The 55,324-nt window shown below is 62.9% G+C and carries 57 protein-coding genes, 1 tRNA gene and 1 riboswitch (1 of these 59 running past the window's edge); of the genes, 31 read left to right on the top strand and 27 right to left on the bottom strand.

Annotated features, from left to right (window positions below; all coding sequences use genetic code 11):
* Positions 1–28: 28 nt before the first annotated feature.
* Positions 29–103: transfer RNA gene (locus CWB41_RS05290), tRNA-Gly, on the bottom strand.
* 222 nt (positions 104–325) lie between these two features.
* Between CWB41_RS05290 and CWB41_RS05285 the strand changes: the two genes are divergently transcribed.
* The 9 genes from CWB41_RS05285 (at position 326) to CWB41_RS05245 (ending at position 10,132) form a co-directional block, all read left to right on the top strand.
* Complete coding sequence (locus CWB41_RS05285) at positions 326–1,231, top strand: thioredoxin family protein (protein ID WP_115835248.1); 906 nt, start codon at positions 326–328, stop codon at positions 1,229–1,231.
* A gap of 25 nt (positions 1,232–1,256) precedes the next feature.
* Positions 1,257–1,925, top strand: coding sequence for an LON peptidase substrate-binding domain-containing protein (locus CWB41_RS05280; RefSeq protein WP_115835249.1), 669 nt, complete (start codon positions 1,257–1,259; stop codon positions 1,923–1,925).
* Positions 1,926–1,934: 9 nt separating this feature from the next.
* The gene (locus CWB41_RS05275; protein WP_115835250.1) at positions 1,935–2,156 is read left to right on the top strand and encodes a Trm112 family protein; all 222 of its coding nucleotides are present in this window, start codon (positions 1,935–1,937) and stop codon (positions 2,154–2,156) included.
* A 49-nt stretch (positions 2,157–2,205) separates the two neighbouring features.
* On the top strand, positions 2,206–3,084 hold the full coding sequence (gene tesB, locus CWB41_RS05270; protein ID WP_115835251.1) for an acyl-CoA thioesterase II: 879 nt from the start codon (positions 2,206–2,208) through the stop codon (positions 3,082–3,084).
* A gap of 335 nt (positions 3,085–3,419) precedes the next feature.
* Positions 3,420–3,758 carry a P-II family nitrogen regulator gene (locus CWB41_RS05265; RefSeq protein ID WP_115835252.1) on the top strand — a complete coding sequence of 113 codons (339 nt, stop codon included), beginning with the start codon at positions 3,420–3,422 and terminating at the stop codon, positions 3,756–3,758.
* Positions 3,759–3,788: 30 nt separating this feature from the next.
* Positions 3,789–5,279 (top strand): ammonium transporter, encoded by a 1,491-nt coding sequence (locus tag CWB41_RS05260; RefSeq protein WP_115835253.1) that lies wholly within the window; start codon positions 3,789–3,791, stop codon positions 5,277–5,279.
* A gap of 181 nt (positions 5,280–5,460) precedes the next feature.
* The gene (locus CWB41_RS05255; RefSeq protein ID WP_115835509.1) at positions 5,461–8,037 is read left to right on the top strand and encodes an FtsK/SpoIIIE family DNA translocase; all 2,577 of its coding nucleotides are present in this window, start codon (positions 5,461–5,463) and stop codon (positions 8,035–8,037) included.
* Between the two features lie 166 nt (positions 8,038–8,203).
* Positions 8,204–8,956 carry a LolA family protein gene (locus CWB41_RS05250; RefSeq protein WP_245411138.1) on the top strand — a complete coding sequence of 251 codons (753 nt, stop codon included), beginning with the start codon at positions 8,204–8,206 and terminating at the stop codon, positions 8,954–8,956.
* A 336-nt stretch (positions 8,957–9,292) separates the two neighbouring features.
* Complete coding sequence (locus CWB41_RS05245) at positions 9,293–10,132, top strand: exodeoxyribonuclease III (protein ID WP_245411139.1); 840 nt, start codon at positions 9,293–9,295, stop codon at positions 10,130–10,132.
* 16 nt (positions 10,133–10,148) lie between these two features.
* Here the strand turns inward: CWB41_RS05245 and CWB41_RS05240 are convergent, their stop codons facing one another.
* Positions 10,149–10,505 carry a hypothetical protein gene (locus tag CWB41_RS05240; protein ID WP_129396413.1) on the bottom strand — a complete coding sequence of 119 codons (357 nt, stop codon included), beginning with the start codon at positions 10,503–10,505 and terminating at the stop codon, positions 10,149–10,151.
* A gap of 128 nt (positions 10,506–10,633) precedes the next feature.
* Complete coding sequence (locus tag CWB41_RS05235; protein WP_115835255.1) at positions 10,634–11,470, bottom strand: hypothetical protein; 837 nt, start codon at positions 11,468–11,470, stop codon at positions 10,634–10,636.
* 227 nt (positions 11,471–11,697) lie between these two features.
* Here CWB41_RS05235 and CWB41_RS05230 point away from each other — a divergent pair, with 227 nt between their 5' ends.
* Both CWB41_RS05230 and CWB41_RS05225 read left to right on the top strand, forming a co-directional pair.
* On the top strand, positions 11,698–12,732 hold the full coding sequence (locus CWB41_RS05230) for an aspartate-semialdehyde dehydrogenase (RefSeq protein ID WP_115835256.1): 1,035 nt from the start codon (positions 11,698–11,700) through the stop codon (positions 12,730–12,732).
* A gap of 1 nt (position 12,733) precedes the next feature.
* Positions 12,734–12,976 (top strand): hypothetical protein, encoded by a 243-nt coding sequence (locus CWB41_RS05225; RefSeq protein WP_115835257.1) that lies wholly within the window; start codon positions 12,734–12,736, stop codon positions 12,974–12,976.
* A gap of 60 nt (positions 12,977–13,036) precedes the next feature.
* Here CWB41_RS05225 and CWB41_RS05220 read toward each other — a convergent pair whose 3' ends face one another.
* From CWB41_RS05220 to thiC, 4 genes are all read right to left on the bottom strand, one after another.
* On the bottom strand, positions 13,037–13,729 hold the full coding sequence (locus CWB41_RS05220; RefSeq protein ID WP_165204024.1) for a class I SAM-dependent methyltransferase: 693 nt from the start codon (positions 13,727–13,729) through the stop codon (positions 13,037–13,039).
* A 67-nt stretch (positions 13,730–13,796) separates the two neighbouring features.
* The gene (tal, locus tag CWB41_RS05215; RefSeq protein WP_115835259.1) at positions 13,797–14,753 is read right to left on the bottom strand and encodes a transaldolase; all 957 of its coding nucleotides are present in this window, start codon (positions 14,751–14,753) and stop codon (positions 13,797–13,799) included.
* 189 nt (positions 14,754–14,942) lie between these two features.
* Positions 14,943–15,482 (bottom strand): hypothetical protein, encoded by a 540-nt coding sequence (locus CWB41_RS05210; RefSeq protein WP_115835260.1) that lies wholly within the window; start codon positions 15,480–15,482, stop codon positions 14,943–14,945.
* Between the two features lie 394 nt (positions 15,483–15,876).
* The gene (gene thiC, locus CWB41_RS05205) at positions 15,877–17,700 is read right to left on the bottom strand and encodes a phosphomethylpyrimidine synthase ThiC (RefSeq protein ID WP_115835261.1); all 1,824 of its coding nucleotides are present in this window, start codon (positions 17,698–17,700) and stop codon (positions 15,877–15,879) included.
* A gap of 65 nt (positions 17,701–17,765) precedes the next feature.
* Positions 17,766–17,867, bottom strand: a riboswitch (TPP riboswitch).
* Positions 17,868–18,007: 140 nt separating this feature from the next.
* Here thiC and CWB41_RS05200 point away from each other — a divergent pair.
* A complete protein-coding gene (locus CWB41_RS05200) occupies positions 18,008–18,253 on the top strand; it encodes a hypothetical protein (protein ID WP_115835262.1) in 246 nt (81 codons plus the stop codon).
* A gap of 13 nt (positions 18,254–18,266) precedes the next feature.
* Here CWB41_RS05200 and efp read toward each other — a convergent pair whose 3' ends face one another.
* Complete coding sequence (gene efp, locus CWB41_RS05195; protein WP_115835512.1) at positions 18,267–18,836, bottom strand: elongation factor P; 570 nt, start codon at positions 18,834–18,836, stop codon at positions 18,267–18,269.
* A gap of 196 nt (positions 18,837–19,032) precedes the next feature.
* Between efp and epmA the strand changes: the two genes are divergently transcribed.
* From epmA to CWB41_RS05180, 3 genes are all read left to right on the top strand, one after another.
* Positions 19,033–20,085: an EF-P lysine aminoacylase EpmA gene (gene epmA, locus CWB41_RS05190; protein ID WP_115835263.1), complete on the top strand. Its 1,053-nt coding sequence runs from the start codon at positions 19,033–19,035 to the stop codon at positions 20,083–20,085.
* The gene (locus CWB41_RS05185) at positions 20,082–21,125 is read left to right on the top strand and encodes a lysine-2,3-aminomutase-like protein (protein WP_115835513.1); all 1,044 of its coding nucleotides are present in this window, start codon (positions 20,082–20,084) and stop codon (positions 21,123–21,125) included. The genes epmA and CWB41_RS05185 overlap by 4 nt, the downstream gene beginning before the upstream one ends.
* A 91-nt stretch (positions 21,126–21,216) precedes the next feature.
* A complete protein-coding gene (locus CWB41_RS05180) occupies positions 21,217–23,670 on the top strand; it encodes a mechanosensitive ion channel family protein (protein WP_165204021.1) in 2,454 nt (817 codons plus the stop codon).
* Here the strand turns inward: CWB41_RS05180 and CWB41_RS05175 are convergent.
* From CWB41_RS05175 to CWB41_RS05165, 3 genes are all read right to left on the bottom strand, one after another.
* Entirely contained in the window at positions 23,667–24,839 is a 1,173-nt protein-coding gene (locus CWB41_RS05175) for a CobW family GTP-binding protein (protein WP_115835514.1), read from the bottom strand. The genes CWB41_RS05180 and CWB41_RS05175 overlap by 4 nt on opposite strands.
* 107 nt (positions 24,840–24,946) lie before the next feature.
* Positions 24,947–26,503 (bottom strand): D-alanyl-D-alanine carboxypeptidase family protein, encoded by a 1,557-nt coding sequence (locus CWB41_RS05170; protein WP_115835515.1) that lies wholly within the window; start codon positions 26,501–26,503, stop codon positions 24,947–24,949.
* A 152-nt stretch (positions 26,504–26,655) separates the two neighbouring features.
* Entirely contained in the window at positions 26,656–26,937 is a 282-nt protein-coding gene (locus CWB41_RS05165; RefSeq protein ID WP_115835265.1) for a BolA family protein, read from the bottom strand.
* Between the two features lie 105 nt (positions 26,938–27,042).
* Here CWB41_RS05165 and CWB41_RS05160 point away from each other — a divergent pair, with 105 nt between their 5' ends.
* The 4 genes from CWB41_RS05160 (at position 27,043) to cobT (ending at position 30,996) form a co-directional block, all read left to right on the top strand.
* Positions 27,043–27,645, top strand: a complete 603-nt coding sequence (locus tag CWB41_RS05160; RefSeq protein ID WP_115835266.1) for a J domain-containing protein — start codon at positions 27,043–27,045, stop codon at positions 27,643–27,645.
* 115 nt (positions 27,646–27,760) lie between these two features.
* A complete protein-coding gene (cobS, locus tag CWB41_RS05155) occupies positions 27,761–28,762 on the top strand; it encodes a cobaltochelatase subunit CobS (protein WP_115835267.1) in 1,002 nt (333 codons plus the stop codon).
* Between the two features lie 43 nt (positions 28,763–28,805).
* The gene (locus CWB41_RS05150; protein WP_115835268.1) at positions 28,806–29,054 is read left to right on the top strand and encodes a hypothetical protein; all 249 of its coding nucleotides are present in this window, start codon (positions 28,806–28,808) and stop codon (positions 29,052–29,054) included.
* Positions 29,055–29,067: 13 nt separating this feature from the next.
* The gene (cobT, locus tag CWB41_RS05145) at positions 29,068–30,996 is read left to right on the top strand and encodes a cobaltochelatase subunit CobT (RefSeq protein WP_245411140.1); all 1,929 of its coding nucleotides are present in this window, start codon (positions 29,068–29,070) and stop codon (positions 30,994–30,996) included.
* A gap of 56 nt (positions 30,997–31,052) precedes the next feature.
* Here cobT and rpmB read toward each other — a convergent pair whose 3' ends face one another.
* The 6 genes from rpmB to CWB41_RS05115 form a co-directional block, all read right to left on the bottom strand.
* Positions 31,053–31,340: a 50S ribosomal protein L28 gene (gene rpmB / locus CWB41_RS05140; protein ID WP_115835270.1), complete on the bottom strand. Its 288-nt coding sequence runs from the start codon at positions 31,338–31,340 to the stop codon at positions 31,053–31,055.
* 160 nt (positions 31,341–31,500) lie between these two features.
* Positions 31,501–32,106, bottom strand: coding sequence for a 3-isopropylmalate dehydratase small subunit (gene leuD, locus CWB41_RS05135; RefSeq protein WP_115835271.1), 606 nt, complete (start codon positions 32,104–32,106; stop codon positions 31,501–31,503).
* 50 nt (positions 32,107–32,156) lie between these two features.
* Positions 32,157–32,564, bottom strand: coding sequence for a metallopeptidase family protein (locus tag CWB41_RS05130; RefSeq protein WP_115835272.1), 408 nt, complete (start codon positions 32,562–32,564; stop codon positions 32,157–32,159).
* A gap of 4 nt (positions 32,565–32,568) precedes the next feature.
* A complete protein-coding gene (locus CWB41_RS05125; protein WP_115835273.1) occupies positions 32,569–33,132 on the bottom strand; it encodes a Smr/MutS family protein in 564 nt (187 codons plus the stop codon).
* Positions 33,119–34,183, bottom strand: a complete 1,065-nt coding sequence (gene mltA, locus CWB41_RS05120) for a murein transglycosylase A (RefSeq protein WP_115835274.1) — start codon at positions 34,181–34,183, stop codon at positions 33,119–33,121. Before mltA ends, CWB41_RS05125 begins: the two co-directional genes overlap by 14 nt.
* Positions 34,180–34,923 carry a Tim44/TimA family putative adaptor protein gene (locus CWB41_RS05115; RefSeq protein WP_115835275.1) on the bottom strand — a complete coding sequence of 248 codons (744 nt, stop codon included), beginning with the start codon at positions 34,921–34,923 and terminating at the stop codon, positions 34,180–34,182. Before CWB41_RS05115 ends, mltA begins: the two co-directional genes overlap by 4 nt.
* A 117-nt stretch (positions 34,924–35,040) precedes the next feature.
* On the opposite strand from CWB41_RS05115, the gene CWB41_RS05110 reads away from it, so the two are divergent.
* The gene (locus CWB41_RS05110; RefSeq protein ID WP_115835276.1) at positions 35,041–35,451 is read left to right on the top strand and encodes an FxsA family protein; all 411 of its coding nucleotides are present in this window, start codon (positions 35,041–35,043) and stop codon (positions 35,449–35,451) included.
* A gap of 94 nt (positions 35,452–35,545) precedes the next feature.
* A complete protein-coding gene (secB, locus tag CWB41_RS05105) occupies positions 35,546–36,022 on the top strand; it encodes a protein-export chaperone SecB (protein ID WP_115835277.1) in 477 nt (158 codons plus the stop codon).
* Positions 36,023–36,029: 7 nt separating this feature from the next.
* Here secB and dnaQ read toward each other — a convergent pair whose 3' ends face one another.
* Genes dnaQ through CWB41_RS05080 form a run of 5 tightly spaced genes read right to left on the bottom strand, consistent with a single transcriptional unit; the run spans position 36,030 to position 39,618 of the window.
* On the bottom strand, positions 36,030–36,725 hold the full coding sequence (gene dnaQ, locus CWB41_RS05100) for a DNA polymerase III subunit epsilon (protein ID WP_115835278.1): 696 nt from the start codon (positions 36,723–36,725) through the stop codon (positions 36,030–36,032).
* Positions 36,718–37,326 carry a dephospho-CoA kinase gene (gene coaE / locus CWB41_RS05095; protein ID WP_115835279.1) on the bottom strand — a complete coding sequence of 203 codons (609 nt, stop codon included), beginning with the start codon at positions 37,324–37,326 and terminating at the stop codon, positions 36,718–36,720. The genes dnaQ and coaE overlap by 8 nt, the downstream gene beginning before the upstream one ends.
* Entirely contained in the window at positions 37,326–38,165 is an 840-nt protein-coding gene (locus CWB41_RS05090) for a shikimate dehydrogenase (RefSeq protein ID WP_115835280.1), read from the bottom strand. The genes coaE and CWB41_RS05090 overlap by 1 nt, the downstream gene beginning before the upstream one ends.
* Positions 38,162–38,779 carry a Maf family protein gene (locus tag CWB41_RS05085; protein ID WP_115835281.1) on the bottom strand — a complete coding sequence of 206 codons (618 nt, stop codon included), beginning with the start codon at positions 38,777–38,779 and terminating at the stop codon, positions 38,162–38,164. The genes CWB41_RS05090 and CWB41_RS05085 overlap by 4 nt, the downstream gene beginning before the upstream one ends.
* Positions 38,776–39,618, bottom strand: coding sequence for a pyruvate, water dikinase regulatory protein (locus CWB41_RS05080; RefSeq protein ID WP_115835282.1), 843 nt, complete (start codon positions 39,616–39,618; stop codon positions 38,776–38,778). The genes CWB41_RS05085 and CWB41_RS05080 overlap by 4 nt, the downstream gene beginning before the upstream one ends.
* Positions 39,619–39,991: 373 nt before the next feature.
* On the opposite strand from CWB41_RS05080, the gene hemE reads away from it, so the two are divergent.
* Entirely contained in the window at positions 39,992–41,041 is a 1,050-nt protein-coding gene (gene hemE / locus CWB41_RS05075) for a uroporphyrinogen decarboxylase (protein WP_115835283.1), read from the top strand.
* Between the two features lies 1 nt (position 41,042).
* Entirely contained in the window at positions 41,043–41,474 is a 432-nt protein-coding gene (hemJ, locus tag CWB41_RS05070) for a protoporphyrinogen oxidase HemJ (protein ID WP_115835284.1), read from the top strand.
* 15 nt (positions 41,475–41,489) lie between these two features.
* On the opposite strand, the gene CWB41_RS05065 is transcribed toward hemJ, so the two are convergent.
* Positions 41,490–42,863, bottom strand: a complete 1,374-nt coding sequence (locus CWB41_RS05065; RefSeq protein ID WP_129396412.1) for a phenylacetate--CoA ligase family protein — start codon at positions 42,861–42,863, stop codon at positions 41,490–41,492.
* Positions 42,864–43,045: 182 nt separating this feature from the next.
* Here CWB41_RS05065 and CWB41_RS05060 point away from each other — a divergent pair, with 182 nt between their 5' ends.
* Positions 43,046–43,855 (top strand): outer membrane protein, encoded by an 810-nt coding sequence (locus CWB41_RS05060; protein ID WP_115835286.1) that lies wholly within the window; start codon positions 43,046–43,048, stop codon positions 43,853–43,855.
* Between the two features lie 403 nt (positions 43,856–44,258).
* The gene (locus tag CWB41_RS05055; RefSeq protein WP_129396411.1) at positions 44,259–45,107 is read left to right on the top strand and encodes an outer membrane protein; all 849 of its coding nucleotides are present in this window, start codon (positions 44,259–44,261) and stop codon (positions 45,105–45,107) included.
* A 101-nt stretch (positions 45,108–45,208) separates the two neighbouring features.
* Here CWB41_RS05055 and CWB41_RS05050 read toward each other — a convergent pair whose 3' ends face one another.
* Positions 45,209–46,582: a phenylacetate--CoA ligase family protein gene (locus tag CWB41_RS05050; RefSeq protein ID WP_115835288.1), complete on the bottom strand. Its 1,374-nt coding sequence runs from the start codon at positions 46,580–46,582 to the stop codon at positions 45,209–45,211.
* A gap of 64 nt (positions 46,583–46,646) precedes the next feature.
* Positions 46,647–47,960, bottom strand: a complete 1,314-nt coding sequence (locus tag CWB41_RS05045) for a phenylacetate--CoA ligase family protein (RefSeq protein WP_129396410.1) — start codon at positions 47,958–47,960, stop codon at positions 46,647–46,649.
* A 229-nt stretch (positions 47,961–48,189) separates the two neighbouring features.
* Here CWB41_RS05045 and CWB41_RS05040 point away from each other — a divergent pair, with 229 nt between their 5' ends.
* The 6 genes from CWB41_RS05040 (at position 48,190) to rho (ending at position 54,528) form a co-directional block, all read left to right on the top strand.
* A complete protein-coding gene (locus CWB41_RS05040) occupies positions 48,190–49,005 on the top strand; it encodes an outer membrane protein (RefSeq protein ID WP_245411141.1) in 816 nt (271 codons plus the stop codon).
* 315 nt (positions 49,006–49,320) lie between these two features.
* Positions 49,321–50,133: an outer membrane protein gene (locus CWB41_RS05035; protein WP_245441071.1), complete on the top strand. Its 813-nt coding sequence runs from the start codon at positions 49,321–49,323 to the stop codon at positions 50,131–50,133.
* Positions 50,134–50,325: 192 nt separating this feature from the next.
* Positions 50,326–51,075, top strand: coding sequence for an outer membrane protein (locus CWB41_RS05030; protein ID WP_115835290.1), 750 nt, complete (start codon positions 50,326–50,328; stop codon positions 51,073–51,075).
* Positions 51,076–51,274: 199 nt separating this feature from the next.
* Entirely contained in the window at positions 51,275–52,051 is a 777-nt protein-coding gene (locus CWB41_RS05025; RefSeq protein WP_115835291.1) for an outer membrane protein, read from the top strand.
* A 225-nt stretch (positions 52,052–52,276) separates the two neighbouring features.
* Positions 52,277–53,002 carry an outer membrane protein gene (locus CWB41_RS05020; protein ID WP_165204018.1) on the top strand — a complete coding sequence of 242 codons (726 nt, stop codon included), beginning with the start codon at positions 52,277–52,279 and terminating at the stop codon, positions 53,000–53,002.
* Between the two features lie 257 nt (positions 53,003–53,259).
* Positions 53,260–54,528 (top strand): transcription termination factor Rho, encoded by a 1,269-nt coding sequence (rho, locus tag CWB41_RS05015; RefSeq protein ID WP_115835293.1) that lies wholly within the window; start codon positions 53,260–53,262, stop codon positions 54,526–54,528.
* 31 nt (positions 54,529–54,559) lie between these two features.
* On the opposite strand, the gene CWB41_RS05010 is transcribed toward rho, so the two are convergent.
* Both CWB41_RS05010 and CWB41_RS05005 read right to left on the bottom strand, forming a co-directional pair.
* Complete coding sequence (locus tag CWB41_RS05010) at positions 54,560–54,973, bottom strand: acyl-CoA thioesterase (RefSeq protein WP_115835294.1); 414 nt, start codon at positions 54,971–54,973, stop codon at positions 54,560–54,562.
* 10 nt (positions 54,974–54,983) lie between these two features.
* Positions 54,984–55,324 carry the 3' portion of a thioredoxin domain-containing protein gene (locus CWB41_RS05005; RefSeq protein WP_115835295.1) on the bottom strand. 1,726 nt of this gene lie beyond the right edge of the window, so the window shows 341 of its 2,067 coding nt (coding positions 1,727–2,067); the start codon falls outside the window, past its right edge; its stop codon occupies positions 54,984–54,986.

The raw sequence follows: 55,324 nt of genomic DNA, 5'->3' as shown, positions 1-55,324 counted from the left end.
TAACGCTCTGATTTCCTTGAAGGAAATTTGGAGCGGGCGAAGGGATTCGAACCCTCGACCCCAACCTTGGCAAGGTTGTGCTCTACCCCTGAGCTACACCCGCATCCGCGCCGGGGCAGGCCCCAGCGTCCCGGCTATATGCCGCAAACCTTCCGCCATTGCAATCAAGCTGGCGTCACAAAATTTTCCGCGCCGACGCTGGGCCTTCCCCTCACTTTACCCCCGCCTTCAAAAAATTGGCGCGCAGTTGCGAAAAGCTTGACCCCGACGCATCTATGCAGGATGCGCAGAGCGTCCGGAGCGGGATGCGAAAGGAGAGCGGGGGATGGTGCAGCTATCGGAACAGGTGACGGATTTGCTGCCCGAGGCGCCCGTTTCCAAGGCGACGACGGCGGCGACCTTCGCCAACGACGTGCTGACCGAATCCGGCCGCCAGCCCGTCCTCGTTGATTTCTGGGCGCCCTGGTGCCAGCCCTGTAAGCAATTGACGCCGCTGCTCGAAAAGGCGGTGAAAGCGGCGCAGGGAAAGGTCAAGCTCGTCACCATGAACATCGACGAGCATCCGCAGATCGCCGGCCAACTCGGCATCCGCTCCATCCCCGCCGTCATCGCCTTCCAGCGCGCCCAGCCGGTCGATGGCTTTATGGGCGCGTTGCCGGAAAACCAGGTGCGCGGCTTTATCGAGCGGCTCGTCGGGCCGCTGCCCGAGGAAGAGGATTTGCGCGGCATCGCGGAAGCGGCGCTGGCGGCGGGCGACCCGCTCGCCGCGCTCGAAATCTTCCGCGCCCTCCATACCGAGAACCCGGACGACATCGGCGCCCGCGCCGGTTTGATCAAGGCCAGCGTGGCGGCGGGCGAACTGGCGGAGGCCGAAAGGCTGCTGGCGGAGGTGCCGGCGAGCGCCGCGCAGGATCCGGCGCTCGGGGCCGCGCGCGCGGCGGTCGAAACCGCGATCCGGGCAGCCGGCGTCGGCGAGCTTGGCGAACTCGAACGCCGCGTCGGCGCCGAACCAAACGATCACCAGGCGCGTTATGATCTCGCAATCGCGCTCAATGCGCAGGGCCGGCGGAACGAGGCGGCCGACGCGCTGCTCACCATCATCAAACGCGACCGCGACTGGAACGAAGCCGCCGCCCGCAAGCAATTGCTGCAATTCTTCGAGGCTTGGGGCAACATGGATGCGGCGACCGGCGCCGCGCGGCGTAAACTCTCGGCGCTGCTCTTCTCCTGATCCCGGCCCGGGACGAGGCATAGGCATGACCATCAACAAACCCTATCGTGGAACGGCCGATCTGCCGAAGATCATTCCGGTATTTCCCCTTTCCGGAGCCTTGCTGCTGCCGCGCGGGGAATTGCCGCTGAATATTTTCGAGCCGCGCTATCTCGCGATGATCGACGATGCGCTCGCGACACATCGCATGATCGGCTTGATTCAGCCGGAGAGCGAAGCGGCGGAAGAAGAAGCGGCACCGGCGCTGCAATCCATCGGCTGCGCCGGCCGCCTGACCCAATTCGCCGAGACCGGCGACGGGCGCTATCTCATCACGCTGACGGGCGTCGCGCGTTTCCGCATGTCCGAGGAAATCGCCGCGGAGACGCTTTATCGCCAGGGCCGCGTCGATTTCTCGGACTTCCAGGGCGATCTCACGCCGAGCGTGGGCGAAGAGGGGGTCGATCGCGAAAGCGTCTTGCGCACCTTGCGGGAGTTCGCGGAGGTCAATGAGGTTCCCGTCGATTGGGACAGCGTCCGCGAGGCGCCGAACGAAGCCCTCGTCAATGCGCTTTCCATGATGAGCCCCTACGGACCGCGCGAGAAGCAGGCGCTGCTCGAAGCGCCCAGCCTGAAGCTGCGCGCCGAGGTTCTGGTGGCGATTACCGAATATGAATTGGCCCGCGCCAAGCGCGCGTCATCGCGGCTGCAGTAAGGATCGATCATGGTGGAGCAGAACCAGAACGCGGCCCCCGAAACGCCGGCGCCGAAGACCCGGATCGATCCGCGGCTGCTCGAAATCCTCGTCTGCCCGCTGACCAAGACGACGCTGGAATACGATGCACAGAAGCAGGAGCTGATCTCCCGCGCCGCCAAGCTCGCCTATCCGATCCGCGACGGCATACCGATCATGCTGCCCGAAGAGGCGCGCCCGCTCGACGTATGAGTGTCGCGCCGGCCAAAGGGAAGCGGGCAGGGGGCAAGCCGAACATCGAATGTCCAGCGCTGTTGCTAAACTTATAGAGACACTCGATCTCGAACGGATCGAGGACAATATCTTTCGCGGCCATAGCCCGCAGGCGGGCTGGCAGAGGGTTTTCGGCGGCCTGGTGATCGCCCAATCCCTCGTTGCGGCGGAGCGCACCGTTCCGGCGGACCGCCTGCCACACTCGCTGCATGCCTATTTTCTTCTGCCCGGCGATCCCCGCGCGCCGATCGTCTATGAGGTCGACCGGATTCGCGATGGCAAGAGCTTCGCGACGCGGCGCTGTAACGCCGTCCAACACGGCCGCCCAATTTTTTCGCTTTCTGCCTCTTTTCACGTCAGCGAATCGGGCTTTAGCCACGCCTTTCCTTTGCCGGACGTCATTCCGCCGGAAAATCTACCCGATGAAGCCGCATTCTTTGCCCGGTTCGGCGAGAAATTGCCGCCCGGCCTTCAGGCCATGCGGGGCTGGCTGGAGGATGAGGGCGCGATCGAACTGCGCCTCGTCGATCCATCCCATTATCTTGGGCATAAGCGGCCGGAGGCGACGCAATATGTATGGGTCCGGGCCAAAGGCCGGCTGCCGGACGATCCGGCGGTGCATCGCGCAGTTCTCGCCTATCTTTCCGATATGACGCTGCTCGACGTGGCGATGGTCGCGCACGGCCGCACCTTGTTCGACCCCGACATCCAGATCGCCAGCCTCGATCACGCGCTTTGGTTTCATCGGCCCTTTCGCGCCGACGACTGGCTGCTCTATGCGCAGGACAGCCCGAACTCAGGCGGGGCGCGCGGGCTCACCCGCGGCCTGATCTACAGCCGCGCGGGTGAACTCGTTGCCAGCGTTGCGCAAGAAGGCCTGCTGCGTTTGCTCGGCCCGAGCGCGTAGAGCGCGGTCCCAAATCCCCAAAGCGGCGCCGTAGCAGCACTGAGAGCATCAAATAAGCTTTGGCCCGGTGCATTGGCCTGTACTGGCCCATGCCTTGCTTTCGGACGTCTTGACCATGGCCGTCTACGCCCACTCCGCGTGATCAGTATGGGGGCATGGTCACGATTGCAGCGATCCGGTTCGCAATTCCCGCGTATCGGTCAGCAGGACAGACCCAGGCGAGTTCCATCGCAGCCGTGTCATGCCTCGGGTTTCCGCGGCACGGCGCGGATGAGAAGCCATAGTCCCGCTGCCCGAATGTATGTGACCCGGACCTGCGCTCATTGGAGGATAAAATGAAAATTGTGACGGCCATCATCAAACCGTTCAAGCTCGACGAGGTTAGAGACGCGCTCACTACGCTCGGCGTGCACGGCATGACCGTGAGCGAAGTCAAAGGGTACGGGCGTCAGAAGGGCCACACGGAAATCTACCGTGGCGCCGAATATGCCGTGAACTTCCTTCCCAAGCTGAAAGTCGAAGTCGCCATTGGCGCCGAACTCGTCGACAGGACGATTGCGGCGATCACTTCCGCAGCGCGGACGGGCGAGATCGGCGACGGCAAAATCTTTGTCAGCCCGCTCGACGAAGTCGTGCGTATCCGGACCGGCGAAAAGGGCGCCGACGCCATCTGATGCTCAACCGAGATTAGCAGGAGTAACGAGATGAAATTGATTCCGTCAGTGAGGACGGGCCTTACCTCGGCTTGGGAAGCATGCAAAAAGCCGTCGCGGCTGGCGCTTGCAGCCTTGGTTTTGGGCATCCTCTTTTCCGTAAACCTCAGCGCTTTCGACAGCGCCCACGCCCAAACGCCGGCTCCGGCGGCCGCACCCGCTGCCGCCGCTCCGGCGCCAGCTGCCGCCCCGGCCACGCCGCCGGCACCGCCTGCCTGCGATGCCAACCATCTGACCGTCTGTACGCCGAATAGCGGCGATACGGCCTGGATGCTGACCTCGATGGCGCTCGTCCTGATGATGACCGTACCCGGCCTCGGCCTCTTCTACGGCGGCATGGTCCGCAAGAAGAACGTCGTCGATACGGTGATGACCAGCTTCGCGATCACCTGCCTGATCACGGTCATCTTCGCCGTCATTACCTACAGTCTGGCCTTCACGCCAGGCTCGGCGTTCATCGGCGGAACCTCGCGCGCCTTCCTGCAAGGCGTATTAAGCGACGTCTCCAACAACACAGGTAACCCGAACCCGCTAGCGCCGACGATTCCGGAAATGGTCTATATGGCCTTCCAGATGACCTTCGCGATCATCACCCCGGCCCTGATCGCCGGTGCGTTCGCGGAGCGCATGAAGTTCTCAGCGATGATGATCTTCATGACCCTGTGGGCGATCTTCGTCTATGCGCCGATCGCGCATTGGGTCTGGGGTCCGGATGGCCTCCTCTCGAACGGCAATCCGAAGGCCTGGGTCCACGTGCTCGACTACGCCGGCGGCACCGTCGTTCACATCAACTCCGGTGTTGCCGGTCTGATGTGTGCGCTGTTCCTCGGCAAGCGGAATGACACTGGCCCGGCGCACAACGTCGTCCTGACCTTCATCGGCGCCTCGCTGCTGTGGGTCGGCTGGTTCGGCTTCAATGCCGGTTCGGCGGTCTCCGCTGGCGTCGTCGCCGGCATGGCCATGACGGTGACCCAGATCGCGACCGCGGTCGCGGGCCTGACCTGGATGCTGATCGAATGGGCGCATCGCGGCAAACCGACCATCGTCGGCATCTGCTCGGGTGCGGTCGCCGGTCTCGTCGCCATCACGCCGGCTTCGGGCTTCGTCGGCCCCGCCGGTTCGATCTGGATCGGCATCGCCGTCGCCGTCTTCTGCTACTTCACGGTGACTTTCGTGAAGGGCTGGATCGGCTACGACGACGCGCTTGACTGCTTCGGCGTCCATGCCTGCGGCGGCGCGCTCGGCGCCATCCTGACCGGCGTTTTCGCCATCAATCAGTACGGCGGCACCCCCGGCCTGATCGAAGGCAACCCCGGCCAGGTCGTCAACCAGCTGATCGGCGTTGGCGTCGTGATTGCATACGACGTCATTGTCACCTCGATTATCCTCTTCCTGATCAAGGTCACGATCGGGCTTAGGGTTAGCCCCGAGGTGGAACGCGACGGTCTCGATCTCGCCCTGCATGGCGAGGTTGTGCAGTAACATCCGGCACCTCCCCGCTGGAAAAACCTGGGGCTCCTACGGGAGCCCCTTTTTTATGCGCCGTTTTATGGCGCCGTCCCCGGCTTAAACCCCGCCTTAACTACGTCTCTTTAGGCTGGGTGATGCGGGCGCGGATCACGTATCGCGGCCCCGCGCGTTGGACCGGGGCCCGTTCACCTTGATGCGTACGACGACCAGTTTCACGGCCTTGGACCACATCCCGGACCCGCTGCGCCTTTTCGCGGCGCGCCGCGCGGCCGAAATCACCGGTTTGGCGCTGGTTTCCGGCACCGGAGCACTCGCCCTCGCGCTGCTCACCTGGTCGGTCCAGGATCCCAGCCTCAATCACGCCACCGGCGCCCCGGTTCATAACCTCCTCGGCGTCCCCGGCGCCGTCACCGCCGACGTTTTCATGCAGATGCTGGGGCTTGCCGCGCTGGCGCTGCTGGGGCCGCCCGCGATCTGGGGCTGGCGGCTGTTGCGGGCGCGGCGGCTCGATCGAATCGGCTGGCGCATTCTCTTCTGGCTGATCGGCAGCGTCGCGGCGACAGGCTTTGCCGCGGTTTTGCCGGTGACAAGCCGCTGGCCGTTGCCGACCGGCCTGGGCGGCGTCCTTGGCGATGCCCTTCTCTTCATCCCCAAGCACATTTTTAGTGCGCATGGCGTGACCACGCTGATTCTCGCCGTGATCTTCGCGGCGGTCGCCATTCTCGCGCTCGCCGCCGCAGTCGGCCCGACCAAGCCCGAGGCCTATCCCGACGACGACGAGGACGAGGAACCGGCGCCGGTCAAGCGCAAGCGCGGCGGCGAGGAGGAGGACATCGCCGGCGAGCCGGGCTTTGCGCTGGTCGCCGTCGGCGGCGTGATTCACGGCTTGTTGTCGGCCAAAGCCGGCCTTTCGCGGATGCTCGCCAGACGGCGCGAGACGCGGCCGAGCCCCGCGCCCTGGCAGGATGCGGCCCGCCGCGTCGGCGCCTCGCTCGATCAACGGCACATGCGCGAAGACCCGAATTTCGACCTCGGCTTCGAGCCCAGCGCCTATGCGCCGCCAGCCGCCCGCGCCGCCGCGCAACAGGCGGCGGAGGCGGATGCGGACGCTATGGCGCCGCCGTTGTCCGCCGGCCGCAGCCGTGTGACCCCCGGTGCGGCCAACCTCAAGAGCGGCCAGCGCCTGCAGCGCGAAATTCAACCCTCAATGCTGGAGAAGCTGAGCAAGGCCAAATATCAGCTCCCGCCGCTGCTGATGTTGAGCGAGCCAAAGCGCGGAACGACGGCGCGCGTCTCCGAGGAAGCCCTGCAGCAGAATGCGCGCCTGCTCGAAGGCGTGCTCGACGATTTCGGCGTCAAGGGCGAGATCATCAACGTGCGCCCGGGCCCCGTCGTCACGCTTTACGAACTTGAGCCCGCCCCGGGTATCAAGTCGGCGCGCGTCATTGGCCTTGCCGACGATATCGCGCGCTCGATGTCGGCGGTTTCGGCCCGCGTCGCGGTCGTGCAAGGCCGCAACGTCATCGGCATCGAACTGCCGAACCAGCGCCGTGAAACCGTTTTCCTGCGCGAGCTTCTTGCCTCGCAGGATTTCGAGACCGCGAAACACAGCCTCGCCATCGCGCTCGGCAAGACGATCGGCGGCGAACCGATCATCGTCGATCTTGCCCGCATGCCGCATCTGCTGGTTGCCGGCACCACTGGCTCCGGCAAATCCGTCGCCATCAATACGATGATTCTGTCGCTGCTCTACCGGCTGCGGCCGGATCAGTGCCGGCTGATCATGGTCGATCCCAAGATGCTCGAGCTTTCCGTCTACGACGGCATCCCGCATCTTCTGACCCCCGTCGTCACCGACCCGAAGAAGGCCATCGTCGCGCTCAAATGGGCGGTGCGCGAGATGGAAGACCGCTACAAGAAAATGTCGAAGCTCGGCGTGCGCAATATCGACGGCTTCAACGCCAAGATCGCCGAGGCTGCCGCCAAGCGCCAGACCATTACCCGCACGGTGCAGACCGGCTTCGACCGCGAAACCGGCGAGGCGGTCTACGAGCAGGAGGAAATGGAGCTTTCGCCCCTGCCCTATCTCGTCATCATCGTCGACGAAATGGCCGACTTGATGATGGTCGCCGGCAAGGACATTGAAGGCGCGATCCAGCGGCTCGCGCAAATGGCTCGCGCGGCCGGCATCCATCTCATCATGGCGACGCAACGTCCCTCCGTCGATGTCATCACCGGCACGATCAAGGCGAACTTCCCGACCCGCGTTTCCTTCCAGGTGACATCGAAGATCGATAGCCGCACCATTCTCGGCGAGCAGGGCGCCGAACAATTGCTCGGCCAGGGCGACATGCTCTACATGGCGGGCGGGGGCCGTATCATCCGCGTGCACGGCCCCTTTGTCTCCGACGGCGAAGTCGAGAAGATCGTCGCGCACCTGAAGAGCCAGGGCGCACCGGAATATCTCGATGCCATCACGGTCGAGGACGATCCGCAGGGCGAGGACGGTGAGGGCTTCCCGACCGGCGCCGAGGGCGAGGAAGGCGGCGATCTCTACGATCGCGCCGTCGCCATCGTTCTGCGCGACAAGAAGTGCTCGACGAGCTATGTGCAGCGCCGCCTTTCGGTCGGCTACAACAAGGCCGCCTCGCTGGTCGAGCGGATGGAGAAGGAAGGCGTCGTCAGCGCTCCGAACCATTCCGGCAAGCGCACCATTCTGGTCGGCGGCGGCATCGACCGTGGCGCCTTCGAGCCGGGTGCCGATTATTAGGGCAAAGGCGCTCGGCGAACTGTCCTATTGCCGCCACATCGCCCCGTTACCGCTCGCGGCAATCAAAGTGGCCGGATGACTTGCGGCACAGCCGCGCGGGAAGCGGTTGGCCCGTGCTATAAATCTCCACGAGAGCGAATCACGGCCGGCGCGAAAGGCGAGATGTATGTCGATGACTGTTTTTGATCGCGCGGGCGTTTTCGGGTTGCTTCTCGCTGCGGCCTTGACCCTGCCAGCGGCCGCCTTCGCCGATCCCACCGCGGCGCCGCTGCCGAAGCCCCGCCCGGTCGAGATCACGCCGACGCCAGCCACTCCGCCCGCTGCTGCTCCGGGAGCGCCGGCGCAGCCCTTCCAGCCGATCGACCCCACTGTCGCGATCCAGAAGGCTAACGATTATTTCAACGGGACGCGCACGATGATCGGCGATTTCGTCCAGATCAGCGGCGACCGGCGCTCGGAAGGCAAAATCTATCTGCAGAAGCCGGGCAAGCTGCGCTTCGAATATGCCGAGCCCGCAACGCTCGACATTGTCGCCGATGGCCTGACAGTCGCGGTGGTCGACCGCAAGCTGGCGACGCAGGACTTCTATTTCATCTGGCAGACGCCGCTGAAATTCCTGCTCAAGGACAGGATCGATCTCACCCGCGACGTGCTGGTTCAGGACGTGACCAGCGATCCGGACAATGTGACGATCACGGTCGTCGACAAGGAGACCTTCGGCGGCACCTCGCGCATCAAGCTGATGTTCGATCCCGCGACTTTTGCGCTCAAGCAATGGGAAGTCACCGATCCGCAGGGCAACGAAACTCTTGTCTCGCTCTTCAATGTCGATCTGAGAACGCCGCCGGACCCCTCCGTTTTCCAGATCCACGCCAACCGGCTCGACAGTTCCAGTAGCCGCTTCATGAACCAGAATTAGCCGGAATTTATTGAAAAGCCTCCGCTTTCCCGGACCTGCTCCCGCAGCTTAACAATTGGTAATTTTCAGGGACCTCTCTTGCAGGGCCTTCTGGCCGGACCTATCTGATTTGCGGAGAGTGATACGGCCGGCCTGACGAATTCCCCCCGTTCTGTCCCGCTGGCTTCGCCGGAACCCCTCCCGGCACAGTGTCGCTCCACGGGGCGTCCGATCTCGGTCGGGCGCCCTATTTTTTTGCCCGAGCGGAATGCGAAAAGCGCATACAGACACGCCACCAAAAACCTGTGACCGGAGCGAAGCTTTTCTTGCCGGCCAGGCTCGCGCATGTTCAATCGGATGAAACAAGTTCCAGAGTTGAAATTGCCCTTCACCCTCGCCACCTGGAATATCAATTCCGTCCGCCTGCGCATCGATCTCGTCGGCAAATTCCTCGCAGACCACGCGCCAGATGTTCTCTGCTTGCAGGAAACGAAATGCCGCGACGCCGAATTCCCCGCGGCGGCCTTCCGCAAATGGGGCTACGAGCACATCGCGATCAACGGCCAGAAGGGCTATCACGGCGTCGCAATCGTCTCGAAAATTCCGTTCGGAATTATCGACCGGCGCCCCTTCTGCGACAAGGGCGACGCCCGCCACATCAGCGTGACACTGGCGCCGACCGATGAGCGCGCCTTCACGCTGCATAATTTCTACGTGCCGGCGGGCGGCGACGAGCCCGACCCCGGGATCAATCCGAAATTCGCCCACAAGCTCGCCTTTCTGGACGAAATGACGGCCTGGATCGCGGCGGATGGCATTGCTGGCGGCGACGCGGTGATGGTCGGCGACCTCAATATCGCGCCGCTCGAAACCGATGTCTGGAACCACAAGGCGCTGCTTAAAGTGGTGAGCCACACGCCCATCGAGGTGGAAAAGCTCGGCCAGGTCTTTGCCGCCGGCCCCTGGGTCGATGCCTTGCGCCGCTACGTGCCGCCCGAGCAAAAGCTTTATACGTGGTGGAGCTATCGCTCGCCCAATTGGGCCTTGGCCGACAAGGGCCGCCGGCTCGACCATATCTGGACGAGCCAAAGCCTGGCACCGGCGCTGACCGGCATGAAGATTCTACGCGAGAGCCGCGGCTGGGAGCGCCCCTCGGACCATGTGCCGGTGCTGGCGCATTTCGATTTCGGCGCCTGATCCCGCCTCCAATCCCTTATTGATAAGGCGGATAGGCGGGCGTCCAGAAATCGACCAGCGGCTTCGGGCGGCCGGTCGGATAGAGCGGCTGCGGCAGGCTATCCTCGTGGAAACGCGAGGGGAAATAGGCCTGATCCGGCGTCTGGTTGAAGCCGGTCGTGGCGGTCACGTAATTCTGCTCCGAGCCCTGCGGCACGACATTGCCCGGATCGAGCCAGCTCCGCTTGTTGACCGTCAGCGGCGGCTGATCGCTGGAATAGACGACGGCAGCATGATGATGATGCTTATGCGCCGCGAGGGCGCCGGGAGCGGAGGCAAGGGCGCCGGCGCCGAAAGCGGTCACGGCCAGCAGGAACATCGAAATCGGACGCATGAATGAACTTTCCTTCCGCCCCAAGCGGCAGCCGCCCGATTCGGCGGGCCAACCCTGGCGCGTTATTTTAGCCGGGCTTTTCCCGCGGGGCGAATGACAAAGCGCCCGACACGGGGCCAAATGCCGATTCAGCGCATTTTTCGCAGCCGGAGTGGCGGCGGTGCATCATCTTCGTCGATCCAGTTCGCCCTGGCCGGGTCCGGAGCGCGCGTTGTCCCCGCGCAGGCCCGGCCGCGATTCATCTCTGATTCGACGAAATAGCGCGCCAGCGCCGGATCGCCGCCCTCGCCGTCAAATTCGAGCCGGTCGATGAGGCAGGCGAGCGCCGGCCGTGACATCGGCCGGGCCTTGGTGCCGCAAGCGAAGCCGCTGAGCCGGAAGGCGCCGCCCAGCCCGGCGCCGCGAAAGCCCAGGCACGGCACCGCCATCGCGGCGCCGGCGGCGAGGTCGATGTCCGCCGTCTCAAGCGGCCCGAACCTTGTCGGCAGATTCGCGGGATTGGCGCTGCGGGTGATCGCGAGATCGATGGCCGCCGCGGCACGGACCAGATCGACAAAGAGCGGCACATCCGGCACCGCCTCGCCGCCGACGCGGTAGAGCGTCAGCCGGAAGAAGGGATCGCCGCCGTCGAGGCGGCCGAAGGTGAGAATGTCCTGCCGCCCGCCGCCGAGCCGATTGCGCCGGGCGGCATAGTCTTGCGGCAGGTGGGCGAACTGCGGCGCTGACAGGTCGAAAAGCGCGAGCGGATGGGCGATATCGGTCCATTCCGGCGGCGGCGCGGCCACCACTTGAGTCTCGGGCTGGCTTGGCGGCGCCTCGCGGCCGCAGATGAGCACCAGACCGGCGGCGAAGAGGATCGCCATGATTGCTGCGGTCTGGATCGAAACGCCGCGCTTGCGCTTGCGAAGCCGCTGCGGCAGTTCGACCCGCCGTGACGGTCTGATGTCGTCGAGCGTGGCCTGCATGAAAATTCCCCGCCTCGCGGAAGGCAGAGGCAGCCTCGCATGACAGGGCTTGCCGCTGGTTACCGGGGAGCGCGCTTTTGCGGATAGGGTCAATATTGGCTTTACACGCGCCATCTCGCCCGCGCTGAAGGCCCTTCTAAAGCCCCTTGCGCGGGTGATTTTTCGCCCGATCTTTGTTATGGCAGCGCGGCCGCGCACGATCTTGCCCGGCCACAAAGGAGAAAAAAATGGGTTTCAAGGTCGCCGTCGTCGGCGCCACCGGCAATGTCGGGCGCGAGATGCTCGATATTCTCGCCGAGCGGCGGTTTCCGGCCGATGAGGTCGTCGCGCTCGCATCCTCGCGCTCGATCGGGACGGACGTGTCCTATGGCGACAAGACCCTCGTCTGCAAATCGCTGGAGAACTACGATTTCTCCGGTACCGACATCTGCCTGATGTCAGCCGGCGGCACGATATCGAAGGAATATTCGCCGAAGATCGGCCGTCAGGGCTGCGTCGTGATCGATAATTCCTCGGCCTGGCGCATGGACCCGGACGTGCCGTTGATCGTGCCGGAGGTGAATGCCGACGCGGTGAGAGGCTTTGCGAAGAAGAACATCATCGCCAACCCGAATTGCTCGACCGCGCAGCTCGTCGTCGCGCTGAAGCCGCTGCATGACGCGGCGACGATCAAGCGCGTCGTCGTCGCGACCTATCAATCCGTTTCCGGCGCCGGCAAGGAGGCGATGGACGAACTTTTCGCCCAGACGCGCGCGATTTTCGTCTCCGACAGCGTCGAGACGAAGAAGTTCCCGAAGCGCATCGCCTTCAACCTCATTCCGCAGATCGACGTCTTCATGGAGGACGGCACCACCAAGGAAGAGTGGAAGATGATGGCCGAGACGAAGAAGATTCTCGACCCGAAGATCAAGCTCACCGCGACCTGTGTGCGCGTGCCGGTCTTCATCAGCCATGCCGAGGCGGTGAATGTCGAATTCGAGAAGCCGATCACGGCCGACGAGGCGCGCGACATTCTGCGCGAGGCGCCGGGCGTTCTGGTGATCGATAAGCACGAGCCCGGCGGCTATATCACGCCGCACGAGGCGGCAGGCGAGGACGCAACCTTCGTCTCGCGCATCCGCGAGGACGCGACGGTCGAGAACGGCCTCTCGTTCTGGTGCGTCGCCGACAATCTGCGCAAGGGCGCGGCGCTCAACGCCGTGCAGATCGCCGAGCTGCTCGTCAACCGCAAGCTCATCACGCCGAAGCGGAAGGCGGCGTGACATGGCCGACGTGCCGGTCGAATGGCTTAAAGCGCCGGTCAGCGTCGCAGAGATCGACGCCGAACTCGGCGGCTCGAGCTTTCGCGAGGCGTGGCAAAAGCTGAAGGGCAGGATGCGGCCGGGCGACACGATCCTGCGCTTTGAAAGTTCCGCGGCGAGCTGGGAAGACCTCTCCGGCCGCGCCGGCATCGCGCTGGTACGCGACGGCGAAGCGATCGATGCGATTGTGACCCTGATGAATTGAGTGGCGATCAACGCCCCGACGCAGCGGGCGCAGGTCCCGCCCGCCTGCGTGCCGCGTTCATCACGCTGAAGCAGAAGGCGGCGTGAGCAGCGGCAATCCTTCGCGAATTCGGAATTCGTCGACGCTGATGAGATTGAGAAGTCTTTGGCGATTCCAGTCAAAATAATCGTACCGTGAATCGTCATTCCAAGCCATTCGAACCCAGTCGAATTGCAGCCGGCTTGTATCGCGGTCCGGGCCCGGCTGCTTGAAAACGACACCACACCCGTAATCCGTATCGACGGTGTAATAGGTGATGCCGGCGCGCCCGAGAACGAAATCGATGTAAGCCCAATAGGTCACGCCGCACCAATCCCCGGGCGTGAGATCCGGCGCAGCGACCTGCGAATTGGGAGGATTGCAGTCATGGATGACAAGCGCACCGCCCTGACGCAGGAGACTGAACGCGCCGACGATATCCTCAAAGCTATTTTCGTAAGTGTGGTGCGGATCGACGAAAACGAGATCGAACGGCGGCATGGTCGATAACGCGTTGACAATGCCGCAAGAGGTGCGTTGCGATGTTCGATAGGTGATGTCCTGATCGAGAAGCGCGTCCTCATCGACGATGCCATAAACCGCTCTCTCGCAGCGGGCATATTGGGTTCGATCGATAAGCGCATATTGGAAACCCGTATTGGGCGTCGATATTTCCAAATGCGATACGAATCCATATTTCGCGCCGAGAAGATTGATAATGTCGCTCTTCTTCATCGCGCCACGCACCCCAACCGCGGGATGGCCGGGACGAGCCCGGCCTTGACCGGCCAACGATATTTGATCAAGCCGCCAGCGCCAGCCGTTTCGAGACAAGCTCGCGCAAAGCCTGCAGATCGCGCGAAAAGACGCGGATGCCCTCGGCGAGCTTTTCCGTCGCCATCGCATCTTCGTTCAGCATGTAGCGGAAGCTCTTCTCGTCGAGGAACATTTGCGCCGGGGGATTGGCCTTGGCGCTCTCCGGCTCCAGCGCGCGCGGCAAGGCGCCCTCATCCTTCGCCAGCGCGTCGAGCAGCGCCGGCGCGATCGTCAGGCTGTCGCAGCCGGCGAGCGCTTCGATCTCGCCCTGATTGCGGAACGAGGCGCCCATGACGATCGTCTTCGCCTCATAGGCTTTCGCATAGGCGTAAATCTCGCGTACCGAGACGACGCCGGGATCGGTCTCGGCCGTATAGCTCTTGCCCTCGTTCTTCACATGCCAGTCGAGGATGCGGCCGACGAACGGCGAGATGAGATAAGCACCAGCCTCGAAGGCCGCCGCCGCCTGCGCCAGCGAGAAGATCAGCGTCAGATTGACGTCGATGGCTTCCTTCTGAAGCATCGCGGCAGCCTGGATGCCCTCCCAGGTCGCGGCCACCTTGATCAGCACGCGTTCACGCCCGACGCCGCGCTGATGATAATCGGCGATGATCTCGCGCGCCTGCGCGACCGTACCTTCGACATCGAAGGACAGATCGGCATCGACCTCGGTCGAGACACGACCGGGCACGAGCTTCGTCAGCTCGGCGCCGAAATTGACCGAAAGACGCTGGGCGATACGGCTCGTCGCGGCGCTATGGTTCAAGCCCCAGAGGATCGCCTCCTCCACCAACTCCTGATGCGCTTCCATCGCCGCTGCCTTGAGAATGAGCGACGGATTGGTGGTGCAATCCTGCGGCTTGTACTGCGCGATGGCACCGATATCGCCGGAGTCGGCGGTAACGATCGTCCATTGCTTCAACTGGTCGAGTTTCGAGGGCATGGCATGGTCCCGGATCGGTAAGAGCCGTCATTGCGAGGAGCGAAGCGACGAAGCAACCCATGACCTGCGGCTGGATTGCTTCACTTCGTTCGCAATGACACCCTCACATAGCGCGGCAAATAGGCCCGCCCATGACGGATGTCAAAACCGCGCTCTTACCGCAAGCCCCCCGCCGCGCGGGCGCGGCCCTCAGGCTGCCGCCTGTCGCTTCAGGCCTTCCTCGTAGGAGATCGCCTCGTAATCGGAAAGCGACCCGTATTTCAGGCCGACATCGGCCAAGGCGTCGAGCTTGGCGGAGGTGTCATATTTCTTGAGCTTGGTCTTATCGACATAGAAAACGTCGAGCAGTTCATTGTAGACGCTGGTTTCGTCGATCGCGACGACGAAGATTTTCGCGGCGCCGAGCGGCACATACCAGCGGCAGCCAAGCGGGATATCGGCGACGTAGATGATATATTTACCTTCGGCGTCGAGCACGTCGCCGAGGGTTTCGACGAGTTTCGGCAATGTCGCATATTCCTTGATGGTCCCGGCCAGAAAGCCGATCGCCGGCTTGCCGCTTTCGGAAACGCTGAAAACCTCTTTCAGCACGGTTTCCGGATCGTCATAGGAAATATCGCCGCGGAAACCGAACCTGCCCGCGACATGCGTATCCGCCTTCAGGCTGGGCTTCAGAAGCCGGCCTTCGGCCTCCAGTTTGGCATAAGGCGTGTCGGCAATGGCTGTCATATTGAATCCTCAATGTCGGGAAGTCGCCATGAAGCGATTGCGTCCGCGCGCCGCCTTGGAAAATCGAGCGCGCAATCGGGCGAGATCGACAGGAGGAACCGGGGCCTCGTTCTGGCACCGCCGGTGAAACGTCCCCTTCGCGCCATTGCGACGAATGTCGCCTTCACAACAAACGCAAGCGGAACACCCGCATCCACGCAAGTGATGTGCCGCGCAAAAATCCGTCATTGCGAAGGATCAGATGACGAAGCAATCCAATCGCTATTACTGCATTGCTTGGTGGAGTCGATCGTCGTGAGCGTTTGCCGGAATTGGCGGGGCTTGATCACTGCAAAATCAAAATGCGTGGATGGCCGGATCAAGTCCGGCCATGACGCACGGCATAGTTGGCGCGTTAAACGTAAAGCTTCCCGCCCTTTTCCAAGAACTCCGCGCTCTTGTCTGCCATCCCCTTTTCGCGCGCGTCGATGGCGGCGGCTTCGTCGCGCAAGTCCTGGCTGATCTTCATCGAGCAGAATTGCGGCCCGCACATCGAGCAGAAATGCGCGACCTTGTGCGCCTCCTTCGGCAGAGTCTCGTCGTGGAAGGCGCGGGCGGTCTCCGGATCGAGCGACAGATTGAACTGATCCTGCCAGCGGAAATCGAACCGCGCGCGGGAGAGCGCGTCGTCGCGCACCTGCGCCGCCGGATGGCCCTTGGCGAGATCGGCGGCATGCGCGGCGATACGATAGGTGATGACGCCGGTCTTCACATCATCGCGGTCGGGCAGGCCGAGATGCTCCTTCGGCGTGACGTAGCAAAGCATGGCGCAGCCGAACCAGCCGATCATCGCCGCGCCAATGCCGGAGGTGATGTGATCATAGCCCGGCGCGATATCCGTCGTCAGCGGCCCGAGCGTATAGAACGGCGCCTCGCCGCATTCTTCGAGCTGCTTTTCCATGTTCACCTTGATCTTGTGCATCGGCACATGGCCGGGGCCTTCGATCATCACCTGACAGCCCTTGTCCCAGGCGATCTTGGTCAATTCGCCAAGCGTCTCCAGTTCGGCGAATTGCGCGCGGTCGTTGGCGTCGGCGATCGAGCCGGGACGCAGGCCGTCGCCGAGCGAGAACGAGACATCATAGGCACGCATGATGTCGCAAATCTCGTCGAAATGTTCGTAGAGGAAGCTCTCCCGATGATGCGACAGACACCAGCGCGCCATGATCGAGCCGCCGCGTGAGACGATCCCCGTCGTGCGGCGCGCAGTGAGCGGCACATAGGCGAGCCGCACACCGGCGTGGATCGTGAAATAATCGACGCCCTGCTCGGCCTGCTCGATCAACGTGTCGCGGAACATCTCCCAGGTGAGCTTGATGGGATCGCCATCGACCTTTTCCAGCGCCTGATAGATCGGCACGGTGCCGATCGGCACCGGCGCGTTGCGGATGATCCAGTCGCGGATGTTGTGGATGTTGCGGCCGGTCGAAAGGTCCATGACCGTGTCCGCGCCCCAGCGGATCGACCAGACCATCTTGTCGACTTCTTCCGCCACCGAAGATGTGACCGCCGAATTGCCGATGTTGGCGTTGATCTTCACCAGGAAGTTGCGGCCGATGATCATCGGCTCCAGTTCCGGATGATTGATGTTGGCGGGGATGATGGCGCGCCCGCGGGCGATTTCGGCGCGGACGAATTCCGGTGTGACAAACGCGGGAATGTCGGCGCCGAAGCTTTCGCCATCGGCGAGCTTTGCTTCCGCATCGGCCAGCATTTTCTCGCGGCCGAGATTTTCGCGCGCCGCAACATAGATCATCTCTTCGGTGATGATTCCGGCGCGGGCGAATTCATATTGCGTCACCGGCTTGCCGGACTTGCCACGCAGCGGCGCGACATTGGCCGGGCAGGGTGGGACGAGCCTGTCCTCGCCGACATTGCCGTTGTCTTCCGGCTTCACGGCGCGGCCGTGATAGCTCTCGAAATCGCGGGTTCCGTACCAGGCGGCGCGCAGGCGCGGCAGGCCCTGCGAGAGGTCGATCTGCGGCGCGTCCTCCGTATAAGGGCCCGAGGCATCGTAGACCCGCACCGGCGGCTCGTTGGCAGAAGGTTCAAGCACGATTTCGCGAAACGGCACGCGGATATTCGCGCGGGGTTCCGCATAAATCTTCCGCGAACCGGCGAGCGGGCCGCAGGTGACGCTCTGCGGAATGAGAGTTTCGGGTTTTTGGCGGATGTTCATTGGCCGGCTCCGTTGCATTTGGACCGGCGCAGGAGCGAATACGGGGCGCAGACGGACTCCCGCGGCGCTTTTCGTATTGCCTGTCCCTGCGCTGGCATTACCCAGATTCAGGTTCGAAGGGTCTAATCTCAGCCGCCGAGCTTTCGGCAGCACCCCAAGGCTTGCGGAATGATAAGTGCGGACGCGAGATTCAGCAATAGTCCGTAAAGCCTATTGCGAAGCAATTCGCTTCCGGACCGGAACGGATTCCTCAACCCCACGTTTTCGAACTGAAAAAGCAGGCGGTGCCGCCTGCTTCGATCACGCTATGAGGCCGAAAGTGTGGGATTGGAACAAGGGCTGGGAGCCGGGGCGCCAGCGCGAGACAAGGCCAAGCCTGCGTCTCGAGCGGCACCGCTCCGAATTGCCGCGCGGCAAGGATATGGCCGCCCACATCGGCGCGGAGCTGCGGACGGTTCTGGTGCCACATCCCACCGAGAAACTGTCGGGCCTGGACGAACTCCTTGCGCGGATCGACGCGCAGATCGATGCCCGGCGCGAGCGCCTTCCGTGACCCTTGCGGCCGCTCAGTCCTTGGCGCGCTCGACGTAGGAGCCATCTTCCGTCTGGATGACGACGCGCGTGCCCGGCTGGATATGCGGCGGCACCATGGTGCGCAGGCCGTTCGAGAGCTTCGCCGGCTTATAGGAGGAGGAGGCCGTCTGGCCTTTCATCGCCGGCTCGGTCTCGACAATCTCCAGCGTCACGCGCGGCGGAAACTGGATCGCGACGGGAATCCCGTTGAACATCGAGAGGATGCAGGTCATGCCTTCCTGCAGATAGGCGGCCTGTTCGCCGATCACATCGGCCGACACGCTCACCTGATCATAGGTGTCGGCGTTCATGAACGTATAATGCTCGCCGTCCTGGAACAGGTAATTGTAGTCGTGGTCCTCGACAAAGGCGCGCTCGACCTGTTCCGTTGTCTTGTAACGATCGGTGGTCTTCACGCCATCGGAAAGGCGGCGCATATCGATCTGCGTCGTCGGCGTGCCCTTGCCGGGATGGAAGCTTTCGGCGGTCAGCACGACATAAAGCTGGCCGTCCTCTCGCTCGATGATATTGCCCTTGCGGATGGAGCTGGCGATGACTTTCACGAGGTTTCCTTCATTCCTGAATGGCGCGGCGCCTTGATCCGAGCCGCCGCCTGAACCAAACCGCATTGAATTTCAATGATTTGACTAGCCAGACAAAGCTAATCCGGGCGGGCTGCCACGCGGCGCACGGCTGCGCTATAAGCGCCCGCGCCTTGGCTACCCGGCTTGGCGAAGGGTTTTCAAGCGAAATGCGGAAATGAGCAAGCCTTCTTTCTGGCCAGCGGCCGATTCCGGGACCGGGCATCGCCCCGCTCTCCGGGCGCGGGCCGCCCTGACCAAGGCGGTACGAGCCTGGTTCGACGCGGACGGCTTCATCGAGGCCGATACGCCGATCCTGCAAGTCTCGCCGGGCAACGAGACGCATATTTCCGCTTTCGCGACCGAACTGATCGGCCCCGCCGGCGAAAAATCGCGGCTTTACCTCCATTCCTCGCCCGAATTCGCGCTGAAAAAGCTGCTCGCGGCCGGGGAAGAGAAGATTTTCAGCCTCGGCCACGTCTTCCGCAACCGCGAGCGCGGCCCGCTGCATCATCCCGAATTCACCATGCTGGAATGGTATCGGGCCAAGGCGCCTTATGAGGCGCTCTATGCCGATTGCGCGGCGCTGCTCGCCACGGCGGCCGAGGCAGCGGGAACTCGCACTTTCCGTTTCCGCGAGGCGGTCGCGGACGCTTTTGCGACGCCGGAGATTCTGAGCGTGGCCGAAGCTTTCCGGCTTTATGGCGGGTTCGATCTTCTCGAAACCTACAATGCGCAAGGGTGCGACCGTGACGCGCTCGCGCGCCACACCGCCACGCTCGGTCTGCGCGTCGCGGATGATGACACCTGGTCCGATCTCTTCAGCAAGATCCTCTCTGCCAAGATCGAGCCCCGGCTCGGCCACGGCCGCGCGACGCTGCTCGTCGATTATCCGGCGCCGGAGGCGGCGCTCGCCCGGCTGAAGGACGACCGGCGTTTCGCCGAACGATTCGAGCTTTATGTCTGCGGCGTCGAACTCGCGAACGGATTCGGCGAATTGACCGACGCCGCCGAACAGCGCCGCCGCTTTGCCGCGGCCATGGACGAGCGCCGGCGCATCTATGGCGACGCCTATCCGATCGACGAGGATTTCCTTGCTGCACTCGCCGCCATGCCGCCGTCGAGCGGCATCGCGCTTGGCTTCGACCGGCTCGTCATGCTCGCGACCGGCAGCAAGCGTATCGAAGATGTTTTGTGGGCGCCGGTCGCGGAAACGGGAACGCCACGGTGACAAAGCCCACCTTGACGCGCATCGACGAATTGACCGCCGCCGGTCTGGTCGCGCCCGAGGCGGCGCCCGCGCTGGAGAAGGTCGGCGCGCGCTATGCCATCGCCGTCAACGACACTGTCGCGGCGTTGATCAACCGCGCCGATCCCGCCGATCCGATCGCCCTGCAATTCATCCCCGACGCAGCCGAACTCATCACCGCACCGGAAGAATTGGCCGATCCGATCGGCGATGCGGCGCTGAGCCCGGTCGAGGGCATCGTGCATCGTTATCCCGACCGCGTATTGCTCAAGCTTCTGCACGCCTGCCCGGTCTATTGCCGCTTCTGCTTTCGCCGCGAGAGCGTTGGCCCCGGCGGCGCGACGCATCTTTCGCCCACCGCGCTCGATGCGGCTTTCAGCTACATTGCTGCGCATGAAGAAATCTTCGAGGTGATCCTGACCGGCGGCGATCCGCTCATCCTGTCACTGCGGCGTCTCGAAGAGATTTTCGACCGGCTACGCCAGATCGCGCACGTCAAAATCCTGCGCATCCATACGCGTGTGCCGGTGGTCTCGCCCGCGCTGGTGACGCAAGAGCTCGCGACGTTGCTGGGCAACTCGGGCAAGGCCGTCTATGTCGCGCTCCACGCCAATCACGCGCGGGAATTAACGGTCGAGGCGCAGGCCGCGTGTGCCCGCCTGATCGATGCCGGTATTCCGATGCTGAGCCAGAGCGTTCTGCTGCGCGGCGTGAACGACGATGTCGAAACGCTGGCGGCGCTGATGCGCGGCTTCGTCGCCATGCGGGTGAAGCCCTATTATCTGCATCATCCCGATCTCGCCCGCGGCACATCGCATTTCCGCCTCTCGATCGCAGAGGGACAGAAGCTTGTCAGCGCGCTGCGCGGCAAGCTTTCCGGCCTCTGCCAACCGCACTATATGCTCGACATCCCCGGTGGCTTCGGCAAGGTGCCGCTCGAGGGTGCCGTGGCGGCGGCGGACGGACGCTACAGGCTGCGCGATTTTCGCGGGGTGACACATCTCTACCCGCCAGAGGTTTGAGGCCATGAAGCCGCCGTCTTTCCCGGCGAACAGGGCCGACCGGCGGCCAGCCCCTCTCGCCGCGCGCGGTCCTCGATCGGAGCCTGTGCCTTTGACCCTTCCGCGCCTCTCCCGGCACATCCTTGTCGTGTTCGCACTGTGGCTTGGCGCGAGCCTGGCGGCACAAGCCGATACATTCAACGATCTCGATTCCGCCCAGCTCGACACCGCCGCCAAAAGCCTGCAGGACCTCGACACGACGCTGCAGCAGCCGGGCCTGTCCAAGGACACCTTGCAAAAGCTGCAAGACGAGACCCAACCCCTCGCCCTTTCGCTGCAACGGGTGCTCGACCATCTGACGCCGCGGCTCGCGGCGCAGAAGGCGCAGCTCGATCAGCTCGGGGCGCCCCCCGCGCCGAAGGCGGCGCCGGAAGCGCCGGACGTCGCTGCCGAGCGGGTCACCCGGCAAAAAGCCTTCGACGACCTCGATGCGCTGATCAAACGCGCCAATCTGCTGATCGTCCAGAACCAGCAGGCGCAGGCGATGATCGCCGCGCGGCTGCGGGCGCGGCTGGCCGCATCCCTGCTGCAACGGGAATCGAGCCTCGCGAGCCCAGCGCTGTGGCAGAAGGCCCTCGGCGAACTGCCGGGCGATGTCACCACTTTGCGCGATATGGCCGGCGCCTGGCTGGCGCAGACCAATGCGACGCTCGCGGGCTGGCGCGCGCCGATGTTCTGGGGTCTGCTCGCCGCCGTCGTCGCACTCTATTGGCCGGTGACGCGCGGCACGCGCCGCGTGGCCTTTCGCAGGCCCACCACCGAGCCGCCGACGCCGCTGCAAAAAATCCTGGCTGCCTGGCGCGTGTTCTTCGTCGTCGCCGCCTTTCCGCTCGCCGCCGTCGTCATCATCGGCGCTTTGGCGCAAGGCTTCGGCATCATCGACATCGATCTCAAATCACAGCCGTTGGTCCGCGCCTTCTTTTTCGCGGCGTTGCGCATCGAGATCGCCGCCGGTCTCGCGCAAGCCCTGCTGGCGCCGGGACGGCACGAATGGCGGCTTCTGAACGTTGACGACGGGACGGCAACGCAAGTCCAGCGCACCATTCTGATCGTCACCGCCGTTGTTTCCTTCGGCCGCATCGCCGCCAGCCTCGGCGAGCTGGAGCAGGCTTCCGGGACGACCCAGATATTCCTGCGCGGGCTTTGCGCCTTCGCCGCCGCCATCGCCATCACAACCGCGCTCTGGATCGGCCAGAAAGACGAGGACGAGACGGAGCAGGTCTTCGGCCCGCGCACCAGCCAGACGGTGAACTGGTTCGGGCTTCTGCGAACAATCCTCTGGGCGGTGGTGCTGCTGATCTTCGCGGCCTGCCTCGGCGGCTATCTGACGTTGAGCAGCTTCATGGTCGACCAGGTGATCTGGATCGGCGGGGTCGGCGCGTTCGCCACGATGCTGGTAATGCTCATCGACTGCACCCTCGGCCGCGGCATGACCGGCACGAGTGCATTCGGCCATCGCGCGATGCTCTCGACCGGACTGAGCCGCGAGGCGTTCGAGCAATTTGCGATTCTGACGTCCGGCATCGCCCGCGTGGTGATTTTCATCACCGCCGTGCTGGCCGCGCTGGCGCCCTGGGGCGTGCAATCCGCCGACATCACCGGCTATCTCTACGCCGCCTTCTTCGGCTTCAAGATCGGCGATGTGACGATTTCGCTCTCGCGCGTCTTCTTCACGCTCGTTGTCTTCCTGGCCGCCTATGCGGCGACGCGGGCTGTCGAGCGCTGGCTCGAAGTCAGCTTCCTGCCGCATACGCGGCTCGATTTCGGGCTGCGCAACGCGATCAAGACGAGCATCGGCTATGTCGGGCGTATCCTGGCGCTGGGCCTGGCGCTGGCCTATCTCGGCGTGGATTTCGCCAAGATCGCCATCGTCGCCGGCGCGCTCTCGGTCGGTATCGGTTTCGGCCTGCAATCGATCGTCAACAATTTCGTTTCCGGGCTGATCCTGCTCTGGGAGCGCGCCATCCGAGTGGGCGATTGGATTTCGGTCGGATCGAACGAGGGCATTGTCCGCCGCATCAATGTCCGCTCGACCGAGATCGAGACCTTCGATCGCGCGGCAGTCGTCATCCCCAATTCCGATCTCGTCGCCGGCGTCGTCAAGAATTTCGTCCGCACCGACAAGACCGGACGTATCAAGCTGACCGTCCCGGTGAACATGGCCGCCGACCCGCAAAGGGTGCGCGAAATCCTGCTCGACGTGGCGGCGAACAACAAGAGCGTGCTGCAGAAGCCGACGCCGCTCATCGTCTTTTCCGAAATGACCGGCACAACGTTCAACTTCGAGTTTTACTGTTATGTCTCCGACATCCTGTCGGTGAAGAGCATCACCAGCGAGTTGAATTTCGAGATCTATCGCCGGTTCAAGAAAGAGACCTTGTTCGACGCGCCGCCGCCAGTGATGAACGTCAACCTGCCGGGGCTTGAGAGCCAGGGCTTTATCCTGCGCGAACCGCCCAAGGCCAAGAAGCCGGACGGGCCGCCGCCCGGGTCAGAACCGGCCTAGGCCAAGAGGCCGCCGGGCGAGACTTTCAGCGGATTTTGCGTCAGCGCCGCGGCATCCGGCGTGTCGGCGGCGAGGCCGGTGAAAGCATCCCACATCCCTTTCACGAAGCTCGGCTCCATGTCCTCGAGGATGAAGACGATCCGCGTCGTGTGATCGGCGTCGGGCCACGCCTCGAGCCGCACTGGCGGGTGGAAAATGTGCTGTACGCCGTGGATGACAAGCGGCCGCGACGGATCGTCGGCGAGCGCGATAATGCCCTTCACCCGCAGCAGGTGCGCGCCGTGGGCGGTACGCAGCAATTCAAGAAACATCTCGATCGTCGCGGGTGGCACCGGTGTCGGATGACGCAGGGCGAAGGCGCGGATACGCGCATCGTGGCGGTTGCGGTCGTGTCCGGCGGCGTGATCGTGATGATGCTCATGCTCATGCTCATGCTCATCATGATCGTGATGGTGGTGATCGTGTTCGGCCGGCTCCTCCAGCGCCTCGGCATTCAGCCAGCGGCGCACGTCGGGGATTTTCCTGTCCGGATCGTAAAGGCCGAGGTTGAGCAGCGTTGCCGGATTGGCCTCGCCCCGCGCGCCGTCGAGCTGGATCGCCGTCGGATTGAGCGCCTTCAGCCGCGCGCGCAGCGCCGCGAGCCCGGCATCATCCGGCGGCAGAAGATCGCTCTTGCTGATCACCAGCCGGTCGGCAACAGCGGCCTGTTTTACCGCCTCTTTGTATTTATCGAGCGTCGCCGCGCCATTCACCGCGTCGACGAGGCTGATCACCCCGTCGAGCCGGAAGCGCAACATGAAATAGGGATGATACATGAGCGTGTGCAGGATCGGCGCCGGATCGGCGAGGCCGGTCGTCTCGATAATGATGCGATTGAACGGTGCGATGCGATTGTTGTCGCGACGGCGCAGCAGATCTTCGAGCGTGGCGACGAGATCGCCGCGGATGGTGCAGCAAAGACAGCCCGAGGCCATGACGACGAGATTGCCGTCCACCTTCTCGACAAAGAGATGATCGAGCCCGACCTCGCCGAATTCATTGATGAGGACGAGCGCATCGGCGAGTTCGGGCGCTTGCAGCAGCTTGTTGAGCAAGCTCGTCTTGCCGGCGCCGAGGAAGCCGGTGAGGATCGTGAGCGGGAAGATCGGCGGCCGGCGCGTGTCAATCATCATTACAGTCCAGTATAAGCGCGAAAGCGGCGCTCCCGGCGCGCAAGATCAGGTGGCACAGAGATAGGCCGTGCGACGCCGCGATTCAACCGACCGCCCTGCGCCGCTCAATTGTCGGAACTGGCCGCATGTTTCGGATGCGATTTGGCGGCGAGCTTCTTCGATTTGATCTTTTTGCTTGCCGTCTTTGATGTCTTGCTTTTGGCGACTTTGGCTTTGGCGAGCTTGCTCTTGGACAGCTTGGCGGATTTCGTTTTCGACGTATGCGCGGCGATCCTGGATTTCTTCGCCTTGCTCTCTTTCGCCAGCCTGTGCTTGCCATGCGCCGGCTTCGCCGCGACCTCGTGATACGCCTTGGCCTTGCCGGCCTTGGCATGTTTGGCTTTCGCAGGCTTCTCGGCTTTGGCCGGATGCGGCGTATCGCTGTCGCCTTCGTCCGTCGCGGCGACCTTTGCCGCATCGTGATCGTCCGAGGCGTCGGGCGTATCTTCGCTCGGCTCGTTCGCCGGTGTCGCGGCGATGGGGTTCACGTCAGCCAGAAGCGGCGTGCCCACCGGCGTATGCGGCGCGCGCGGACCGGCGATCGGGCCATTATAGCCCGCGACGGGGCCGATACCGACCGGCTCCGGGTCGAAGGACGGCTCCGGCATCATGGCAATGCGCAGGGCGACCGGCGTCTCCTGCGCCAGCGCGGATGCGTTGAAGAGCCCGAGCGGCGATTGCGGCCTCTGGCTCTGCGTCTGCAACGGCTCCTCGAGACGATCGGTCTCGGCCTGGAAGACAGCGACGCCATGGCCACGCCGCCGGCAGGCGGAATTGTGCATGTCCTCCGGCGTGCCGCCGCTCGCCGCTTCGGCCTCCATCGGCTGCGGATGGTCGATGCCGGTGAAGGCGCGGTCGAACAGAACGGCCGTGCGAACAAGGCGCGTCTGCGCGTTCGGCGCGCCGAGAACCACCGCGATATAATGACGGTTGCCGCGCGTCGCGCTGGCGACGAGATTGAAGCCGGCGTTGCAGGTGAAGCCTGTCTTCATGCCGTCGACGCCGGGATAGCGGCCGAGCATGTTGTTGTGGTTGCGGATGATCTGACCGCCGACGCGAATCGCGCCGATGTCGAACAGATCGGCATATTGCGGAAAGGTGAGGTAGATGGCGCGGCCAAGGACGGCGAGATCGTGTGCCGACGAATAATGATCCGGGTTATGCAAGCCGTTCGGATTAACGAAATGGCTCTGCGTCATGCCGAGCCGCCCGGCGGCGGCGTTCATGTCATCGGCGAAGGCTTCGACCGAACCGGCGATACCTTCCGCGATGGTGATGGCGATATCGTTGGGCGATTTCACCATCAGCATTTTGAGCGCATTGCCGAGCGTGACCTCGGTGCCGGGCTTGAAGCCCATCTTCGACGGCGGCATGGAGGCGGCGCGGCGCGAGACGACGAGCGGCGTATCAAGCGAAATCTGATGGTCGCGCACCGCCGAAAGCGCGACATAGACCGTCATCAGCTTGGTCAGCGAGGCGGGATACCAAGGCTGTGTCGCCTCGTTTTCATAAAGCACATCGCCGGTCGCGACATCAATGACGAGCGAAGGGGTCGCCGCGGCGCGGCCGGCCACGGCAAGCAGGATCGCGGCGGCTATGAAGCCATAGAGACGCAACCGCATGACAAACTCGCCCCATTTCGTCGATCGCACCGCCGCCATGCGCGCGGGCGGTCAAGCCTAGTCCCTCGCGGGAGATATGCAAAGCTCCGTCGCCGCTCGAAGCCTTTACTTTGCGCGAGATGCGGCCATTTCATGACGCCGATGCGATGGGCTCAATCGCCCGGCGCCTTGGCCTCGATCGCGAGGGCATGTATGCCCTCGGCGAATTCGGCGCGCAAAAGATCGTTCACCATGCGGTGACGGGCGAGCACGCTCTTGCCGATAAAGCTGTCCGATACCACTTTTACGGTGAAGTGGGTTTCGCCCGACCGGCCCGCCTTTGCCGCATGGGTTACCGCATGTGCATGCCCGGCATGCTTATGCGAATCGTCAATCACATCGAGGGTAATGGGTGTGAGAGCGGCCTGCAATTTCTGCGTGATGCGTTCTGCCATACTGGGCGCGTTGCTCATTGAAAAATTCCCACGTCGCGGTTCGATTTGTTTTTTGTCGCAGCTAACGGGTTGCGACGGCCGCAAAGAATATCATAATGGCAAACCATGGATTTGAATTCGCCGATTTTCGACCGCATCCGGGCCAAGCCGAAGGCAAAGGAGCCCGTCCAAACTGTCAAAGTGCGTTGCGACCATCCCGGCTGCAACGAGGCGGGCGAATTTCGCGCGCCCAAAGGCTGGCAGCGCGAGGGCGAATATTTCAGCTTCTGCCTCGAACATGTGCGCACCTATAACGCGTCCTATAATTATTTTCAGGGCATGAGCGCGGAGGCCGTGTCGCTCTATCAGCGCGACGCCACGACCGGCCACCGCCCGACCTGGGTCATGGGCGACAATCTCGCCGGCGGCCCGCAAGGGCGCGGCGCCGATGCCGCGCATTATGCCGATCCGCTGAACATTTTCGGCGGCCCGCGCGCCGCACGCCGGCCGCAGGAACCGCCCAAGCCCAAGCATGGCATTGCCGCGCGCAAGGCGCTCGACCAGCTCGGCCTCGACGAAAGCGCCGATCCCAGCGCGATCCGCAGCCGCTACAAGGATATGGTGAAGCGCCTCCACCCCGATGCCAACGGCGGCGACCGATCCCTGGAAGACAAATTGCGTGAAATTATCCGTGCTTATAGCTATCTAAAGTCGGTCAAGCTCGCTTGACCGGACCTCCGGCTTTTGCCGGAAAGCTAAACTTTTCGACATCGAGCGGAATTCCGCGCGCCGTCGTGGCCCATCATGCTATAGCGTGGCCGATGACGGGCGGAACGGAGGATGAATGTCAGCCAATTCTCTAACCGGTGAAGAAGCCTTGAAGGCTTTGCCGGACATGAAAATTTCAGTCCGCCAGGTGTTCGGGGTCGACTCCGACATGGAAGTGCCGGCCTTTTCCAAGGCTGACGAGCACGTGCCGGAAACCGATCCGGATTATCTCTTCGACCGCGATACGACGCTCGCCATTCTCGCCGGTTTCGCCAAGAATCGCCGCGTGATGGTTTCCGGCTATCACGGCACCGGCAAATCGACCCATATCGAGCAGGTCGCGGCGCGGCTGAACTGGCCCTGCGTGCGAATCAACCTCGACAGCCACGTCTCGCGCATCGATCTCGTCGGCAAGGACGCCATCGTTCTGCGCGACGGCAAGCAGGTGACCGAATTCCGCGACGGCATTCTGCCCTGGGCGCTGCAAAACAATATCGCGCTGTGTTTCGACGAATATGACGCCGGCCGGCCGGACGTGATGTTCGTCATCCAGCGTGTGCTGGAAGTCTCCGGCCGGCTGACGCTGCTCGATCAGAACCGCGTGATCAAGCCGCATCCGGCTTTCCGCCTGTTCTCGACGACCAACACGATCGGTCTCGGCGACACCTCCGGCCTCTATCACGGCACGCAGCAGATCAACCAGGGCCAGATGGACCGCTGGTCGATTGTCGCGACGCTAAATTATCTGCCGCACGACAAGGAAGTCGGCATCGTCCTGTCGAAGGTCAAATCCTACCAGAAGACCAAGGACGGGCGCGATCAGGTCAACAAGATGGTCCGCGTCGCGGACCTGACCCGCAACGCCTTCACGGCCGGCGATCTTTCGACTGTGATGAGCCCGCGCACCGTCATCACCTGGGCCGAGAATGCCGAAATCTTCAAGGATATCGGCTTCGCCTTCCGACTCACCTTCCTCAACAAATGCGATGAACTGGAGCGCACGCTGGTCGCCGAATTCTACCAGCGCTGTTTCGGCCAGGAGCTGCCGGAAAGCGCGGTGAATGTCGCGATGAGCTGAAATAATTACTTATTGCTGCCGCTTCGATCGATGGAAGTCGGTAATGACCTGGAAGAAAGTTGTTCAGAGAACGCAAGTTCAAGGCGATCCCATTTCGGATGTGGTTGGTCTGCTTGATGTAATCGAGCTGAATCTTGGGATTGGGACGGGTGAGGAAAGCCTTGGCACACAACTCTCGGCAATAGTCGCCGATATTGAGCGCGCGGGTGGATCGACAAGCGAAACGAATGTTGAGTCGATGCGCAGAATAATCGAGCAACTCAGGAAGGTCGAAGAACTACTCCTGTCATAACGAAATGGCGCTCATGCCCCCACAATCCAACCACAAGCCGCCCGGCAAGGTCGAAGCCCCGCAGGAGCCGTTCAAGCGGGCCGTCGCCGGATGTCTGCGGGCGATGGCGCATGTGGCGCAGCTCGATGTCGCCTATGCGGCGGAAAAGCCGAATGTCGCTGGCAACGCCGGCGCAGCCCGGGTGCGTCTGCCGGAGCCGCCGCGCAAGCTCACCCGTCAGGATGCCGCCATCCTGCGCGGCCACGCCGATTCGATCGCGTTGCGGCTCGCCTGCCATGACGCGGCGATCCATCGCCGGCTGCTGCCACAGGCGCCGCAGGCCCGCGCCGTCTTCGAGGCGGTCGAGCAGGCCCGCGTCGAGGCGATCGGCAGCAAGCGCATGGATGGCGTCGCGCAAAATCTTGACGCCATGCTCGAGGATCGCTTCCAGCACGCCCGCTATGGCGAGATCCGCGAGCGCTCGGACGCGCCGCTGGAACAGGCCGTCGCGATGATCGTGCGCGAAAGGCTCACCGGCCGGAAGCCGCCGAAAGGCGCCCAGCGCATTGTCGATCTCTGGCGTCCGCTCGTCGAGCAGCGGGCAGGGCGCGATCTCGACCAGCTCGCCGGCACGCTCGAGGATCAGCGCGCCTTCGGCCAATCAATCCGCCGCGTGCTCTCGGCGCTCGATATGGGCGAGGATATCGGCTCCGACGCCAGCGAGGAGACCGAGCAAAGCGACGATCAGCAGGCCGGCGGCGACGATACCGAGGCCTTCGAGGGCCAGCGCGACGAGAGCGCCGATGCGGCGCAAGCGCAGACGAGCGAAGCGGCCGAGGCCGATAGCGACACCGAGGTCGAGGCCGCCGATGCCTCCTCCGGCGACTTCGAGGCCGAGGAAGAGGGCGATCTCGGCGAGGGCGACCAGGCGGCCGACGCGCATCGCCCGCCCCCGAGGACGCGGCCGGAAGCCCGCGCTCCGGATTATCAGGCTTTCACCCATAAATTCGACGAGACCATCACCGCCGAGGCGCTCTGCGAGCCGGAAGAGCTCGAGCGGCTGCGTGCCTATCTCGACAAGCAGTTGCAGAATCTCTCCTCCGTCGTCGGCCGGCTCGCCAACCGGCTGCAGCGCCGCCTGCTGGCGCAGCAGAACCGCTCGTGGGAATTCGACCTTGAGGAAGGCATTCTCGATACGGCGCGGCTGCAGCGCATCGTCATCGACCCGCAGCAGCCGCTCTCCTTCAAGCGCGAAAAGGACACGGACTTCCGCGACACGGTGGTGACGCTGCTGCTCGACAATTCCGGCTCGATGCGCGGGCGGCCGATCACCGTCGCGGCGACCTGCGCCGATATTCTCGCCCGCACGCTGGAGCGCTGCGGCGTCAAGGTCGAGATTTTGGGCTTCACCACCAAAGCCTGGAAGGGCGGCCAATCGCGCGAGGCCTGGCTACAGGCCGGCAAGCCGGCCGCGCCGGGGCGCCTCAACGATCTGCGCCATATCATCTACAAAGCCGCCGACGCCCCCTGGCGCCGGGCGCGGAAAAACCTCGGCCTGATGATGCGCGAGGGCCTGCTGAAGGAGAATATCGACGGCGAGGCGCTCGACTGGGCGCACAAGCGCCTGCTCGCCCGCTCGGAGCAGCGGCGCATCCTGATGATGATCTCGGACGGCGCGCCGGTCGACGATTCAACCCTGTCGGTCAATCCCGGCAATTATCTCGAGCGGCATCTGCGCTATGTGATCGAGGAAATCGAGACACGCTCGCCGGTCGAACTCATCGCCATCGGCATCGGCCATGACGTGACGCGCTATTACCGTCGCGCGGTGACGATCGTCGATGCGGAGGAGCTTGGCGGCGCGATGACCGAGAAACTGGCCGAGCTGTTCGACGAAAAGGCCGTCCCGGCACCGACACCGCCGACGCGGACAAAACGCGCGCCGGTCGTGACCGTGCATTGAGCCAAGGTCATTGCAAGCGAAGCTGCGCGCCTCGCAATGACGGCAAAAGAATCGGCTTAGGCCGTCGCCTGCTTCTTCGTGATCTCGCGCTTCAGCGCGCGGGCGCCGATCGAAAGCTGCGTATCCGAAGCCTTGAGCAGGAAAGCGTCGAGGCCGCCGCGGTGCTCGACCGAGCGAAGAGCAGCGGTGGCGACGCGTAGGCGCACGCTGCGGCCGAGCGTCTCGGACGAGAGCGTCACCTTGACGAGATTGGGCAGGAACCGGGTCTTGGTCTTGTGGTTCGAGTGGCTGACCAGGTTGCCGACCAGGACGGCCTTGCCGGTCAATTCGCAACGGCGCGACATTGTTGATCCTTCCGGCCTTGCGGCCATAAACACAAAGCCCGCGCGCCAAACCAAAGCGTTGGAGCGTGTTCCATCGCTCTTGGGCACGGGCGGAAATGGAAGCGGGCTATCTAAGGGAAGCCGGCGCCGCCGTCAAGTTTTCCGCGCGATTTGCCGATCCTCACAGCCAGGGCTGCTCGGCGTGTTCCTTCTTCTCGAAAGCGGCGATCTCGTCGACTTTCTGCAGGCTGAGGCCGATATCGTCCAAGCCATTGAGCAGGCAATGTTTGCGGAATGGATCGATATCGAAATGGATCACGCCGCCGTCGGGGCCGCGGATTTCCTGGGCCTCGAGATCGACCGAGAGCGTCGCATTGGCGCCGCGCGAGGCATCGTCCATCAGCTTGGCAAGATCCTCGGGGCTGACGACGATCGGCAGAATGCCGTTCTTGAAGCAATTGTTATAGAAAATATCGGCGAAGCTGGTCGAGATAACGCAACGAATGCCGAAGTCGAGCAGCGCCCAGGGCGCGTGCTCGCGTGACGAGCCGCAGCCGAAATTGTCTTCCGCCACGAGGATCTGCGCGTGGCGATAGGCCGGCTTGTTGAGGACGAAATCGGGGTTCTCCGAACCGTCGTCCTTGTAGCGCATCTCGGAGAACAGGCCCGTGCCGAGGCCGGTGCGCTTGATCGTCTTCAGATATTGCTTCGGGATGATCATGTCGGTGTCGACATTGCGGATGTCGAGCGGCGCGGCAACACCCGTCAGCGACGTGAATTTTTCCATTTTTTAGAGCTCCAGAATTGCCCGTTCTATCGGTCGGCGCGACGCCTTCGTCAAGGCCGAGCCTCGATCGCCGCCATATCGGCGTCCGAGAGGCCGAAATGGTGGCCGATCTCATGCACCAGCACATGGGTGATGACGTCGCCGAGCGCGTCCTCGCCCTCGGCCCAATAATCGAGGATCGGGCGGCGATAGAGCCAGACCATGTTCGGCATCTGCCCGGTGAAAGCCTGGGCGCCGCCTTGCGCCAGGCCGCGGCCGGTGAAAAGCCCGAGCAGGTCGAACTCGCTCTCGCAGCCCATGTGGTCGAGCACCTCCTCCGTCGCAAAATCCGCAACCTGGATAATGATGCCCTCGCACAAAGCCCGGAAATCCTCCGGCAGCCCAGCATAGGCAGCCTCGGCCATTGCCTCGAAGGCGGCGAGCGAGGGCGGAGCGATGGCGGCCCAATCCGGCGGCATCGCTCTAAATCCGGTCGTGGCGGCGGATGCGCACATAGAGCGCCCCGGTGCCGCCGTGATGACGGGCGGCCTCCTCGAAGCCGACGACCAGGCCGCGCCATTCCGGCGCCCGCAGCCAGATCGGCACAGCGCGGCGCAGCACGCCAGCCGATTCGCCCCCTTCAGCCGCGCGCTCTCCCTTGCCGGTGACGACGAGGACGATTTTGGCGCCCTGGTGCTGCGCGCGTAAAAGAAAGCCGTGCAGAGCCGGATGCGCCTCGTGCTGGCGAAGGCCGTGGAGGTCGAGTGCGGCATCGACCGGCATATGCCCCCGCGCCAGCTTCTGCCGGGCGCGACGCTCCAGCGGCGCAAGGCCCGGCACGGCGGGACGCGGCGCGGGCTTAGGCGTGACGTTAAAGGGTGTCGGAGCGGCGGCAGGCGAAGCGGCGATTTTTTCCGACTTTTCGGGCTTTCGGAGCGGCAGTTCCGGCGCCGCCGCGCCCGGGCGGCGCGAAATGCTGCGCGTCACCGTCAGCCAGAGCGTGATTTCCTCGTCGGAGAGCGGCCGCAAAGTCTCACGTATGCTCATGCCGGCTCCGCGGCAGCAGGACGAAGAAATCGCAGGGGCGGCGGATGGCTCCCGCACGCGTCCCCGCAGCCGGACCCGAGCCGAAGAAAATATCGGCCCGCGCCGCGCCGATTATGGCGGAGCCGGTGTCCTGCGCGATCGACAAACGCCGGAACGGCGAAGCTTCGTCCGATTGCCAAGGCAGGTCCCCGCTGAGCCAGAACGGCAGTCCATATGACCAGAGCGTGCGATCGACCGCAATCGCGCGCAAAGCCGCGAGCGGCAGGCCGGCACCACCGATCGGCCCCGATTCCGGTGGCAGATCATGCGCGAGATCGAAAAAGATATAGGATTTGTTTTGCTGCAGAAGGGCGCGGCCGGGCTCGCCCGGCTTCTGGCCCTGCGCCCGCACCCAGGTCTTCAGCGCCGCAAGGCTCATCGCTTCGGGCGCGATGGCGCCGCTCTCGATCAAAAGCCGGCCGATCGACGTATAGGGCAGGCCGTTGCGCCCGGCATAGATGAGGCGGACTTCGGTGCTGTCGGGCAATATCACCCGCGCCGAGCCCTGGACGTGAATGAGAAACGCCTCGATGGGGTCTTCGACCCAGACGAGCGGTCGCGTGTTGTCGGCGATCGCCCCCGCCTCGATGGCCGCGCGGTCGGGATAGGGATGGCGGCGATCAAGATCGTCCGGCCGCGCCAGAATCGGCGCGGTGAATTGCTTCGCCTCGACCAGGGAGCCCGCGACGACCGGCTCGTAATAGCCGGTGACGAAGCCGCGCCCGCCGCCGGAAGGCTGGACGCGATAGGGCGCGAAATGCGCGAGAAAAAAATCGCGCGCCGTCGCGCCATCAAGGACCTCGGCCGCCACAGCAGCGCGGAATACCGCCGCGAGCGCCGCGTCAGTGGGTTTTGCCGTGCGCAGGGGCTTTTGGCCGTTGAGACTGGCGGCGGCTTGAGCCGCAAATATTCGAAAAGCGGCGAGATGATCGTCTGTGTCAAAGCCGGCGAGGTCGGCAAAACTCACCGGCGCCAGATCGGCGCCGGGCACGGCTGCGGATGCCGGGCTCAATGCCCGGTCTGCGTCGCGACGAGCTTCCAGTTCGGATCACGCGATCCGGCGGGGCGGGCGAAGGTCCACAAATCGACCATGTTGACCGTCTTGTCCGGATCGCCGTCGATCAGCTTGCCCTCCTTGTCGTGCGTCGCCGTCACGAGGCTCGCCACAAAGCGCAAGGTGATCTGCAAGGTTCCGTCGCGCACGGCGGCATCGAAGACGCCGGTCTTGTCGATCGAGGTGACCTTGGTCATCAGCGATTCGCCCCGGCTGGCCCGCGCCTCGGTGGCGCTGGCAAAGCTCGCATAGACGTCTTTGTCGAGCAGCCGGGCGAGAAGTTCGCGGTCGCCGGTGGCGAAGGCTGTGACGATCATCTCGTAGGCGGTTTTCGCGCCGGCGATGAATTGATCAAGGTCGAAGCCCGGATCGGCGGCGGCGATGGCATCGAGCCCGTTGGCGACGCGCGAGCCGGGCTCGGCATAAGCCTTCCAGCGCTCCGGGTCGGGCGGCGGTGCGGCGTTCGGGGCGGCTGCCAAGCGCGGCGCGGCGCCGGGAAGCGGCACCACTTTGTTATCGTTCGTGACTTGGCCGCCTTGGACCTGCCCACCCTTGGCTTGACCGCCGCCGAAGAGGGAATTCTGCCCCGGCGGCTTCTCCTCGCCGCTGCGGGTGCCGAGGACGGACCGCAGCTTCCAGAGCACGAATAGCGCGAGAAGCGCGAAAATGATCGTCGAGGCGTCGAACGGGTCGTGCATGGTGCCTTTGCGCTCAGACTCGGAATTTCCCCGAATAGCATATATGGCGTGACACGGGGAAAGTTCATAAGTTACCGACAACCTAGCGCCGGACTATGCGTTTTCTGGGACCAACGAATGCCCTACGTTGCCGCCTTCTTTTTGAGTGTTTGCCTCTGGATCCTGGCCGAGGTTTCGGTGTTCGGCGTCGTCGCCGACGCCATCGGCCTCGGCGGGGCTGTCCTCTTGACCATACTCTTCAGCCTTCTCGGCCTGACGGTATTGCGCCGGCTCGGGGGCCGGGCGCGCGATGTCCTCAGATCTGCGCTCGATCAGCCAAGTCAGACCCTGCGCCTTTCGTCGTTGACGCTCCGCAGCGGCGCTTTCGCCGCGATTGGCGCGGCGCTGCTGGTCGTTCCGGGTTTTCTGTCGGATTGCGTCGGTCTGGCGCTTCTCTTGCCGGCCTGGCGGCACCAGGAATTGGCGCCGAAGCCGCAGGCCCAGAACACGATCGATCTGACGCCGCAGGATTGGCACCGGATCGAATAGATCGCCTGAGCCTCGCTTGTTCCCCGCTCCCATCCATGCTACCCGCTTGCGCGATTTTCGAGGGGCGTGGGCCTGCGGCGCGGAGTAGAGCGAAATGGTTGACAGCAACGGTGGCGGCGCAGAGGCGAACGGGCCCGCGCTCAATGCCTTAGTGCAATATACGAAGGATTTTTCCTTCGAGAATCCGAATGCGCCGCGCTCGCTCGGCCCGCAGCAGAAGCCGCCGAACATTTCGATCCAGGTCAATGTCAATGCCCGGCAGATCGCCGAGGCCGATTATGAGGTCGAGCTGCTGCTCGAAGGGGCCGCCGGCGAAGACGCCGACACTCTGTTCAAGTTCGAGCTCAACTATGCTGGTATCTTCCGCGTGCTGAACGTCCCACAGAGCGACATTCAACCGGTGGTGATGATCGAATGCCCGCGACTGCTCTTCCCCTTTGCCCGGCAGATCGTCGCCGAAGCCGTGCGCAACGGCGGTTTTCCGCCGCTTTATATCGATCCGATCGATTTCGCCGGCCTTTATCGCCAGCGTCTGGCGCAGGCCGCGCAAGCCCCTTCCGCACAGGCCTGAGCCTCAATCAGGCCTCGTCGGATTCCGGCAGATAGCGGCGCCAGATCGCCTTGTTGCCAAGAGTGGCGATGAAGGCGGCATGGGCTGCCCATTCGGCCGCCACGATCAGCGGCGCGAGTGGCGCCGGCCGCTCCGCGCGGACCGCCGCGCGCAGCGCATTGCCGGCGGCGCTCTGCAACGACAGGCTCGCCTGCCGGCCGCCGTTCAATTCCGCATAGACCTCGGCGAGAATTTCCGCGTCGAGCAGCGCACCGTGCTTGGTGCGCCGTTTCGTATCGATGCCATAGCGCTGGCAGAGCGCATCGAGGGAGTTGGGCGCGCCAGGGTGGCGACGCCGCGCGAGCGCGAGCGTATCAACGATCCGCTCTGACTTCAGCGGCGGGTGGCCCAGCACCGCAAGCTCCGCATTGACGAAGCGCAGGTCGAACTCGGCATTATGCGCAACCAGCACAGCATCGGCGATGAAGCTGAGGAATTGCTCTGCGATCTCGGCGAATTTTGGCTTGCCGGTCAGAAACTCGAGCGAAAGGCCGTGGACGCGAAAGGCCTCCTCGGGCATGTCACGCTCGGGGTCGAGATAGAAATGAAACGTCTGTCCGGTCGGAATGGCGTTGAGGATTTCGACGCAACCGATCTCGACGATCCTGTGGCCAGACGCGGGATCGAGGCCCGTGGTCTCGGTATCGAAGACGATTTCACGCATGGTCTCTGCTTTTCACGCGCCCAGTGCGGATGGCGGCGATGAGGTCCTGCACGTGCTGCGCGACCGCGGCATGCCCGGAACTGGTGTCGAGGATGATATCGGCGCGGCGGCGTTTTTCGGTGTCAGGCATTTGCTTGGCGATTATGGCGGCAAGCTTGGCCCCTGTCATGCCGGGACGCGCCGCAATCCGCGATTTTTGCACCTCTTCCGGCGCGGTGACGAGCAGGACCGCATCGACCTCGCTCTCGCAGCCGGTTTCGTAAAGCAGCGGAATGTCGAGGACGACGAGATCCGCCCCATCCGCCCGCGCCTTGGCGACGAACTCCGCCCGCCCGGCGCGGACCAGCGGGTGAACGATCGCCTCGAGCCGCTTCAGCGCCGCGGCATCGTGAATGACGCGTGCGGCGAGGCGCGCCCGGTCGATCTCGCCGTTCTGCAACGTGCCGGGAAAGGCAGCTTCGACCAGGGGCGCGGCGGCGCCACGATAGAGCGCGTGGACGGCGGCATCGGAATCATGCACCGGGACGCCGGCCTCGCGGAACATGGCCGCGGTCGTCGACTTGCCCATGCCGATCGAGCCGGTGAGGCCGAGTACGAACATCAGCACTTGTCCGCAATGTCGGCGGCGACCAGAGCGCGCAATTCCGCCGTCACCTGCGGCACCTTCCCGAACCAGCGGGCGAAACCCGGCGCCGCCTGATGCAGCAACATGCCGAGGCCGCCGGACGTGCGTAGACCGCGCGCCGCCGCCTGGCGCAGCAGCGCCGTTTCGAGCGGCGCATAGACGATGTCCGCGACGATGGCGCCAGAGGGTAAAGGCGCGAGATCGATTTCGAGCGGTGGCTGCCCGACCATGCCGAGCGAGGAGGTGTTGACGAGAAGATCAGCCTCTTCGAGCACCTCGGGCAGCGCGGCGTAGTCGGCGAGTTCGATCGCCGCCTCGGGAAACTGCCGCTGCAAGTCCTCGCCGCGGGCGCGCGTGCGGTTGACGATGACGATTCCAGCGATCCCGCGCGAGATCAGCCCGAAGACGATGCCGCGCGCGGCACCGCCGGCGCCCAGCACGACGGCCTTATGCACGGACTTATCCCAGCCCGGAATATCTTCATCGAGCGACGCCAGAAAGCCCGCGACATCCGTGTTGTCGCCAAAAAGTTTTCCATCTTCAATCCACAAGGTATTCACAGCCTTAAGCCGCTGCGCGACCGGCGATGCGACGGCGCAGGCGGCGAACGCTTTCTCCTTATGCGGCAGAGTGACATTGCCGCCGACGAATCCCGATTCTTCGAGATTGGCGAGAAAGGCCGAAAGGTCCGGCGGTGCGACCGGTATGCGCTCATAGCTGCCGGCAAGGCCAAGCTGCCGCAGCCAGTAGGTGTGGATCAGCGGCGAGCGCGAATGGGCGATCGGCCAGCCAATGACAAAGGCGCGGGGGCTCATCCGGCGAGACTGCCTTCTTGGCGCAGAAATGCAAGCAGCGGTAGCAGTGGCAGACCGAGGATCGTCGCATGGTCGCCCTCAATCCTCTCGAAGAGATGCACGCCGAGCCCTTCGAGCTGATAGGCGCCGACGCTCCCAAGCACCGCCTCGCCGGCGGCGGACAGATAGCGGTCGATAAAATTTGCGCTCAGCGCGCGGCAGGCGAGCCGGGCCGTCGCGACGGTCTCGAACAGCACCTTTTCGCCGCGGGTGACGCAGAGTGCCGAATGGAGCGCGTGGGTGCGGCCCGAGAGTTTGGCGAGTTGCGCCCGCGCTGCCGGCAGATCCCTGGGCTTGCTGAATATCTCATCATCGAGCGCCAGCACCTGGTCGGCGCCGAGCACGAGCCGCAGCGGCTCGGAACGCGCGACGGCACGCGCCTTGGCCCGCGCGAGATGCGCGGCGACGGCCTCCGCGCTCGCCCCCGCGGCACGCAACGGCGCTTCGACCCCGCGCTCGTCGATATCGGCGGCGATGGCCTCGAAGGGCAGGCCGGCGCCCGCGAGCAGCGCCCGCCGAGCTGCGCTTTTCGAGGCAAGCACCAGCGGGGCTTTCCCCAGCCACAGATGTGTCATCGCGGATGCTCCAAAAGCCCGAGCTTGGCGCGATGCGCCTTGTAGAGATTGATGATCGCCGCCGCCGCCTCCTCGATTGAGCGGCGTGTGACGTCGATCACCGGCCAGCCGTAATGCGCGAAGAGCCGCCGCGACTGGACGACCTCCTCATTGACGGCCACCGGATCGACATAGGTGGAATCGAACCGCGTCTGCGACGAGTCAAGCCGTTGCTGGCGGACGGCAACAAGCCGGTCGGCCGAAGTGACAAGCCCAACGATCAACGGCTTTTGCAGCCGGAAGATCGCCTTCGGCAGCGGTACGTTCGGAATGATCGGGACATTCGCGGTCTTGTAGCCGCGATTGGCGAGATAGATGCTCGTCGGCGTCTTCGATGTGCGGCTGACGCCGAGAAGCAGAATATCGGCGGCCTCATAATCGTCGGCCGTCTGCCCGTCGTCGTGCAGCATCGTATAATTCAGCGCTTCGACCCGATTGAAATAATAGGCGTTGAGCATGTGCTGCGCGCCGGGGCGGGCGGCGCCGGGCGAGCCGAGATAGGCGCGGAAGACGTCGCTGATCGGCTGCAGCACCGAATGGCAGGGCACGTTGAGCTCATGACAGGCGGCCACCAGCCGCTGCGCCAGATCCTTATCGACAAGCGTGAAGAGAACAACGCCCGGCGCTTCGTCGATCTCATCGATAGCTTTCTCGAGCTGCGAGGCCGAGCGGACGAAAGGGTAGAGATGTTCGATCGATTCAACCGCGTCATATTGCGCGATAACCGCGCGGCTGACGGCGATCAAGGTTTCTCCTGTCGCGTCGGAGATCAGATGAAGATGGAAAAAAGTGCGCGCCAAAGTTATCCCCGTCCGCCGCGACGACCTGTGAATCGATGGGGATAATCCGCAGCCTTGCGTGCCGGTCTGGGGATATGTCTGGCTGCGGCTGCGGCTTTGTCAACAGACCTGGGCATGGGCATGAGATTCCGCCGCCGTGGATGATTTGCGGGAGAAAATTTCTTAAAGCTTGAACAGGTTCTTGCCTGGTACGCCCAAGCTTTTGGGAGCGTTAAGGAATCGTTAATGATTGGCAAGCGGGCTGACGGGCTGTGGGAATCGTGAAGAACCCAAGATCGCGCGGCCGGATTGTGAAAAGTCCGAAACGAGCCTAATCGAAGCCCTAAGAAGAGAGATAAGAGATATATAGAGTCTTAGATTAAGGATTCTTAGTTTGGCGGTTTCGACCTTCGCGGCTGACAAGCCTTTGCTGCGCGTACTGGCCGGCGAGATCGTATCGCCAACTCCCGTCTGGTTGATGCGCCAGGCGGGGCGCTACCTGACCGAGTATCGCCAAACGCGGCTCAAGGCGCGTTCCTTCCTCGATCTCTGCTACACGCCGAAACTGGCGGCGGAAGTTACGCTGCAGCCGATCCGGCGCTTTCACTTCGATGCGGCGATCATCTTCAGCGACATTCTGGTCGTGCCGGACGCATTCGGACAGAAGGTCGAGTTCGAATCTGGCCAGGGGCCGCAATTGGCACCTATTACTGGCGCCAAGGAATTCGGCGCGCTGCGTGAGGCGATTGATCTCGATCGTCTCGAACCGGTTTCGGAAGCAATCCGTCTCGTCAAGGCGGAATTGCCGCCGAAGACGGCATTGATCGGATTTTGTGGCGCGCCGTTTACGGTCGCGAGCTATATGATCGCTGGACACGGCACGCCGGATCAGGCGCCGGCACGGCTTTTCGCTTACCGCGATCCGGCCCTTTTCAATGCTTTGATCGAGCGGCTGACGGAAGGTTCGATCGCTTATCTTTCGCGGCAGATCGCCGCCGGCGTCGATTGCGTGCAGATTTTCGATAGCTGGGCGGGGGCGCTGGCGCCGGCGGAACTTGCCCGCTGGAGTATCGCGCCGGTGAAGCGGATCGTTAGCGCGCTGCGGGCGCGCTATCCGCAGACGAAGATTATCGCTTTCCCGCGCGGGATCGGCCTGTCGCTGACGGATTATGCGACGGCGACGGGGGCCGATGCCATCGGGCTCGACACATCTGTCAATCCGGCGACCGCGGCGCGGTTGGTGCCCCCTGGCGTTGTGCTGCAGGGCAACCTTGATCCGCTTGTGCTGATTGCGGGCGGTACGCCGCTGACTGAGGCGGTGCGCAATATCGAAACGGCTTTTGCCGGACGGCCGCATATTTTCAATCTCGGTCACGGCATTTTGCCAGAAACGCCGCTGGCCAATGTGGAAGCTCTATTGGCCTTGCTGCGGCCGGAGACGTGACATGGATCAGGCCTATCTCTGGATCAAGGCGCTGCACATCATCGCGGTCATCGCCTTCATGGCCGGGATGTTCTATTTGCCGCGGCTTTTCGTCTATCACGCCGCCGCAGCAATAGGCTCCGACCAATCCGAGACGTTCAAGGTGATGGAGAGGAAGCTCGACGTCATCATCATGCGGCCGGCACTCGTGCTTGTTTACGCGACAGGGCTGGCGCTTGCGATCAAGGCGGATTTTTTCAAGGCCGCCTGGCTCAACTGGAAATTTCTGCTCGTTCTGCTGATGACGGTACTCTACGTCTATCTCGTCGCGGCACGGTGGCGATTTGCCGCCGATCGGAATACGCGCCCGGCGCGATTCTACCGCATGTTGAACGAAGTCCCGACGCTCCTTCTCGTCGGCATCGTGCTGCTTGTCGTGCTGAAGCCGTTTTGAGGCTTCGCACGCGATTCAGTTCAGAAGTTCGTTGCGGAAGGCGAGCCGCTTGACGTCGCGGCCCCAGTCGATCCGTGGCACCTGCTCGACGCGCACGTTGAAATCCGCACCGGCATTGGCGGCGACGAGTCTGCGAACCGCTTCGCGTTTTTCCGGCGGCAGCGACTCAGGCGCGACGATCTCGACGACGATCGTTTCGAGATCGGTCTGCCGGATGCGGTATTCGTCGAACTTGACGATATCGATCAGCATCCGACCCCAAACGTAGAACGGCGAGATGCGCCCGTCGGCGTGTTTGAGCAATTGCTTCGAGCGCCCGTAGATGTTCGTCAGCACCGACCCGTCATGGCCGCAGGGGCAGCGGGATGAGAGCCGCGCAAGATCGCCGACGTCGTAGCGGATGAAGGGTGTTGCATAGGAGTGGAGATGCGTGACGAGCACCCGGCCGAGAGGTACGCCGTCGACTTCGACGGGCGCGCTCATGTCGACCTCAACGATGACATTGCTCGTCGTGACGTGGAAGTGGCCAGGACGTTTCGCACATTCATGCGCGATCTTGCCGATCTCTTCCGTCGAATAGGTGGTACTGACGGGGATATTGACGTCTGCAAGCCGCGCGCGCGTCTGTGCGTCGAGCGAGCCGGAGATCAGCGTTATCCGCTGCGTTCCGATGTCTTTCAGGAATGAAGGCTCGACCTGCGTCAGCAGCCATTCGACGAGCTGCGGCGTCGAGACGAGATAGCCGACCGGCGCGCTTTTCAGCTCCTTGCAAAGCGAGGCGATGTCGGGCCGCGTGTAGGTGATGAATTTCGAGGTGCCGGTCTTGGCGAAGCCCTGGAGATTGTTCCAGCCCTTGTCGTGCCTGACGGTGAAGCCCGCTTTATTCTCGACGAGGCCGGTCTTGAACCGCACACGGTTGTAGGAAATGTCGAGGCCGTCGATGAAATATTGCGCGAAGGAGCGCAGGTTGTTGTAGAGGCTGTTCATCTCGCAAATGAAGAACTCAACCGGCGTGCCGGATGAGCCGGAGGTCGCGTGCTTTTGCACGGGTGATGTGGCGGTGGCGGGGAGCAGCGACCCTTCGCGCATCGCCTGCTGAGCCACATCGGCACGGGTGAGGACTGGTAGGAATGCCAACGGGGTTTTGGTTGCGTCGCTTGGCGCCCCGAACCTCTGGCGCCAGAACGGCGAGCGCCGCGACGCATGGGCGAGCAGATTGCGCAATTGCGCCGCTTGCCAGTTCTCCCGCGCGCCGCGGGGACCGGTCTCGATGAGGATCAGATCCATCAAAGACGCGAGGGTATTCTTGTAGCCCGGGTCACAGAATCGCGTGGGCGCCTGGCTGAGCGCATCGGGCCGAAGCGGCAGGGCGGAGAAATCGAGCTTCATATCGGCGATCCGAAGGAGCACTGAGGGGATAAGCTTTACCGCTGCCGCTTGTGAGTCCGTCAAAACGTGTCCCGCGGGACACAAGCTTAAGGGAATGCGCCGCTAACGGGACGATAAATGTTGTGGCGCGGCAGAATTCCCCTCATGGGTTACGTAGCGTTACGCTTTCTGTCGGGGGAAAAATGATACGCGCGTTGCTTCTGTCCAGCGCCCTATCCCTTGTGGCCGCCGGCACCGTCTTCGCGGCCGATCTGCCGAGCACCAAAGGCGAGCCGGTCTATGCGCCGCCGCCGCCGGTTTTCTCCTGGACGGGTTTTTATCTCGGCGTCAATGGCGGCTACGGCGGCAACAACGTCAGTTTCGACAGCCAGGAAGACGAAGGCGGCGCGATCTTCGAAGAGTCACGCGAGAAACTCACGTCCAGCGGTTTCGTCGCCGGTGGCACGATTGGTTACAATTATCAGGTTCCGTCATCGAATTTCGTCCTCGGTGTCGAGGGCGATTTCGACTGGAGCAATATCCGCGGTGATTTATCCGAGGGCTTTTCCGACGACGGGGGTAGCGAAGGCGCTGGCGTTGGCTCGCGGCTGAACTGGCTGGCGACGGCCCGTGCCCGCATCGGCTATGCGGTGACGACGCCCTTCGGCAACCTCTTGCCCTATGTCACGGGCGGCGGCGCCTTCGGCAACGTCGAAAGTTACAGCTATGAATACGACGATGGCGAGGGCGAAAGCGAAAGCTTTGGGCATACCTGGGCCGGCTGGACGGCCGGCGCAGGCCTCGAATATGCGATTACACCGAACCTGAGCTTTAAGGCCGAATATCTCTATGTCGACCTCGGCAAGCACTTGGGCGACTCCGAGTATCTCGGTGCCGATATTTATGACAATGTCTACGAGCATTTTACCGCGAACATCGTTCGCGTCGGCCTGAACTGGAAGTTTGACTGGTTCGCGCCGCCGCCACCGCCGCCGGTTGTGGCGAAATACTGATTCCGTTTCTACGGGGGGCATTCGGAGGCTGGTGGCGCAAGCTGCCGGCCTCTTTCTTTGGGTCGCTTTCGCCGCACTCTCAGGCGGAGCGAAATCAGATCAGCCATCCGTTGCGAAGCCGGGCGCTGGTGTCGCGGGTCCGATTGATCCGTGACGCGCCCACCCGGATACCGAAAGCTGCGCAGCAGCAAAGCACGGGCGTTGCCGAGGCAGACGCATAATCCGTTTACGGATTGAGATGCTTTAAAAAATTGATCGCACCAAGGCGATTTTACCAACCGGAAATGTGTCCTGAGGGACACAACCGTTCCGGAATCAGGTCTCGTATTACAATCTAGAGTTGCAGGTAGGCCGCTTTTCGCTCATTCGTTCTCTTCAGGCTCTGCTTCTTTTGGGGGAAAAAATGCTTCGTTCTCTTCTTTTATCGAGCGCACTCTCGCTAATGGCCATTGGGGGCGCTTTCGCCGCGGATTTGCCCAGCACAAAGGGCGAGCCGGTCTATGCACCGCCTCCGCCGCCTCCGCCGACCTGGACGGGCTTTTATCTCGGCGTCAACGGCGGCTATGGCGGTGATCGCTTCGTTTATCCGTTCGATGGATATGCAACCGAGGGTGAAGGCGAAGGCGCTACGACGATTAGCGGCAACGGCAACGCCAACATCACCTCGAGCGGCTTCCTCGCCGGCGGCCAGATTGGCTACAATTATGAGTTTCCGGCCTCCAATTTCGTGGCGGGCATAGAGGCTGATATTGACTGGTCATCGATCCGCGGCCGCCTTGGCGCGTCGCTTAATGTCGGTGATGTTTTTAGCGCCGATGCCGATGCAGGGTCGCATCTCCAATACCTCGGCACAGCGCGCGCTCGGCTTGGCTATGCGTTCGGCAATATCTTACCCTACGTGACCGGCGGTTTCGCCTATGGCCAAACCAGCTCCTATTACAACGTCAATTACGATGTCGACGGTGACACCGGGGCCTTTGGCGACTCGGTTCAACACTTCCAGACCGGTTGGACCGCGGGTGCTGGCCTTGAGTATCAGATCACGCCGAACCTCTCCTTCAAGACCGAATATCTCTACGTCAGTCTGTCTCCGGCGACTCTCTATTCGATCAGCGGGGACATTGGCGATACCGGGAGTTATAATTTCAGCCTTCGGGAACGGACAACCGTCAACATTGTCCGCGCCGGTCTGAACTACAGGTTTGACTGGTTCGAGCCACCGGCGCCGGCGCCCGTGGTTGCCAAATACTGACCCACCTTGACGGGGGGCATTCGGAGGCCGGCAGCGCAAGCTGCCGGCCTTTTTCTTTGGGCTGCTTTTGCCGCGCTCCCAAGTCCCAAGTCGGAGCGAGATCAGGACAGCAATTCGTTGCGGAAGCCGAGGCGCTTGGTGTCGGCGCCCCAGTCGATCCTGGGCACCTGCCGGATCTGAATGTCAAAATCCGCGCTGGCATATGACCTGATAAGCTCGCGGAAGGCGTCGATCTTGGTGGCCGGCAAAGTGTCAGATGCGGCGATTTCGACGACGATCGTTTGCAATTCGGTCTGGCGGATGCGGAATTCCGAGATGGCGGCGATCTCGAGCACGTCCGCGCCGCGAACGAAGAAGGGCGTCACGCGCCCGTCGGGATGTTTGAGCAATTGCTTGGTGCGGCCGTAGATATTCGAGAGCACCGGACCCTGGTAACCGCAGGGGCAGGATTTGTGCAGGCTCGCGATGTCGCCAATGTCATAGCGGATGAAAGGCGTGGCGTAGGAATGAAGACGCGTCACCAGGACGCGGCCGGCCGTCTGGCCGTCGAGATCAATCGGCTCGCTTTCATCGATCTCTACAAGAACATTGCTGCCACAGACGTGATAGAAATCGGGCGTCATCCGGCATTCTTGTGCGATCAAGCCAACTTCTTCGGCGGAATATCTGGCGGAGGTCGGTATTCCGACGCCCGAGAGAGCATTACGGACCGATGACGAAGGCCGGTGGCCAAGGGAGGTCCACGTGGCGAGATTGGCCTCCTTGAAGGATTTTGCATCCACGAATTGAAATAGCGTGTCGATAATATGCGGCTGCGCGACCAAGTGGCCGACGGGGTCGCGGCGCAGTTCTTTCCAGAGGGCTTTGAAGTTGGGCTGCGTGAATTTTATCTCTTTGTAGGAGCCTCTCGAGACGAAACCGTGCAGGCCGTGTGTCGTGCCGACTTTGGATACGGTGAATCCGCGCGGATCGTCGATGATCCGGCTTTTGAGCCGGGTCGAGTTGAGGGAAAGGTCGTTTCCGTCGATGAAGTGCTGGGCCAGGCCGCGGGCGCTGCTGTACTGGCCGTTCATGCGCGAGACGAAGAATTCGACAGGAACGCCTGAAGAACCGGACGTCGCATGTTTCTGTATCGGCTCGGGGCCTCCAGGCGGCAGCAACGAACCTTCGCGCGCGACCTGCTCGCGCAATTCGGCGCGTGTCAGGATCGGCAGCGAAGAAAGTTTGACGTCAGTGTAGCTTTTTAGTGCGCCGAGCCTTTGACGCCAGAACGCCGAGCGTTGCGCCGCATGGGCCAGCAAATTGCGCAATTGCGCCGCCTGCCAGTTCTCCCGCGCCTCGCGGCTTCCTGTCTCGATCAGCAGGATGTCCATAATGGAGGACAGGGCCCTCTTGTCCTCGGTGTCGCAAAATGTCATCGGCGTTTCGCTGAAAGCGCGTGGCAAGAGCGGCAAGGTGGAAAAATCGAGCTTCATGTTTCACCGTGAAGACTGCGGGCCCATCCGGGATCTCGTTTCATTGCCGCGGGCCAGGGGCCGTTCAGGACAGCAATTCGTTGCGGAAGCCGAGGCGCTTGGTGTCGCGACCCCAATCGATTTTCGGCACCTGGTTCACCTGGATATCGAAACCTTCGCCGGCATAGGTCTTAACGAGCTGCCGGAAGGCGTCGATCTTGGCCGGCGGCAAGGTTTCCGGCGCGGCGATTTCGACGACGATCGTTTGCAGCTCGGTCTGGCGGATACGAAATTCCGAAATGTCGGCGACCGCGAGTATGTCGGCGCCACGGATCAGGAAGGGCGACAAACTTCCATCGGCATGTTTCAGCAATTGCTTGCTGCGCCCGTAGATATTCGAGAGCGCCGGGCCCTGATGGCCGCAGGGGCAGGATTTGTGCAGGCTCGCGATGTCGCCGACGTCATAGCGGATGAAAGGCGTCGCATAGGAATGCAGATGCGTCAGCAGCACGCGTCCGGCCGGCTGACCGTCGAAATCTGCCAGCGTGGTCTGGTCGATCTCGACCAGGACGTTGCTGGTGCAGACATGATAGAAATTCGGCGCCGACCCACATTCATACCCAATCATGCCGATTTCCTCGCAGGAATAATTGGCGGTGACCGGTATCCCGACGCTCGACAAAGCGTCCCGCGCCGACTGAGACGGCCGGTCGCCGAGCGAAAGCCAGATGGCGACACCAGCTTCCTTGAAGAAATCGACGCCCGCGAATTGCAACAGCGCCTCGACAATGCGCGGCTGCGCGATCATCAGGCCGATGGGGTCGCGGCGCAGCTCCTTGCTGAGCGCCTTGAGATCGGGGTGCGTGAACTCTATTTTTTTGTAGGCGCCTCTCAGGACGAAACCCTGCAGGCCATACGGGTTATCGACCTTGGATACTGTAAATCCGCACGGATCGTCGGTGAACAGGCTTTTGAACCGCGTGATGCTGAGCGACAGGTCGCGCCCATCGATGAAATGTTGGGCCAGGCCGCGGACGCTGTTGTAATAACCATTCATGCGCGAGACGAAGAATTCGACGGGTACGCCGGAAGAGCCGGACGTTGCATGTTTCTGCGTCGGCTCGCTGCCGGGCGGCATCAGCGAGCCTTCGCGCGCAACTTGTTGTCGCAGGTCGGCCCGCGTCAGGGCTGGGAGCGAGGAAAGTCTGACGTCAGCGTAGCTTTTCCGCGTGCCGATCCTTTGTCGCCAGAACGCCGAACGTTGGGCCGCATGAGCGAGCAGATTGCGCAATTGCGCCGCCTGCCAGTTCTCCCGCGCCACGCGATGGCCGGTCTCGACCAGCAGGATGTCCATGATCGAGGACAGAATCCTTTTGTGCTCGCTTTTGCAAAACGTCATCGGCGCTTCGCTGAAAGCATGCGGGGCGAGCGGCAGAGTGGAAAAATCGATTTTCATTTTCACCAAAAATAGTGGTTCCGCAGAGGAAAAGATAATGCTTCCGCAGAGGAATGTGGCGCCTGAGACACAACCCTGGGGAATCATCCCGCGGAAATGCAATTGAAGTTGCGGGTCGGCAGGTTTCCGCCCATAGCTTTACGTAGCGTTACGCTTTTTCTTGGGGGAAAAAATGATTCGCACACTTCTATTGTCTAGCGCAATTTGTGTCGTCGCTGCGGGGGCGGCTTTCGCTGCCGATCTGCCCAGCACCAAGGGTGAGCCGGTCTATGCACCGCCGCCGGCGCCGATCTTCTCCTGGACCGGCTTTTATATCGGTGTCAACGGCGGCTACGGCGGCAACAATGTGCAGTATAACGAGTACGACCCTTATGGAGAGGGCTACAGCAGCCACGAAAAGCTGACCAGCAGCGGCTTCGTCGCCGGTGGCACGGTCGGCTTCAACTATCAGTTCCCCACCTCCAATTTCGTGCTCGGCTTCGAGGGCGACTTCGACTGGAGCGATATCAAGGGCGAAGATAGCTACACGGAGTCATATTTTGGCGATTATTCATATAGCGACACGTATGGATCCAAGCTCAATTGGCTGGCTACAGCGCGGGCCCGCATTGGCTATGCGGTCTCGACGCCCTTCGGCAACCTCCTGCCCTATGTCACTGGCGGCGCCGCTTTCGGCAACGTGAAGGACTATGACTACGGCGGGTATTCGGACGAGACTGGCTACAGTGATAGCTGGACGCATACTTGGACAGGCTGGACCGCCGGCGCCGGCCTCGAATATGCGATCACGCAGAACCTGAGCTTCAAGGCCGAATATCTCTACGTCGACCTCGGCAATCACGGCGTGAATGACGAATACACCGACCTGGATCCGGGCATACAATACAGCGAGCATTTCACCGCGAATATTGTCCGCCTCGGCCTCAACTGGCGCTTTGGCGACTGGTTCGCGCCGCCGCCCCCGCCGCCGGTCGTGGCCAAATACTGATCCCGTTTCTACGGGGGGCATTCGGAGGCCGGTGGCGCAAGTCACCGGCCTTTTTCTTTGGGCAGAAGCTGGCGCCCCTTTTTACTTGAGTGGATGCGAAGGGGGACGGGGAATGCGTCAAGCCTGGCGGCCGCGCGCGCTGCTTAATCCCTCGCTCCAGTATCGAGCTCGCGCGGTCGGATTGGGCCATCGCGCAAATTGTAGCGCCGAGAGCACAGGCACCGAGATTCGGCCCGCGCGACCGCGATTGCAATTGTGGAGGGAGGGATTTTCGCTGATGGTCTTTTCAGTCCCAGATTGACGTAGGGGAAGAAAATGATTCGCACACTTCTATTGTCCAGCGCAATTTGTGTCGTCGCTGCGGGTGCGGCTTTCGCCGCCGATTTGCCCAGCACCAAGGGTGAGCCGGTCTACGCACCGCCGCCGGCGCCGATTTTCTCCTGGACCGGCTTTTACATTGGTGTCAACGGCGGCTACGGCGGCAACAATGTGAACTATAACGAGTATGACCCCTATGGCGAGGGTTATAGCTACCACGAGAAGTTAACGAGCAGTGGCTTCGTCGCCGGTGGCACGGTCGGCTTCAATTATCAGTTCCCCACCTCCAATTTCGTGCTCGGCTTCGAGGGCGATTTCGACTGGAGCGATATCAAGGGCGAAGATAGTTACACCGACAACTATGCTGATTATTCATATGGCGAGACGTATGGATCCAAGCTCAATTGGCTGGCTACAGCGCGGGCCCGCATTGGCTATGCGGTCTCGACGCCCTTCGGCAACCTCCTGCCTTATGTCACCGGCGGCGCCGCTTTCGGCAACGTGAAGGACTATGACTACGGCGGATATTCGTACGGGGATGACTACAGTGATAGCTGGACGCATACCTGGACGGGCTGGACCGCCGGCGCCGGCCTCGAATATGCGATCACGCAGAACCTGAGCTTCAAGGCCGAATATCTCTACGTCGACCTCGGCAATCACGGCGTGAATGACGAATACACCGACCTGGATCCGGGCATACAATACAGCGAGCATTTCACCGCGAATATTGTCCGCCTCGGCCTCAACTGGCGTTTTGGCGACTGGTTCGCGCCGCCTCCGCCGCCGCCGGTCGTGGCCAAATACTGATCCCGTTTCTACGGGGGGCATTCGGAGGCCGGTGGCGCAAGTCACCGGCCTTTTCTTTGGCCCGCACCCAATGTGTAGCACCGAGAGCACAGCCGTGGAGATTCAGGTTGGCCATCGGCAATTGTGGTTGTGACGCTCGGGGCACCCCCGCTAATGCTTCCCAGTTCCAAGTTTACGTAAGGGAAGAATATAATGATTCGTTCGCTTCTGTTATCCAGCGCGTTTGTTGTTATGGCCGGCGCCGCTTTCGCCGCCGACCTGCCGAGCACCAAAGGCGAGCCGCTCTATGCGCCGCCGCCGCCGGTCTTCTCCTGGACAGGCTTCTACATCGGCGCCAACGCTGGCATTTCCGCGGGTAATTTTAGCGTCGCTTCTCCGTTTGATGTTTTCATTGGCGACCAATCGCAGACGAATTCCGGCGGCTTCTCGGGTGGCGGCCAGATCGGCTATAATTATCAATTCGATAATTCCAACTTCGTTATTGGTGTCGAGGCCGACTTCCAGGGATCGACGCTGAAGGGCACGTATTTCGACGAAGAAGTTGACCCCTATCAGGTCGATTTCGGGACCAAAGTTAACTGGTGGGGCACCGCGCGCGGCCGCATCGGCTATGCTTTCGGCAATATCCTGCCTTACGCGACGGGCGGCTTCGCCTACGGGCGGGTTTCCGATTTCATCACTGAAGGTCCGGAGAGCTTTAGCTGGTCGGGAACGCGGACCGGCTGGACGGCCGGCGCCGGCGTGGAATATGCGATCACGCATAACCTGACGGCCAAGATCGAATATCTCTATACGGATCTCGGAACCTGGAACTATTCCGGCTTCCCCTTCGATGGTGATGGTTCGATCAATACGAAGGTCGCGTTTCACACCGTCCGCGCCGGTCTGAACTGGAAATTCGATTTCCTCGCGCCGCCCGCTCCGGTCGTGGCCAAATACTGATCCCGTTTCTGCGGGGGGCATTCGGAGGCCGGTGGCGCAAGTCACCGGCCTTTTTCGTTCTCGGACGTCCGCGCCGCTCCTGTTGCCGCACAGAGACAGCCGGGCGGAAAATGCCGCGAGCGGCATGCAGAGCATTGTCCGGCCAGGAATTTGCTCTAAAGCTCCAACCGGAACATCGCCGGTTTGAGGCCCTTGTAAGATGATTCGCGCCCTGCTGATGTCGAGCGCCGTCGCACTTGTCTGCGTCGGAAGCGCCTTCGCGGGTGATCTCCCCAGCGACAAGGCGCCGCCGGCCTATGAGCCGCCGCCTCCGCCTCCGCCGGAATGGACCGGCCTCTATATCGGCCTCAACGCCGGCTATGGCGGCGGCGACGTCCGCCAAAATCATTACAGCGCCGGCGTGCTCGACAATTCCGGCAGCCTGTCATCGAGCGGCTTCCTCGGCGGCGGCACGGCGGGGATCAACTACCAGTTTCCGGGCACCGATTATGTCGTCGGCGTCGAAGGCGACTTCGACGGGTCGACGGTGCGCACCAATGCCGGCGGCTATGACCTCGGCGGCGGCGCGATCGCCAACGACACCAAGCTCGACTGGTTCGCGACGGCGCGGGCGCGGTTCGGCTATGCCTTCGGCAATATCCTGCCCTATGTGACGGGCGGCGCCTCCTTCGGCCATGTCGATCAATATCGCGTCGAGCCGGGGGCTGATCCCTTCGGCAATTTCTCGGTCGGCTCGACCCGCACGGGCTGGACCGCGGGCGCCGGCATCGAATATCAGGTCACCCGCAATCTGTCGGTGAAGGCGGAATACCTCCACGTCGATCTCGGCCCGCAATATTACCAGACGCCGGGCGAGCTGACCTTTGCGCCCGCCAACGACCATTCCGCCCATCCGACGCTGAATGTCGTCCGCGCGGGGGTGGACTGGCGGTTCGAATGGCTGACGCCGCCGACCCCGGTCGTGCCAAAGTACTGAATTTATTAAATTTTTTTGGTGGCGGCTCTGGCTGCCGGCGTTCGCCTGGCATCCGAGTGATGCGGCGGCGCCACACCCATCCGGCGGTTTTCAAAAAGCGTGGGCGGGCGTGCGTTTTCGCACATTCGTGGTGAGGGGCTTGGCCTTTAACCGTATGAACGCCATTTAATGTGCGGGGCGGGCGGGTTTGGATTACCTTCCGGCGGCATTCGGGGATTTTTCGGCATGGTCCGGTCCGGTCTTTTGGCCTTTTCTGCGGTGCTCGCACTTGTTGCGGGCGCGCGGGCGGCTGACCTGACGAGCGCCAGCGCCCCGGCGATCTATGCCGCCCCGCCTGCCTTTTCGTGGACCGGCTTCTATCTCGGCGCGACGGCTGGCGGCGCCTTCGGCGGCCAGACGTTGAGCGGACCCTATGGTGGCCTGAGCGCCAATCCGGCCGGCTTCGCCGGGGGCGGCGAGGCGGGCTTCAACTATCAGTTTCCGGCCTCCAGCGTTGTCCTCGGCGGCGAGACAGATTTCCAGGGCTCGACCTTGCGGGCCGATTACGGATCGCTGGCGACGCCGGCCGGGGTGCTGACCGGCTCCTCGCAGCTCGACTGGTGGGGTTCGGCGCGGGCGCGGCTCGGCCTTTCCTTCGGCAATGTCCTGCCCTTCGTCACCGGCGGCTTCGCCTACGGCGATACGCATAATCAGATCGCGCTTGGTCCGGATAGTTTCTCGACCGGCGGCGTGCACACCGGCTGGACGGCGGGCGCGGGCGTCGAATATGCCCTGACCCGGAATCTGACAGCCAAGGCGGAATATCTCTACACCGATCTCGGAACCGCCGCGACGCAGTTGGGCGGCGACGGTGCGGAGCATACGCATGCCGCATTCCACGCCGTCCGTGCGGGCCTCAACTGGAAGTTCGATTGGAACGGCGCGCCGGTACCGATCAATTCGAAATATTGAACTGCGGCCGCCGCGGCGCCTGACCGGCGTCGCATTCGCTCCTGATTCTGTGCGCAGCTTGGGCTGGTGCAGGAGCGCAGTTGTCAAACAGCTCAAAAGGTTCTATCTTCTGGTTCTTCCCCTGCAGGCGATATGTCGGCGCGCCCCGTGAAGCGCCTTAGCTAAGGCATTGGCCTGCCCTTCCCAGGATTACCGCCCGTTTTGGGCCCTCCCACCCCGGCGCGCTTTCGAGCGCCCTTCCAAGGACAGAAATCCCGATGCGGGATATTAAACTTCAAGAATTAAAATCAAAATCACCCACCGAACTCCTCGCCTTCGCCGAGGAACATGAGGTCGAGAACGCCTCGATCCTGCGCAAGCAGGAATTGATGTTCGCGATTTTAAAGCAGCTCGCCAGCCGCGACATCGAGATCGTCGGCGAGGGCGTCATCGAGGTGCTGCAGGACGGTTTCGGCTTCCTGCGTTCGCCCGACGCCAATTATCTCGCCGGTCCCGACGACATTTATGTCTCGCCCTCGCAGATCCGCCGCTTCGGCCTGCGCACCGGCGATACGGTCGAGGGCCTGATCCGCAGCCCCAAAGAGGGCGAGCGCTATTTCGCGCTGCTCAAGGTCAATACGATCAATTTCGAGGACCCGGAGAAAATCCGCCACAAGGTCCATTTCGACAATCTGACGCCGCTCTATCCCGACGAACGGCTGAAGCTAGAGATCGAAGACCCGACGAAGAAAGACTTTTCCGCCCGCGTCATCGACATCGTTTCGCCGATCGGCAAGGGCCAGCGCGCCTTGATCGTCGCGCCGCCGCGTACCGGCAAGACCGTGCTGCTGCAGAACATCGCGCAGTCGATCACCACCAACCATCCCGAATGTTATCTGATCGTGCTGCTCATCGACGAGCGGCCGGAGGAAGTCACCGACATGCAGCGCTCGGTGAAGGGCGAGGTCGTTTCCTCGACCTTCGACGAGCCCGCGGTGCGGCATGTGCAGGTCGCCGAAATGGTCATCGAGAAGGCCAAGCGCCTTGTCGAGCATGGCCGCGATGTGGTGATCCTGCTCGATTCGATCACGCGCCTCGGCCGCGCCTACAACACCGTGGTGCCGTCCTCCGGCAAGGTGCTGACCGGCGGCGTCGATGCCAATGCCCTGCAGCGGCCCAAGCGCTTCTTCGGCGCCGCGCGCAATATCGAGGAAGGCGGCTCGCTGACCATTATCGCGACGGCGCTGATCGATACCGGCTCGCGCATGGACGAAGTGATCTTCGAGGAATTCAAGGGCACCGGCAATTCGGAAATCATCCTCGACCGCAAGGTCGCCGACAAGCGCAGCTATCCGGCGATCGACATCGCCCGCTCCGGCACCCGCAAGGAAGAACTGCTCGTTCCCGCCGACATCCTCAAGAAGATGTACGTGCTCCGCCGCATTCTCAACCCGATGGGCACGGTCGACGCGATCGAATTCCTGCTCGGCAAATTGCGCGAGACACCGAAGGGCAATGCGAGCTTCTTCGAGTCGATGAATACCTAGGCTACGGGCGCGGGCGTATTGACGCTCGCGCTTAGTCCTCCGGCAAGGGCCGTGGGCGCCGTGTCACCGGATCGATGGCGACAAAGGTGAAGACCGCTTCGGTGACCTTCACCGTCTCCTCGCTGTCGCGGGCGCGGCTCCAGGCCTCGACCTCGATCTTCATTGACGTGCGGCCGCGCGTGACAAGCCGGCCATAAAGACTCACCACATCGCCGACACGCACCGGGCGCAGGAAGTTCATCGCCTCGACACGCACGGTCGAGGCGCGCCCGCGCGCGATGCGCGAGGCGACATTGCTGCCCGCAAGATCCATCTGCGACATCAGCCAGCCGCCGAAAATATCGCCATAAGCATTGGTGTCCGCCGGCATGGTGATCGTGCGGATGACGGGATCTTCGTCCGGCGGCGTTTCGCTCTGCGTCAAGGACTTTTCGGTGTGGGTCATCGCGGCCCCTTTAATTTTTAAGCGCGAGCAGAGCGCCCAGTCCGGCAATATCATGAACCGGCAGCGCGCACACGCCATCCGAACAGACGAAAGCAGCCGCCGTGCCAGCCGCGGCGATCTGCGCCTGCGCCGGATGGCCCGGCGGCAGCGTGGCGCCGGGTTCGAGTTCGAGCACCATGCGCGTGTCGAAAGGCGCGGCGAGCGCGGCTTCATAAAGCGCCTGGCGCTGCGGCCCCGCGACAACGATCTCGCGGCCGCGCAGATAAAGATCAAGCGCATTCAAAATGCCGACATGGCCGATGGGCTGCGCAGTGACGGCCGGTGTGACGGCAGCAAAGAGCGCATCGGCCC

Origin of the sequence: Methylovirgula ligni, from assembly GCF_004135935.1 — a bacterium.
Classification (GTDB): Bacteria; Pseudomonadota; Alphaproteobacteria; order Rhizobiales; family Beijerinckiaceae; genus Methylovirgula; species Methylovirgula ligni.
Note: the sequence above shows the minus strand (reverse complement) of the source record. Positions and strands in the feature narration are given on the sequence as shown.

What these genes read in the sequence shown, in the direction of transcription:
- CWB41_RS05285 (WP_115835248.1), top strand. Translation starts at nt 326, where the DNA reads ATGGTGCAGCTATCGGAACAGGTGACGGATTTGCTGCCCGAGGCGCCC.
- CWB41_RS05280 (WP_115835249.1), top strand. Translation starts at nt 1,257, where the DNA reads ATGACCATCAACAAACCCTATCGTGGAACGGCCGATCTGCCGAAGATC.
- CWB41_RS05275 (WP_115835250.1), top strand. Translation starts at nt 1,935, where the DNA reads ATGGTGGAGCAGAACCAGAACGCGGCCCCCGAAACGCCGGCGCCGAAG.
- tesB (WP_115835251.1), top strand. Translation starts at nt 2,206, where the DNA reads ATGTCCAGCGCTGTTGCTAAACTTATAGAGACACTCGATCTCGAACGG.
- CWB41_RS05265 (WP_115835252.1), top strand. Translation starts at nt 3,420, where the DNA reads ATGAAAATTGTGACGGCCATCATCAAACCGTTCAAGCTCGACGAGGTT.
- CWB41_RS05260 (WP_115835253.1), top strand. Translation starts at nt 3,789, where the DNA reads ATGAAATTGATTCCGTCAGTGAGGACGGGCCTTACCTCGGCTTGGGAA.
- CWB41_RS05255 (WP_115835509.1), top strand. Translation starts at nt 5,461, where the DNA reads ATGCGTACGACGACCAGTTTCACGGCCTTGGACCACATCCCGGACCCG.
- CWB41_RS05250 (WP_245411138.1), top strand. Translation starts at nt 8,204, where the DNA reads ATGTCGATGACTGTTTTTGATCGCGCGGGCGTTTTCGGGTTGCTTCTC.
- CWB41_RS05245 (WP_245411139.1), top strand. Translation starts at nt 9,293, where the DNA reads ATGAAACAAGTTCCAGAGTTGAAATTGCCCTTCACCCTCGCCACCTGG.
- CWB41_RS05240 (WP_129396413.1), bottom strand. Translation starts at nt 10,505, where the DNA reads ATGCGTCCGATTTCGATGTTCCTGCTGGCCGTGACCGCTTTCGGCGCC.
- CWB41_RS05235 (WP_115835255.1), bottom strand. Translation starts at nt 11,470, where the DNA reads ATGCAGGCCACGCTCGACGACATCAGACCGTCACGGCGGGTCGAACTG.
- CWB41_RS05230 (WP_115835256.1), top strand. Translation starts at nt 11,698, where the DNA reads ATGGGTTTCAAGGTCGCCGTCGTCGGCGCCACCGGCAATGTCGGGCGC.
- CWB41_RS05225 (WP_115835257.1), top strand. Translation starts at nt 12,734, where the DNA reads ATGGCCGACGTGCCGGTCGAATGGCTTAAAGCGCCGGTCAGCGTCGCA.
- CWB41_RS05220 (WP_165204024.1), bottom strand. Translation starts at nt 13,729, where the DNA reads ATGAAGAAGAGCGACATTATCAATCTTCTCGGCGCGAAATATGGATTC.
- tal (WP_115835259.1), bottom strand. Translation starts at nt 14,753, where the DNA reads ATGCCCTCGAAACTCGACCAGTTGAAGCAATGGACGATCGTTACCGCC.
- CWB41_RS05210 (WP_115835260.1), bottom strand. Translation starts at nt 15,482, where the DNA reads ATGACAGCCATTGCCGACACGCCTTATGCCAAACTGGAGGCCGAAGGC.
- thiC (WP_115835261.1), bottom strand. Translation starts at nt 17,700, where the DNA reads ATGAACATCCGCCAAAAACCCGAAACTCTCATTCCGCAGAGCGTCACC.
- CWB41_RS05200 (WP_115835262.1), top strand. Translation starts at nt 18,008, where the DNA reads ATGAGGCCGAAAGTGTGGGATTGGAACAAGGGCTGGGAGCCGGGGCGC.
- epmA (WP_115835263.1), top strand. Translation starts at nt 19,033, where the DNA reads ATGAGCAAGCCTTCTTTCTGGCCAGCGGCCGATTCCGGGACCGGGCAT.
- CWB41_RS05175 (WP_115835514.1), bottom strand. Translation starts at nt 24,839, where the DNA reads ATGATTGACACGCGCCGGCCGCCGATCTTCCCGCTCACGATCCTCACC.
- CWB41_RS05170 (WP_115835515.1), bottom strand. Translation starts at nt 26,503, where the DNA reads ATGCGGTTGCGTCTCTATGGCTTCATAGCCGCCGCGATCCTGCTTGCC.
- CWB41_RS05165 (WP_115835265.1), bottom strand. Translation starts at nt 26,937, where the DNA reads ATGGCAGAACGCATCACGCAGAAATTGCAGGCCGCTCTCACACCCATT.
- CWB41_RS05160 (WP_115835266.1), top strand. Translation starts at nt 27,043, where the DNA reads ATGGATTTGAATTCGCCGATTTTCGACCGCATCCGGGCCAAGCCGAAG.
- cobS (WP_115835267.1), top strand. Translation starts at nt 27,761, where the DNA reads ATGTCAGCCAATTCTCTAACCGGTGAAGAAGCCTTGAAGGCTTTGCCG.
- CWB41_RS05150 (WP_115835268.1), top strand. Translation starts at nt 28,806, where the DNA reads ATGACCTGGAAGAAAGTTGTTCAGAGAACGCAAGTTCAAGGCGATCCC.
- cobT (WP_245411140.1), top strand. Translation starts at nt 29,068, where the DNA reads ATGCCCCCACAATCCAACCACAAGCCGCCCGGCAAGGTCGAAGCCCCG.
- rpmB (WP_115835270.1), bottom strand. Translation starts at nt 31,340, where the DNA reads ATGTCGCGCCGTTGCGAATTGACCGGCAAGGCCGTCCTGGTCGGCAAC.
- leuD (WP_115835271.1), bottom strand. Translation starts at nt 32,106, where the DNA reads ATGGAAAAATTCACGTCGCTGACGGGTGTTGCCGCGCCGCTCGACATC.
- CWB41_RS05130 (WP_115835272.1), bottom strand. Translation starts at nt 32,564, where the DNA reads ATGCCGCCGGATTGGGCCGCCATCGCTCCGCCCTCGCTCGCCGCCTTC.
- CWB41_RS05125 (WP_115835273.1), bottom strand. Translation starts at nt 33,132, where the DNA reads ATGAGCATACGTGAGACTTTGCGGCCGCTCTCCGACGAGGAAATCACG.
- CWB41_RS05115 (WP_115835275.1), bottom strand. Translation starts at nt 34,923, where the DNA reads ATGCACGACCCGTTCGACGCCTCGACGATCATTTTCGCGCTTCTCGCG.
- CWB41_RS05110 (WP_115835276.1), top strand. Translation starts at nt 35,041, where the DNA reads ATGCCCTACGTTGCCGCCTTCTTTTTGAGTGTTTGCCTCTGGATCCTG.
- secB (WP_115835277.1), top strand. Translation starts at nt 35,546, where the DNA reads ATGGTTGACAGCAACGGTGGCGGCGCAGAGGCGAACGGGCCCGCGCTC.
- dnaQ (WP_115835278.1), bottom strand. Translation starts at nt 36,725, where the DNA reads ATGCGTGAAATCGTCTTCGATACCGAGACCACGGGCCTCGATCCCGCG.
- coaE (WP_115835279.1), bottom strand. Translation starts at nt 37,326, where the DNA reads ATGTTCGTACTCGGCCTCACCGGCTCGATCGGCATGGGCAAGTCGACG.
- CWB41_RS05090 (WP_115835280.1), bottom strand. Translation starts at nt 38,165, where the DNA reads ATGAGCCCCCGCGCCTTTGTCATTGGCTGGCCGATCGCCCATTCGCGC.
- CWB41_RS05085 (WP_115835281.1), bottom strand. Translation starts at nt 38,779, where the DNA reads ATGACACATCTGTGGCTGGGGAAAGCCCCGCTGGTGCTTGCCTCGAAA.
- hemJ (WP_115835284.1), top strand. Translation starts at nt 41,043, where the DNA reads ATGGATCAGGCCTATCTCTGGATCAAGGCGCTGCACATCATCGCGGTC.
- CWB41_RS05065 (WP_129396412.1), bottom strand. Translation starts at nt 42,863, where the DNA reads ATGAAGCTCGATTTCTCCGCCCTGCCGCTTCGGCCCGATGCGCTCAGC.
- CWB41_RS05060 (WP_115835286.1), top strand. Translation starts at nt 43,046, where the DNA reads ATGATACGCGCGTTGCTTCTGTCCAGCGCCCTATCCCTTGTGGCCGCC.
- CWB41_RS05055 (WP_129396411.1), top strand. Translation starts at nt 44,259, where the DNA reads ATGCTTCGTTCTCTTCTTTTATCGAGCGCACTCTCGCTAATGGCCATT.
- CWB41_RS05050 (WP_115835288.1), bottom strand. Translation starts at nt 46,582, where the DNA reads ATGAAGCTCGATTTTTCCACCTTGCCGCTCTTGCCACGCGCTTTCAGC.
- CWB41_RS05045 (WP_129396410.1), bottom strand. Translation starts at nt 47,960, where the DNA reads ATGACGTTTTGCAAAAGCGAGCACAAAAGGATTCTGTCCTCGATCATG.
- CWB41_RS05040 (WP_245411141.1), top strand. Translation starts at nt 48,190, where the DNA reads ATGATTCGCACACTTCTATTGTCTAGCGCAATTTGTGTCGTCGCTGCG.
- CWB41_RS05035 (WP_245441071.1), top strand. Translation starts at nt 49,321, where the DNA reads ATGATTCGCACACTTCTATTGTCCAGCGCAATTTGTGTCGTCGCTGCG.
- CWB41_RS05030 (WP_115835290.1), top strand. Translation starts at nt 50,326, where the DNA reads ATGATTCGTTCGCTTCTGTTATCCAGCGCGTTTGTTGTTATGGCCGGC.
- CWB41_RS05025 (WP_115835291.1), top strand. Translation starts at nt 51,275, where the DNA reads ATGATTCGCGCCCTGCTGATGTCGAGCGCCGTCGCACTTGTCTGCGTC.
- CWB41_RS05020 (WP_165204018.1), top strand. Translation starts at nt 52,277, where the DNA reads ATGGTCCGGTCCGGTCTTTTGGCCTTTTCTGCGGTGCTCGCACTTGTT.
- rho (WP_115835293.1), top strand. Translation starts at nt 53,260, where the DNA reads ATGCGGGATATTAAACTTCAAGAATTAAAATCAAAATCACCCACCGAA.
- CWB41_RS05010 (WP_115835294.1), bottom strand. Translation starts at nt 54,973, where the DNA reads ATGACCCACACCGAAAAGTCCTTGACGCAGAGCGAAACGCCGCCGGAC.